Source organism: Aliiroseovarius zhejiangensis (assembly GCF_014656375.1).
In the GTDB taxonomy this organism is placed as follows: domain Bacteria; phylum Pseudomonadota; class Alphaproteobacteria; order Rhodobacterales; family Rhodobacteraceae; genus Aliiroseovarius; species Aliiroseovarius zhejiangensis.
The window spans coordinates 57,295-108,791 of the sequence record NZ_BNCH01000009.1 but is presented as its reverse complement, the minus strand read 5'-3'; the positions used below and the strand labels follow the sequence as shown (position 1 = coordinate 108,791).

The following is a 51,497-nucleotide window of genomic DNA, read 5'->3' as shown; positions in this document are numbered from 1 at the left end:
GTTGCGCTCAGAGTGACATTTCTGCTTTGCGAACCAGGTGACATTTCTACTTGGTTGCAACACATCAACCACCCACCACGAATTGACGCCTGCAACCGCCCACCGAACGAAATCTTCGATACAATCGGCTTCCGTTTTGCAGGCCCTTGCTTGATTGAGGTCGACGGTGGTCGAAGTGAGGGGACCGAAGGTGATGCCCTTCAGGATCCTTGCGCGTCATCCCAAGAGGGACGTCCGCCGCATTGAGCGACATTCCATCCTGCAAACAGAGAAATCAGAAGAAAGCCGAATGTCTTATGCTCGATGTAGATGGGGTCCTCGTTGAAGGCCGTCCCCGCCGATGGGCGGCGTTGGGACAGCGACCTTTTGAAGGACTTGGGAGTGTGCCCTGAAATCCTAACCAATGACTTCTTATGTGACGCGTGGAACGACATTGTCGTCGTGAAGAAGGAAATGCTGCCTGCGCTCGGGGCGGTATTGCAACGCAGGGCACCGCATATCCAAGCCAAAGGTCTGATGGACTATTGGTTTGAAATGGATTCTCGCGTCGTTCACACGGCCCTGACTGATGCCCGCGCGGCAAGACGCCAGGGAGTTCCTGTATATCACGCAACCAAACAGGAGCAGATGAGAGCAGATTACATAATGCAGTCGATGGTATTGTGTATTCTGCCAAGACAGGGGGCAAGAAACCAAGCGGCCAGTTCTATGCGATAGCGGCGCAGGTAACGGGACGACAACCTGGCCACCTGCCGCTGGTCGACGATAGTTTGGCAAATATCAAAGCCTCTCGGACATCGGGATGGAGCGCGGTTCACTGGGATGGGACCGAAAAAGCTGTCAGAAACTTTGCAGCGCAGCATTGGGTAAATTCGGCTCTTGATCGGTTTCCGCTGGCTGATATCCGATGCCGGCCTCGACGCGATGACTAACCGTTAGCTCACCCCGCACCACCTTTGCGCGGCAGATGGGTTTGACCTCTGGGTCATAAGCTGACCCCATCGCCGTTTCCTGCCTTGTGGCCCGCCGCGCGGCGGCTTCCCTGTGACGCGCATCGGTTGATACACAAGGCAGAATGCGGTGATACTCTGACACAGGCCCCACTGTGTACCCTGCTTTTCAGGGGTCAGCGGGCTTGTCGGACAGCAATGCATCGGGGTCGATGCCACGTTTTTCGGCGCTGGAACGAACAGCCGCGCGCAACGACGCGCTGCGTTTCAGAAGCGAACGGAATCGTGCCTGATCCAAGACCAAGAGCGTCGTGGGTGCGATGGCGCGGACCTCGGCGCGGCGGGCGTGTTTCATCAGGATGGCAATCTGACCGAACATTTCACCGCGACCCAGACGCCATGTCTGCCCAGCGCTTTCCAGTTCCACCGCGCCCGAGGCGATGAAGAACACGCCTTTCACCACCCCGTCCTTGCGCAAGACGATGTTGCCGGCATCCACATACTGGTGCTTCAACGCGCGACCAAGCCGCCGTGCGGTTTTGTCGTCCAGATCCGCGAACAAGGGAAACTGCCGCACCAGTTCAAACCGGCGCATGGCAAAGTCCAAGGGCGGCCGACCCTCGGCCAGCGCGCGGCGGGCTGAGAGGTCTTGCATCAGGGTGGTGTAAACCTCGGCCCCGATCAGCCCGTCTTCGCGGATGGCTGTGTATTCTCGTTCCTCAAACCGAAGGGCGGTGCGCCGGATGAAGCGGCGTTCCAGCTCTTCGGCATAGCCGGGATACTGAAGCCGTAGACCATCAAGCGCGGTTTCGACCATCTCGATCCGCCGCCCCAGAAGCTCCAGCAGCAACTCGGCGACACGGCGGCCATGGATGCGGCGGATGCGGCCCTCGATGAAGGCGTCGAGGTCACGCAGCGTCAGGCGCTGCGACAACAGACGTTCGAACCTGTCTGCGGTCAGACGCACCAACGGGCCGGACAGACCCACCCGTCGGTGCAACAGCCCCGCAACCCGAAAGCCGCGCCCATAGGCCACCGACCTGCGCGCCGCCCGTTGATAGCCACTGCGCCCACCCGTCCGCGCGCCTTCAATCAACCGGTCAGCATCCAAGAGCGTCTGCTCTGCCATCCGGGCCGAAATCGTACGCTCGCGCACCCGCGCCAGGATCATGTCGCGTTCAAACCCCGCAAGCGCGATCAGACCCAGAGTGATCCGGTCGCGATCCAGAATGTCGTCCGCAGCTTCGGTATCCCTGACCGCTTTTTCCAGACGTTCGCCAAAGGCTTTTGCCTCTGATCGCACGACCTCATGGGTCAGGGCGTAATCTTCGGTGGTGCGCGCCACGTCTTCGCGGACGGTTTGCAGGGCGACGGCAACCACCTGCCGCGACATTGCCTCGTCAATCGGGGACAGGCGATCCAGCCCCAGCCTGCCGATGACGGACCGAAGCGTGGTGCCCTGCACCAGCAGCGTGAACAAGGTGAACCCGGTGGCAAGTATGCCCACAAGGCGCTTGACCTCGACCGGAACGCGCAGGCTTTCGGTCACGGCAAGCGCCAGCGCCAGCGTGACCGCGCCGCGCAATCCGCCCCACAGGATCGCGGTTCGGTAGGGTCGTTCGACATGCGGTGACAGTCGCAACAGGGTCAGCAAAGGCAACAGGCCGAACAAAACCACGGCACGGGCGGCCAGGGCCGCGATGACAATGACGCCGATCAGAATGAAATCGCTGAACCGGACCCCTTCCAGCAATCTGGGGATCAGCAGCGCAGCCAGGATGAAGATCAGCGCCCCGGCCCAGTGGGCCAGCAGGTTCCAGACCTCGCCCAGATAGTTCCACGCCTGCGGCGGCACTCGACCCGGCCCGGCCAAGTTCAGGGTCAGTCCTGCCGCAACCACGGCGATGACGCCCGACGCCCCGATGATTTGTTCAGACCCGATATAGGCAAGATACGGCAGGGCGACCGAGACCGAGATGATCGCCAGTTCATGCGCGCTGAAAAGCGTCATCAGCCAGATCGCTCCGCGCGCTGCCAACCAACCGCTGATGGCGCCTCCGGCAATCAGCACCGGAAACTGACGGAGCGCCGCGCCCAGCTCGGGCTCCGGCATGCCCAGCATGACGAACCCCATGAACAGACCGAACAGCGCGATGGCTGCCGCATCGTTCAAAAGGCTTTCGCCTTCGATGATACGGGACAGGCGACGGGGCGCCGAAATCGACCGAAAGATCGAGACGACCGCTGACGGATCGGTCGTCGACACGATGGCCCCGATCAACAGGCAGGCTGCCAGCGGCAAGGTGCTGACCCAGGACAGTGCATAACCCACGGAAAGCGTCGCCACGACCACCGCAACCACCGCCAGCACCATGATCGGCACCCAGTCGTCCAGCATCCGGCGCAGATTCATGCCCAACGTCGCCTGAAACAGGAGCGTTGGCAGAAACACATACAGGAACACATTCGACCGGATGGGCAGGCCCAGGATCGCCTCGGCGACGGGGTTCAGGGCATCGGTCAGGTCGGTCCGCAGGAAAAAGGTCGCGGCCAGCCCGATAAGAATGCCGAGTATGGCAAGGATGACGGTGAACGGCAGGCGAAGCCGTGACGCCAGCGGCTCGGCCGCACCAATAACCAGAAAAAGCGACGCGATGACCGCGCAAACGATTACGATATCCATGAAACAGCAGTATCGGATTCGGCGGGGGACAGAAACAGAAAGCGATGGCCTGACCACGCGCATTGGCCCGGACCCTGCCAAGCTCGGGCGGGCGGCATCATCCCTCGCGCAGAAGCAGCGACAACACGTCCGAACGGTGCACGATCCCCACCAGCGCCGCCCCGTCCACCACCGGGAAAACACGGTGCGGGTGGGACAGGAACATCTCGGCGACACGGATCACATCGTCGCTGGCCTGAACGCTGACGACATCGCGCGACATCTGGTCGGCCACCTGCCCGCTCCATTCCTGATGGTAACTGGCGTGCAGGGCCGGGCGAAAACAGTCCTTCTGGGTCAGGATCCCGACCATCTGCCCATCCTCGCCCAGCACCGGGGCGGCGGCGGCTTTGGCCTCCAGCAAAATGGCAACCGCGCGCCGGATGGGCATGTCCGGTGTCAGGGTGGGACTGTCGCGGCGCATGATCGACGCGATGCGATGGGTGGTCATTGGTCGGCCCCGGCTGTGTCTGCGTGGCGCAGCGGACAGTCTGCACAGCGCCCTTCACGCAAACCTGCCGCCGCGCCACAGCTTGTGCGCACGGGGTCGCGCCCGAAGGTCAGGCCCAGCCCAAGCCCCACGGCGGCAAGACCGAAGATGGCGATTGCAAACAAGATTTCCATGTCCACCTGTCCTTATCTGGCAGCACCCGCCTGCGGGCAGCCTGGTTGCGATGATAGGGCCAAGAAGCATCGGTGCCAAATCATGCCCTATCCCCCGAAATCGTCGAAGAAGATTGACCCGGGCTCGACCCCCAGCCGTTCCAGCGTACCCAGAACGGCCGAGATCATGACGGGCGGGCCGCACAGGTAGTATTCGCAATCCTCGGGGGCGGGATGGGCGCGCATCTCGGCGTTTAGTGTTTCGTGGATGAATCCCGTCGCACCAGTCCAGCGATCACCCGGGGCTGGGTCCGACAGGGCGGGGGTCCAGCTGAAATTGGCGTGGTCCGTGGCAAGGGCTTCAAACTCGTCGGTATAGAACAGATCAGCCGCCGTGCGCGCACCATAGAAATACCGGATCCGCCGTGTCGTGCCGCGCCCCAGTTCCTGATGGATCATTGCCCGCAACGGGGCCATGCCGACGCCACCGCCGATAAAGACCATCTCGCGCGTGGTCGGCTGAACATGAAACTCTCCGAATGGGCCGGACAGATTGACCGTGTCACCGGGTTTCAGCGAAAACAGCCAGGACGAGACGATGCCGGGCGGCACGTCGTCCTCGCGCCCGGCAGGCGGCACGGCGAGCCGGATGTTGAAAACCGCGCGCCCCGCATCTTCGGGTCGGCTGGCCAGCGAATAGGCGCGCGTCACATCGGTGTCCGACCCGCCCTTCAGCCCGCGCCAATTGTTGATCTGCCAGACCTCTTCGAACTGAGGGGCAAGCTCCAGCGTTGCAAAATCAAGCTGATAGGGTGGCGCGGTGATCTGCATGAAGTCACCCGCACGGAACGCAGTCGGGTGATCGTCTGGCAAGTCGACCACGATTTCACGGATCAGTGGGGCCAGCATCCGGGTCGAGGCAACCTTGCACGTCACGCCGCCCCCCGCGCTCAGGATGTCATCGGGCACGTGCACCGCGCAATCGCCGCGCAGTGTTGTCTGGCAGGCCAGGCGCACATGCGCGCGCCGGTCCTTGGGTGACAGTACACCGCGTTCCGTCGATTGCGGCTCGCCCGCCCCGTCACCGGTCACCGTCACGCGACACAGCCCGCAGGTGCCGGACCCGCCGCAGGCCGCAGGAATGCGAATATCCGCATCGTGCAGAACGCCCAGCAGCTTGGCCCCCCGCCGCGCGTTCAGGGTCATGCCCTCATTCACCGTGACCTCGATCGTCCCTGTCGGAACCAACCGGCTGCGCGCCAACAGAAGCCCGATGGCCAGGCCGACCACAAGGGCCGCGATGATCAGGCTGCCAAGGACGATCTCGTTCATGGTGCAGCCGCCATTTGTGCAAACGAAGCAAAGCCCAGCGACATCAGCCCCGTCAGGATGAACGCGATGCCAAGCCCCCGCAGGCCTGCGGGCAGGTCGGCATAGGCAAGGCGCGTGCGGATCGCGCTGAGCATCACCACGGCCACCGCAAACCCAACGCCACTGCCCAGCCCGAAGATCGTGGACTGGCCCAGCGTATAGTTCCGCTCGACCATGAACAGGCTTCCTGCAAGGATCGCACATTGCACGGTCAGCAGCGGCAGGAACACTCCGAACGCGGCGTGAATGGCGGGAAAGAACCGGTCCAGCAGCATTTCCAGAAGCTGCACGGTCGCCGCAATCACACCGATAAACGCAATCAGCGATAGATAGGAGAGGTCAAGATCCGGCTGCCCTGCCCAGGCCCAGGTGCCAGGTGCAAGCAATCCCTGATAAATCAGATGGTTCAGGGGCACCGTCACCCCCAGCACCCCTGTCATCGCAATGCCCAGGCCGATGGCGCTTTCGGTGCGGCGCGACAGGGCAAGAAAGGTGCACAACCCCAGAAACAGCGTCAGCGGCATGTTGTCGACGAATGCCGCGAACAGGAAGAAGGACCAGGCGTCGGTCATTCTGCCGCCTCCGGTCGTGGGGGAGGCGCAAATTCGGGCGCTTCGACCTGTTCAGGGCGCACCGACCGCACGGCCCAGACAAGACCGCCCAGCAGGAAAAAGGCCGATGGCGCCAGCAACATCAGGCTGAGCGGCGTGAACCAGCCTCCCGCATCGGCCAGCGGAAGCACTTGATGGCCGAACAACTGCCCACGTCCGAACAACTCGCGGATCGCACCGATGATGATCAGCACCAACGAATAGCCAAGCCCGTTGCCGAACGCATCGACCATGGATGGCAGCGGCGGGTGATAGCGCGCATAGGCTTCGGTGCGGCCAAGAACCAGACAGTTCGTGGTGATCAGCCCGACATAGACGGACAGGGCGCGGCTGATCTGCGCGAAATAGGCTTGCAGGATCTGGTCGATGACAATCACCAGCGAAGCGACGATGACGATCTGCACGATCAGGCGGATCGTGTCGGGAATGTGCCGCCGGATCAGGCTGATCACGCCCGCCGCCAGGGTCAGCACCACGGTCAGCGACACCGACATGGTCAACGCCGTCGCCAGCGACGTCGTCACCGCCAGCGCCGAACAGATGCCCAGAATTTGCAGTGTCACCGGGTTTTGCCGGATCAGCGGATCGGTCAGAGTCGTCCAGAAGGCGGTGCGCGCGGTCATGGCTCAGAACCCCCCGCGCGCGATGGCGTCCAGCAAGGGGCCATAGCCATCCGGCCCCAGCCAGAACTGCATCATGCGCGTGAACCCGGTTCCGGTGCGTGTGGCGCCGGTGATGCCATCCACCTCGTATTCGGTGGTGGCATCGCCACGGGCCACCTTGAACCGCACCTCGCCGCTGTCATCACGGACCAGGGTGCCGGGGAAACTTTCCTGCCACGACGGGTCTTCGATCCGGCCCCCCAGGCCGGGGGTTTCGGCATGTTGAGTGATGGCGATTCCGGCAATCGTGTTCATGTCGCCATGCAGCGCCAGCATCGCGTCGAACCGACCGCCATAGCCCTGCCCCGTCACCGGCAGCAACACCAGCGAAATCTCGTCGCCTTCACGCAGCAGGAAGATCTGCGCATAGTTCGGTCGCTGGGCCAGACCGGCGATATCCTGCCCCGCGCTCAGCGGTGTCCAGTTGGCCTGATCGGCAAGGGCAACCTGAAGCGTTTCAGCCGTCACGCCCTGCGCCGCACGGCCCGTGCCAAGGTCGATCACCACCGTTGACAGCGTGCCACCCGAGGCGTCCAGCAACGTGGACATGCCCGGGATACCGCGCACAAGATCGCTGATCCGGGCCTGCTCTTCGGCGGCACGGTTTGCGGTCTGGATGGGGCGCAGGATCACGGTGGCGCCACTGACCAGCACCGCACAGACCGCCGACACCAGAAAGGCCACGATGATGGTCTTGGCACGGCTTTCATTCGGCAACGCCAGCAGGCGGCGCCAGGGGTTCCAGTCAGTTTCGGCCATGCCGCCTCCTGCGTTTGGCGATCCACAAGGTGATCGCGATTTCATCCAAGAGCGGCGTTGCAAGCGAGGTCAACAACGCCGCTGCGATGGCCATTTGAACCGGGGCTGCGCCGCTCCAGCCTGTGGCAAAGAACACGACAAGGCCCGCATATGCGCCGCCGTTCAACCAGCGGCCAAGGGATGTGCTTGCGCTTGTCACCGGATCGACGACCAGAAGCACCAGCACGATCCAGGCTGCCGGCGCGACCTCTGCGACCGGGGCACCCAGCACCAGCGCCGCACCCGCGACCAGCAACGCCCCACCCAACACGGCAGCGGGCATGATGCCGGTTGCCACCCCGATCAGAGCCGCAGGAAAAGCCGCCCAGACCACCGGGTCATCGAAGCCCGGCCACCCGTAGCCCGGAAAGCCGAACCCAAGGAAGGACAGCGTGACGGTTGCCGGGTTCACCACGTTGCGCCCCCAGCCGCCAAAGACAAGCTCGCCCATCACGACGCCGAAACTGATCCCAAGCACCAGTCGAAGCGCGCCAAGTCCTTCGGGGGCCAGCATGGCAATGGCCAGCGCCGTGACCACTGCGGCTACGGACGGGGGCTGGGCACGGGCTAGCAGGAATACGAAGTTCCAGAAGGCAAGACACAGCACTGCAATCCAGAGCGTAGCCAGCGCCGCACCCCCACCGAACCAGATCCAGAACAGTGCCAGCGGCATATAGGCCGCCAGAAGCATCAGCGCGACGGTCTCGCGATCCCACAACCCTTTCATCATGGTGCAAATTCCGCCTGAACCCGATCCAGCATGCCGCGCAACAACACGGCCAGATGCGCCTCTCCGCCCAGCACGTAGTCGACCAGCGCGATGTCATCCTCAAGCAGGGACAGGGCGCCAAGTTTCATCGCCATCTCGTCATCCCCGGAACTGAGCGCGCGCACCAGCGCCACCGCAGGCAAAGCCGCGCCAAACGCCTGGGTCAAAGCCGCCGTGGGGATCACCGGTCGGGGCAGGCCCGAACGTGTCAACGCCGAGACAAACCAATGCGGCGGCTTGCCCTTTGGTGGGCGCGGCAGGACCGTCACCTGCCGGTGGCGGGGGCCAAGCCAATGCGCCTCATGGCCATCCAGAGGCGACCCCGAAATCAGGCGATGCGCGCCGGGATTGGCAATGCGCAATGTCAGTTCGCGCAGATCGGCACCCGGTTGGGTGCGGATCGACAGGCTTTCGCGCAACCCCTCGCCCGCAAGGCGTACAAGACGCGTCATCGGCAGGATGCCGGTGTCCAGCAACTCTCCCAAAGCGGCTACATCCTCGGCGTGGATGTCCCAGACCGAGGTTTCGATCGTGGCCGGGGCCAGCGCGTGCACCTGAAATCCGGCGGCCCCTTGCGGATGGCGGGGGGCCGCCTTGACGATGTGCAGATTGTCACTGGCAAGATCGGGGCCGACCAGTGGCGCGCCATCGGTCTGACACATGAAAACCGGCCCCTCGCTCATGGTGGCGAGCGCCTGCAGACCGCGTGAGAACGCCGCCTCGCGGCCCGCCAACGCCTGGCGTGGATCGGGGGCGAAGGGGCGGGTGTCCATCGCCATCACGACGATGGCCGCAGGGTTCTCATCAGCCGGGGGCATTCCGCCAAAAGGTCGCCGTTGCAGCCAGGGCCAGACCCCAGCCGCCTGCATGAGCTTGCGAAGACCTACCCGCGTCGACGTATCGGCCACGTCATGCTGCATCACGTCACCACCTTCTTCGCGAAACAGCACGATTTCCGACAGCTTGCGACCCGGTTGAAGCGATATCCGCGCAACACGTCCGGGCATCGGCGCGACCAGCTGCACTTGCGGAGCGTCACGCAAACAGGCCACCGGCGCACCCTGCGCAACCAGATCGCCTTCGCCCACCAACGGGGTGATGCGCAGCGATCGGCCCGCCGGTGTCCGTATCCCCGCCTCTTGCGTGATCACCTCGGACGGCTCCTGCGCGCTGACAGGCGGCGACGGAAACGCAGGTGTCAGGCCGGGACCGAACCCGAGAACATTCATGTCCTCTCTCCACTTCTTTCCTGTGTCAAACGCTCGATATCGAAAGACCGTGCCCGGGGGGCTGACATACATCAATGCGTTGATAACATACTTGTGATAGTTGAAAACAGTTACACTTTGATTGCAGAGAGGAAACAGCCATGAAGCCCAAATCACCTGTCATCTTCAGCCTATCCGCCATTGTTGCGGTCCTCTCTCTTCTCGCAGGTGGTCAGGCCGTTCTGAGCCAGGACGCGGATGACGCGCCCACCGAAGACGCCGCCACGATCCCCTTTGCCCTGCCGAAATCGGGACCGTTTGATGCGGCGGATATCAAGATCGACAATAATGAAGCGATCACCAACTGGTTCCGCTCGGCCCATGCCGATGCGGCGGCCGAGGCGTTTCGCCATTGGGACGAAGACGAAGAAATCAAACCCGCCTGCGCCGCCTGCCATTCGGGCGAAGGGTTCCGAGCATTCCACGGGCTTGATGGCAGTGAACCCGGCGTGATCGACAGCCCGATCAACACCGGCGGTGTGGTGGATTGTGGCACATGCCACAACGCGGGGCTGGCCGAGGTGACCGAGGTGAAGTTCCCAAGCGGCCTGATGCACCCGGTGCAAGGGGTCGAGGCATCCTGCATGACCTGTCACCAGGGTCGCACCGCAGGGGTCAATGTCAGCACCGCGATCGCCGATATGGATCTGGACACGCCCAACCCCGAATTGCGCTTCGTGAACCCGCACTATGCCACTGCGGCCGCAACATGGCTTGGGGGATACGGGGCTGCGGGCTATCATTATGACGGGCGCTCCTATTCGGGCCGGTTCTTCCATGCCCGCCCGGTGTCGACCTGCAATTCCTGCCACGAGCCGCATACGCTGGAAATCGACTTCAAACCCTGCCTGACCTGCCACCAGGCCGACAGCATGCAGGACATCCGCATTTCGCGGCAAAGCTATTCGGGCACCGGAGATATATCGGTGGGCATTCGCGCCGACATCCAGACCAACGCCGCGCTTCTGCTGGATCAGGTGAAAGCCTATGCCAAGGACGTGGCGAAAGTGCCGATGGTCTATGACGGGACGCGCTATCCCTATTTCTTCGCAGATGCCAATGGCGATGGCGTGATCGACGAAAGCGACGGCAAGGCGGTGGCATACAACGCCTGGACCCCGCGCAGCCTGCGCGCCGCCTATAACTGGAAGCTGGTCATATCCGATCCGGGCAACTATGCCCACAACCCGCCCTATATCCTTGAGCTGCTTTATGATTCGATCGAGGATCTGAGCGGTCCGCTGGGTGTGGACATGCAAAGCCTCAACCTGCTGAGGTAATCGCCCGGGCAGCCCGGTTCGCCGGGCTGTCGGCACCATTAGACCCGGGAACTGTCCGACATGGATCAGGCGCTGCTCTTGATCACGCTTGGGGTGCTTTTTCTTGGCAGTCTGCTGGCGGATAAGATCGGCCACCTGACCCGGTTGCCACGGGTCACCATGCTGTTGCTGCTGGGGCTTCTGGTCGGGCCTTCCTGTCTGGACCTTCTGCCAGCATCGGTCACCGACCTGTTTGATCCGATCTCGGTCGTCGCCCTGACCATGGTCGCTTTCTTGCTGGGTGGAGAGCTGACACGCGATAATCTGGCGCGCCATGGCCGGGCGATCTCGGCCATCTCGCTGAGCATCGTCCTTGGCACGACCGCGATCGTCTGGGGCGGCCTGACCCTTTTCGGGGTCAGCCCCGAACTTGCCCTGCTGCTTGGGGCGATTGCGACGGCGACCGACCCGGCCGCCATTTCGGACGTCATCCGCCAGTCGGGCCTGCGCAACGGGTTTACCGAAACCCTTGCCGGTATCGTGGCCATAGACGATGTGTGGGGGCTTCTGATGTTCAGTCTTTGCCTTGCCCTCGTCGATCAAACCGGCGGCTGGGCCGCGCCGCTTCTGGGCGCCGGGCGCGACATCGGTGGCGGTATCTTGCTGGGTCTTGGCATCGGTATCCCCGCCGCCCTTCTGACCGGGCGGCTGAAACAGGGCGAACCACTTCAGACCGAGGCCATCGGCGTCGTGCTGCTGACCGCCGGGCTTGCGATCTGGCTTGAGGTCTCGTTCCTGGTGGCCGGGATGGCCGCAGGTGCGATGATCGCAAATCTTGCACGCCACCACGAACACGCCTTTCACGAGATCGAGTATATCGAATGGCCCTTCATGCTGCTGTTCTTCCTGCTTGCGGGCGCATCGCTTGAACTGGACGCCGTGTGGGCGCTTGGCTGGATCAGCCTGGCCTATGTCGGCCTGCGCATCGCCGCCCGGCTTGTCAGCGGGGCCATCGGGGCACGGATCGGCGGGGTGCCGCGCGCGCAGATGCATGCCTATGGCCCTGCCCTTCTGCCGCAGGCGGGGGTGGCCGTCGGCATGGCGCTGGTTGCCGCCGAAACCTTCCCGGACTGGGCGGCGACCATCATGACGCTGACCATATCCGCCACGGTGTTTTTCGAAATCGCTGGCCCGCTGGCCACGCTTGCAACCCTTCGCCGGGTTGATCGCACGGGGCAAGACGCACCCTGAACATTCGTTGAACACGGCCCTTGCGTCATCTTGCATCCGCCGCATAATCGGGACATTCAGATTGGCTGGCCCTGCCTCGTCGGGTCGGCCCTTGCCCCGTTCACAACCCTGCCCGCGGACACATGACGCATCAGACCGTTCCTTTCTTCCCCCCAAAGCCGTCCCGAACGCACGAAGTTTGCGGGGCCGGGGCGCTCGTGTTCGCGCTGGCGTTGGCCACCCGCCTTGGTGGCCCCGTCCTGTGGGTGCGCGAAGGGTGGAAACCGGACCTGTTGCATCCCGTTGGGCTGTTGGATTTTATCGACCCCGCGGACCTTCTGATCTGCAACACCAAAGACCAGATCGACGTTCTGGCCACCGCGGAAGAGGCGCTGCGATCCGGCGCTGCCCCCCTTGTGGTGATGGAGATTGGCAAGCCTTTCGGGCTGACCGAAGGACGGCGCCTGCAACTGGCCGCCAAGGAAGGAAAAGCCACCGGGCTGGCCGTCATCCCGGACGGCATGGGCAGCAACGCCGCCGAAACGCGATGGAAATGCACACCCGTTTTCGACCCGGTGGACTCGACTCTTCAGCGTTGGGAACTTATTAAGAACAAATCAGGAACATTGGGAGTCTGGGATGTTCGATGGGATGCCACGTCGCGTCGTGTCATTATGGTTCCCCCGGCTGGCAAGTGACCGGGCTCTCAGGCTGCGCCCGGTGGATGGCCCCTTTGCCCTGACCTTCAAGCACAGCAACGCAAACCGGCTTTACTGCCTGAACCGCGAAGCCGAGCAAAGCGGGCTGCATCGCGGCATGTCTTACGCGGATGCACGCGCGTTCTGCCCCGGGTTGCACAGCCGCCCTGCGACACCCGACGGCGATCGGCGGTTTCTGCACATCCTGCGCCGCTGGGCCACGCGTTACTGCCCCTGGGTCGGGCTGGAGGGGGACGACGGGCTGGTTCTGAACATCACCGGATCGGCGCATCTGCTGGGCGGCGAGGACGCCCTTATGGCAGATCTGCGCGACCGGCTGACCCGGGCCGGATTCACGGTGCAGGCGGGGCTGGCCGACACGCGCGGCGCGGCCTGGGCACTGGCGCGACACGGCGAGGGCGTGGCCCCGATCGGCGAGGCGCTGACGGCGCTGGCAAAGCTGCCGGTGGCGGCGCTGCGGCTTGACGATGACACCTCGGTCGCGCTGCAACGGTTGGGGATCCGCTCTATCGGTGATCTTGCTGCGGCCAGGCGGGCGCCGCTGGCCCGCCGCTTCGGCCCCGGCCTGCTGATGCGGCTGGATCAGGCGCTGGGTGCCCAGCCCGAAGACATCTCACCCCTGCCCGACCCACCACATTACGGCGTGCGCATGACCTTGCCCGAGCCCATCGGCCTTCTGGCGGACGTGATGGAAGGCACCCGCCGCCTGCTGGACCAGCTTTGCGGCAAGATGAAAACGCACGAGGTCGGCGCGCGACAGCTTTGCGTGACCCTGCGCCGGTTGGATCAGGATCATCAGCAGGTCGAATTGCGGCTGGCCCGCCCTCTGCGTGATCCGCACCGCATCCTGCCGCTGTTTGAACGCGGTCTGGCCGAGGTAGAGGCAGGCTTCGGCATCGACCAGTTGCGGCTTGAAGCCACACAGGTCGACCCCCTGCCGGTGCAACAGATCAGCCATGCCGCCCACCGCGACAAGGATCAGCTTGACGATCTGGTGTCCCGGCTTGGCACCCGGATCGGGCTTGAGAACATCCACCGGTTCCTGCCCGCCGACAGCCATATTCCCGAACGCAGCTTCATCATCGCCCCCGCCGCCTATTCCGATCCCGAACGGGGGTGGAGCCGCCCGCGTCCACGCCCGCTCTGCCTGTTTCCGCCGGAACCGATTGCAGGAACGGGGCCGCAGCCGCCAGCCCGGTTCCGCTGGCGCCGCATGTCGCTGACCACAGGCCGCGCGGCGGGGCCGGAACGCATCGCCCCCGAATGGTGGCTTGAGGATGACAACTGGCGGTCCGGCCTGCGCGATTACTGGCGGGTCGAGACCACGCAGGGGCGGCGTTTGTGGCTGTTCTTCACCCCGCAGGCTCCGGGGTGGTTCGTGCAGGGGGAATTCGCATGACCGCCCCCCCGATCCCATATACCGACCGGCTGGGCTATGCCGAGCTGTGCGTCACCACGAATTTCACCTTCCTGACCGGAGCATCGCACCCGGAAGAGCTGATCACGCGGGCCGCAGGGCTGGGGCTGGCCGCCATCGCGATCACCGACCGCAATTCGCTGGCCGGTGTGGTGCGGGCCTGGAGCGCCCTGAAACAGCTTCGGCGCGAGGCCGAACAGGCGGTCGACATCCGGTCGCAGCACCGGATCGATTCGTGTTCGCGGCAGGAAATCGGCGATCCCCAACCCATCGTCAAACCCGACACGCCGCATTTGCCGAAACTGATCGTCGGCTGCCGTCTGGTCCTGCGCGACAGCACGACGGACTGGGTGGCACTGCCCCGTGACCGGGCCGCCTATGAACGGCTGACCCGGCTGCTGACCCTGGGCAAGCGCCGCGCCGAAAAGGGCCAGTGCCATCTGGATTTGCAGGATATGCTGAACGGGTGCCGGGGCATGATCCTGATCGCCCTGCCACAGGCGGGGCTGAAGACCGCCGCGCGCGACATCCAAAGAATGCGGCGGCAGTTTCCCAATCATGTCTTTCTGGGCGCCGCCCCCCGCTATGACGGCAGCGATCAGGCCTATCTGGATGCCTGTGCGCGGCTGGCCCAGAAAACCTCGGCGCCGATGGTGGCGGTGGGCGATGTGCTGATGCATCAGGCCAGCCGCCGGCAACTGGCCGATGTGCTGACCTGCATGCGTGAACATATCACCATCGACAAGATCGGCACGCGGGCCCTGCCCAACGCCGAACGGCGGCTGAAAGGGCAGGCTGACATGGCGCGGCTTTTTCGCAACCATCCGGGCGCATTGCGCCGCACACTGGAGATCGCCGACAGGTGCAGCTTCGACCTGGGCGAGCTGTCTTATGAATACCCGGACGAGATCGGCGGCGCGGAAGCCCCGCAGGCCCGGCTGGAGCAGCTGGCGCAAGACGGGCTGACGCGGCGCTATCCCGACGGTCCCCCGGACAAGGCCGTGCGGCTCATGCAAAAAGAGCTGGCCGTGGTCGACACCCTGGGGTTCGCCGCCTATTTCCTGACCGTGCATGACATCGTGCAATTTGCCCGATCACAGGGCATTCTGTGTCAGGGGCGCGGCTCGGCGGCCAATTCGGTCCTGTGCTATCTGCTGGGCATCACCGATGTCAGCCCCGACCAGATCGCCATGGTGTTCGAACGCTTCGTGTCGAAACATCGCGGCGAGCCGCCGGATATCGACGTGGATTTCGAACATGAACGCCGCGAAGAGGTCATTCAGCACATCTATGAGAAATATGGCCGCGAACGGGCCGGGCTGTGCGCCACGGTGATCCATTTCCGGTCCCGCGCCGCGATCCGCGAAGTCGGCAAGGTGATGGGGCTGAGCCAGGACGTGACCGCCAGCCTGTCGGGCCAAATCTGGGGGATGAGCAATGGCGGTGTCGATCTTGACCGCCTGCGCGAACTGGGTCTTGACCCCGAAGACCGCCGCCTGATGCAGACGATCCGCCTGATCGGCGAGGTCATCGGCTTTCCCCGGCACCTGAGCCAGCATGTCGGCGGGTTCGTCATCACCAAGGGCCGCCTTGATGCGCTGTGCCCGATCGAAAACGCGGCGATGGAGGACCGCACCATCATCGAATGGGACAAAGACGACATCGACGCGCTGGGGATCCTGAAGATCGACATCCTTGGGCTTGGGATGCTCAGTTGCATTCGCAAGGCGTTCGAGCTGCTGGAGCGGCACGAACACAAACCGCTGACCATCGCAACCGTCCCGCAAGAGGACACGGCCACCTATGACATGCTGTGCGCGGCGGATGCGGTCGGCGTGTTTCAGGTGGAAAGCCGGGCGCAGATGAATTTCCTGCCCCGTATGAAGCCCCGCACCTTCTATGACCTTGTGATCGAGGTTGCCATCGTGCGCCCCGGCCCGATCCAGGGCGGGATGGTGCAACCCTATATCCGGCGGCGGCAGGGGTTGGAAAAGCCCGAACCCTTCGGCCCCGAACTGGAAGAGGTCACGCGCCGCACCCTTGGCGTGCCGCTGTTTCAGGAACAGGCCTTGCAGATCTCGGTGGTCGGGGCAGGCTATACGGCGGAAGAGGCCGACCAGCTTCGCCGCTCGCTGGCCTCGTTCCGGCGCATGGGCACGATCGGGGCGCATCGCGACAAGTTCATCGCGGGGATGCAGGCCAAGGGCTATTCGCTTGACGTGGCCGAACGCTGCTTTTCCCAGATCGAAGGCTTCGCCGATTACGGGTTCCCGGAAAGCCACGCGGCGGCCTTTGCCATGCTGGCCTATGTCTCGGCCTGGCTGAAATGCCACCACCCGGCGGTGTTTGCCTGCGCGCTGCTGAATGCGCAGCCGATGGGGTTCTATGCCCCGGCCCAGATTGTGCGCGACGCCCGCGAACATAAGGTCGAACTGCGCCCGATCTGCGTCAACAGCAGCCACTGGGACAACACGCTGGAACACCGCGCCGATGGCACGCTGGCGCTGCGCCTTGGGTTTCGCCAGATCAAAGGGTTCAAGGAAGAGGACGCAACCTGGATCACCGCCGCCCGTGGCAACGGCTATCGCGACCCGGAAAGCCTGTGGCTGCGGGCGGGGCTGCGCCCCTCGGTGCTGGAACGGCTGGCCGAGGCGGATGCCTTTGCCGATATGGGCCTGACCCGGCGCGAGGCGCTGTGGCAGGTCCGGGCCATCCGGGGGCAGACTCCTCTGCCGCTGTTCAACGACCCGATCGACGGCGAAGGCATCCGCGAACCCGACGTGACCTTGCCCGTCATGCATCTGGGCGAAGAGGTCGTGGAAGACTATGTCTCGACCCGTCTGACCCTGCGCGCCCATCCAATGGAGCTTCTGCGCCCCGCGATGGGCGGCCTGACCCCCCACGCCGCGCTGCACAAGGTGCCACCTGGCCGCTATGCGGTCTGCGGGCTGGTGATCACCCGCCAGCGCCCCGGCACCGCATCAGGGGTGATTTTCCTGACGCTGGAAGATGAAACGGGGGTCAGCAATGTGGTGGTCTGGCCGAAGGTTTATGAGCAGTTCCGGCGCAGCGTGATGGGCGGGCGGCTGTTGCGGGTGGAAGGTTATCTGCAACGCGAAGGGATCGTGGTGCATCTGATTGCCCAGAAGATCACCGACCTGTCACACAAGCTGTCCGAACTGGGCCACCCGCTGGACGAGGCCATTGGCATCACCCAGCCCAACACCGATGACGCACCGCGCGCAAACCGCACCGCGCCCAGCGCCCGCCACCCGCGCGAACAGGCAAAGCGTCTGTTTCCCAGCCGGGATTTTCACTGAACCGGGCGGCGGGTCTGCGGGCCGCGAGCTTCGATCAGCGCCAGTAACTGTTGGCCGCCGCGACGGTGGCAAAATGGGTGGCGACCACCTGGCTGACCGCGATCAGCGCGTCCGCGTCCTCGGCGTATTCTGGGCGCATCCGGCTGCGGGCATCATCATCGGGTTGGGTCATCTTGACCGCAACGCGCGACAGCTTGACGGCCAGTTCATAGCCTTGTTCCGGTGTTTCGGTGATCAACGAGGGAAGCCAGGATGACATGACGTTTTCCTTTCAGGGTTTGCGCGTTTCCCGCACAGTGTGTGACCACCGCATGAAGGATGCAACACCCCTGCGCCCGGACAAAGCCAACACGATAACATTGGCATCCCACACGGATCGGACCTAGGTTTCGGCAAGGCTTGCAACACATCGGACACCCACAGATCGGACACACCATGAAAATCGTGCGCACGGATTGCGAACTTCGGACCCCGAAACTCGACGCCGCACTGGTGTCTGCCGGACACGATCTGGTGCTGCTGCCGGACGGGGTGAGCGAGGAGGATCTGCTTGATGCCACACACGAAGCCGATCTGATCCTGATGTGCTATACCCCCATCACCCGGCGAGTGATTGACAACGCACCCCGACTGAAAGGCATCGTCAAATACGGTGTCGGGATTGACGCCATCGACATTCCCGCCGCCATTGAAGCAGGCGTGCCTGTGGTCAACGTGCCGGAATATGCGGAAGAAACAGTGGCAGAAGGAGCCTTTGCCCTTTTGATCGCGCTGGCCAAGAAACTGACCGCGCTGAACACGCATATGACGGCTGAGGGTTGGGCCTGGCCTGAACCGACATGGTTGGGATCAGACATTGCGGGCAAGACCGTGGGCATCATCGGGCTGGGCAAGATCGGGCGCAGCATGGCGCGGATGGCCGGACTGGGATTTCGCGCGAATGTCATCGCCTACAGCCCGCATACATCCGCCGAGGAAATGGCCGCTCTGGGAGTCACCAAGGTGGAACACCTGCACGACCTAATGGCGCAAAGCGATTTCGTCACCATCCACGCGGTCCTGAATGACGACACGCGCGGTATGATTGGCGAGGCGGAATTGCAGGCGATGAAGCCATCCGCCTTCCTGATCAATGTCTCGCGCGGCGCGATTGTGGACGAGTCGGCCCTTGTCCGCGCGATCCGCGAAGGCTGGATCGCAGGCGCCGGGCTGGACGTGTTCAGTCAGGAACCCCTGACCCGCACCGGCCACCCGATGAGTGAATTGTTTGACCACCCGAACGTGATCCTGTCTCCGCATCTGACCTTCTATACCGAGGACGCGATGCAGCGATTGGAAGATGAAACGCTGGAACGCTGTTTCGAGGTGCTGGAGGGGCGCGATGTCTTGGTCAAATCCCACGACCCACGTTTGAGAGCTCAGGTCAAAGGTGTGGCATTCACCGATTAGGGCGCAGATCAGCGGCCCAATCCGATGCAAATGATCCCGGCCCCGACGGCGACGGCCGACAAAAGCCGCCGTGCCCGCGGGCCCTCGCCAAACCAAATCACACCAATCAGGGCGGCGAAGATGACCGACGTTTCCCGCAACGCCGACACGATGCCAAGCGGCGCGATGGTCTTGGCATAAAGGACCAGCGCATAGGCAGTGCCGGACACGACACCCCCCATGAACCCGATCAGAAGTGTTCGCGGCGATTGCGCGCGCAGACGGTCCATCCGGCCGGGAAACAGAAACAGTACGATCAGTATTTTCGACAGGAACAGCCAACCGATATAGCGCAGCGCGTGACCCGAGGCTCGCACGCCAAGCCCGTCGACCAGTGTATAGGCCACGACCGTGGCACCGATCGCCAAGGCGGCCAACAGTGCGTTTCTGGACATGGTGGCTCCAAACGCACCCTGCGCCAGAAACATGATCCCTGCCGAAACACTGAAGACGCCGATCCATGCCTGAATGGGCAACGACTCACCCACCCAGAATTGCGCGCCAAGGGCGACAAGAACCGGCGCGAAACCGCGCGCCACGGGATAGATGAAGCTCAGGTCGCCCAACCGGTATGCGACGTTCAGCAGGTAGAAATACAGCCAGTGGATCGCGATGGATGCGACCATGAAAGGCCATGCTGACGGGTCCGGGACGGGCACGAAACCGATGAAGGTCAGGGCAAAAGCCACATGACCCAAGGCTATCATGCCCAGCATGATCACCCGATCCCCCGCCCCTTTCACCAACGCGTTCCACAGCGCGTGCAGAAACGCGGCTGAGAGGACGATCGAAGCGACCTGGGCGGTCATACCGTGTCTTTGATGGCCGTCACCACGATGTCTAGCGCACGGTCCAAATCGTCACGCGCGATGGTCAGCGGCGGGGACAGGGTCAACACGCAGCCTTGACTGATCTTGTAGCTCAACCCAGCCTCCAGACAGGCGTAGTAGATCCGCTCGGCTCGCGCGTTGCCGGGGGTTTTAAGGGCGCGGTCTTCGACGATTTCGACCCCGAACATCAGGCCGCGACCGCGAATGTCTCCGACCGTTGGAACATCTTGCAGTCGATCCCCAAGCACCTGCATCGCGTGGGTGCCAAGCTCGGCGGAGCGTTCGACCAACCCCTCTTCTTCGATGATTTCAATGGTGGTCAGGGCGGCGCGGGACGTGACCGGGTTCTTCTCGTGCGTGTAATGCCCGATGGCGAAATCGCCGCTGACATCCAGCTCTTTCCGGGCCACGCAGGCTGCAATGGGAAGGATACCCCCACCCAGCGCTTTTCCCATGGTGACGATGTCAGGAATAATTTCGTCATGCTCGAACGCAAACATTTTGCCGGTCTTGCCCAGTCCGGTCGGGATTTCATCCATGATCAGAAGCGCGCCGTGACGATTGCAGGCCTCGCGCACGGATTTCCAGAAACCGGGGGGCGGAACATACGGCACCGCACGCATGGGTTCGGCGATCACGGCGGCCACATCGCCTTCACGTTCCAGCACATATTCGACCATTTTGGCGCAGGCCAATCCACAAGTGTCCGGGCTTTCGTGATTATAAGGGCAGCGATAGCAGGCAAAGGGTGCGACATGTTCGGTGCCGGACAGAAGCGGACCCGCGATATGGCTGCGGAACGTCGCCTCGCCCCCCACACTGGCAGCCCCCATCCCGGCCCCGTGAAACGCATCCCAGAACGAAATCGTCTTGAACCGACCCGTCGCCGCGCGGGCGATCTTCAACGCAACCTCGTTCGCGTCTGAGCCGCCGGTGGTGAACAGCACCTTGCCCAGATCACCGGGTGCGATCGCAGCCAACTTCTCAGCCAGTTCGACAGCGGGATCGTTGGTGAAGCGACGCGGGGCGAAGGGAAGGTCGTCCAACTGGGCCTTGATTGCAGCGATCAATTTGGGGTGGCCATAGCCGATATGATGGACCGAGTTTCCATGGAAATCCATGTACTTACGCCCGTCCATATCCTCGATCCAAATGCCGTCTGCCTTGGCTATGGTGCTAACACAGGGGCTGGACAGGCTTTGATGCATGAACGCAGCGGCGTCGCGTTTCAGCAGAGGTTCGGATTTCGGGCCAATGGATTTTTTCAGCCACGCCCGCCGCGCCTCTGACGTGTTGGATTCGCCTTCGGTGTGAACGATCTTGGTGGTCATGACGCCTCGAACGGAAAAGGCGAGACCCGGCAACCGGGCCTCGCAGTCAGGGAGGGGAACAGGACGTGGCGCATCCTAATTTGGCCAGGGGAGCGAATAGGTTTTCACGTTGGTAAAGAACTTCATTGCTTCGGTAACGCCTTCCTTGACGGCGTTTCCACTGTCCTTGATACCGCCGAAGGGCGAGGTTTCGATCCGGTATCCCGGCTGTTCCCAGATGTTGCAGGTGCCCACATCCAGCCCGTTGATATAGGCAATCGCGCGGTTCAGATCGTTGGTGCAGACGCCCGAGGACAGACCGAACTGGGTCGCGTTCGAGATCGCCATGACCGCGTCATCATCATCCGGCACCCGCACGATCGGGATGATCGGGCCGAAGGTTTCTTCCATCACCAATTCGCTGTCATGGGGGACGTGGTCCACAACAATCGGCGGCAGAAGCGCGCCGTCTCGTCCGGGGTGATACAGGATCTTGGCGCCGTCTTTTTCGGCCATGAGCACACGTTTTTCGAACAATTCGGCAGCTTGCGCGTGGATCACGCAACCCAGCTCCGTTTCCGGGTCCTGAGGATCACCAAACTTGATCTTCTTGGCCTTCTCAAGCACCAGGGGAACGAACCTGTCCGCGACACTTTCCTGAACCAGAATACGCTTGATCGCGGTGCATCGCTGACCGGAGTTGCCGGTCGCACCCGCCACCGCAATGGTCGCAGCCTTGTCCAGATCGGCGTCATCCAGGTCGTTGCAGATGATCAGGGGATCGTTGCCGCCAAGCTCCAACGCTTGCCGCTTGTAAGACGCCTTCCCGGCGATCATCTTGCCCACCGGCACGCCACCGGTGAAGGTGATGATGTCGATATTGTCATTGACGATCATCTCTTCCCCGATGTCCTGCGGCCAGCCTGTGACCACCTGAAACATCTCGGGCGGCAAGCCCGCTTCGTACAGGATATCCGCCAATGCGATTGCGGTCAGCGGCGTCAGTTCTGTGGGCTTGCACACCATGCAATTGTTGGTCGCAATGGAGGGTGCGATCTTGTGGCTGACCATGTTCAGCGGATGGTTGAACGGCGTGATCGCGCTGATCGCCCGCACCGGCTCGCGCTTGGTGAAAATCTTGCGCTCTTTCCCGTTGTGGGTCAGGTCGCACGAGAAAATTTCGCCATCGTCATTCAACGCCTGCGCGGCGGCGAACTGGTACACGTCCTGTGCACGCTTGGTTTCGTAGATCGCGTGCTGGTGGCAGATGCCAAGCTCCAGCACCAGCCACTTGGCCAGAAACTCGCGCCGTTCACCAATCAGCTCTCCTGCGCGTTGCAGAATTTGCGACCGTTCATAGCGCGACAGCTTGGGTGTGTAATTCGCGGCAATCTCGAACGCACGGCGCGCATGTTCGGCTTTGCCCGCAGGCACGGTGCCGATCACCTCGTCGGTATAGGGGTATTTCACCTCGACCACATCGTCGGTGAACACGACCTCACCGCCGATGCGCATCCCTTCGTGACGGATGTCGTCCTTGTTCATTACGGTATCCTTCATGTCAAAGCGCCGCGGCCTGAGTGGCATAGAAGAACGCGTCGAAATTGCGCAGCACGGGGCGTTCCGGCAGGGGCAGAACGCGGTTGCAGATGAACGGCACCTCTTGCTCGGTCAACCCGCCATGGCTGCGCAGGGGTTCGTTCAGCGCGGCCAGATCGTGGCGGTGCTCGGACGTGCCGATGCAGATGTTCTCGCCCGACACCAACACGATGTCACCGATCCGGTCGGCGGGCAATTCAAAGCGGGCAACCGCTTCGGCGTTGGTCAGAACATCGGTGATCCCGTCAGTGGCGCGCAGCTTGGCGATGATGTCTTCCTGATTGGCACCATCGGGCAGGTAAGCTGTCGCAAACGAGCCAAGCGCGCCGTGGTGCACCACGTAAGGGTCGGTGATTGGCAGGATCAGACGCGCCGCAGCCTCGCCCAGCCATTCATCCAGCAAGTCCTGCACATAGACGACCGAGGGCGAACCATCCGCGTGGTGCTTGGGCTTCATACCGTGATCGGCGGTCACAACGATGGCGGCACCCATCGCGTCCATTTCGGTCAGGTATTTGTCGAACATCTCGTAAAACGCTTTCGCCTCGGCCTGATCCGGGGCGTATTTGTGCTGCACATAGTCCGTGGTGGTCAGATACATCACGTCCGGTTTCCATTCCCGCAAAAGCTTGACGCCGGCGGCAAAGACGAATTCGGACAGTTCGGCGGAATAAACCTCGGGCTGCGCCATGCCCAGCCATTTGCTGGCGGCGTCCTGACCATGTTCAGCCTGGGTCGAGGTGTCGGATTTCTCGGCCGAAAAGCACTTGGCGCGGTCATCGTCAAACGTCAGACCTGCCCCCAGAAGCGCGCGCAGCTTGTCCTTTGCCGTCACCACGGCAACGCGGGCACCAGCGTCATGAAATGCCTTGAACACCGTCGGCGCGCGCAGGAAGCGCACGTCGTTCATCATCACCTCTTCCCCGGTTTCCGGCTCATAAAGGTAGTTGCCGCAGATCCCGTGCACCACCGGCGGGCGCCCGGTGGCAATCGACAGGTTGTTGGGGTTGGTGAAGGACGGGATCACCGAATGCGCCAGCCGGTCCGTGCCTTCGGCCCGCATCCGTTTCAAGGTCGGCATCAACCCATCGGCAATGGCCTTGTCCAGATAGTCCGGCTCGCACCCATCAAGGCAAATCGCAATCGCACAGGTTTTCGGAGCAGGATAGGCGCGCCCGTTCGCAACGACGGGGGATTGAATGGTCATTAGGTCTTTCCTTCGTATTCAGGCGGCCAGCTTGGCGCGTTCTTCAAGTGCGATGGCAGGGGGCGCCGCGTTCTGAACGCCCATCTCATCCAGTGTTTCTTTGGCGGCGGTCACGACCTGCCGCATGACGTGTTCGTCCATCTGACCGATGCAACCCACGCGGAAACTGTCCACAACGGTCAGTTTGCCGGGATAGATGATGAAACCTTTGTCTTTCATAAGCTCATAGAAGCGATCAAAGACGAAGTTTTCATCTGCCGGGCAGAAAAACGTGACGATGATCGGTGACAGCCAGCGATCTTTCAGCAGGGTTTCAAACCCAAGCTCTCGCATACCGTCAACCATGACATCACGGTTACAGGTGTAGCGTCCGCCGCGCCCGGCAACGCCGCCTTCGGCGTCGTGCCCGCGCAACGCCTCAAGAAAGGCCGCAACCACATGGGTGGGTGGAGTAAACCGCCATTGCCCGGTCTTGTTCATATGCGCCCATTGTGCATGGACATCCAGGCTCAGCGAGTGGCTGTTGCCTTTTGCGGCTTCAAGCTCGGACTTGCGCGCGATGATGAAACCAAAGCCCGGCACGCCTTCGATACATTTGTTGGCCGAGGATACCATCGCTTCATAGCGGATATCCGCGACCTTCAAATCAATCGCGCCAAAGGCAGACATCGAGTCGATCAGAAGCTTGCGCCCGGCGGCATAAACAGCCTCGGAAATCTCTTCGACCGGGTTCAGGATGCCGGAACTGGTTTCGCAGTGAATTGCAACGACATGGGTGATCGCCGGATCGTCGGTCAGGATCTGCGCCACCTCGTCGCCACGCGGCGGCAGGTAATCACCCTTGTTCAGCACGATATGATCACGCCCAAGATACTCCAACGTCTGCGCCGATCGCATCCCATAGGCACCATTTGCCAGCACCAAGGCCTTGCCATCGCGTGGAATGAACGACGCCAGCATCGCCTCGACCGAGAACGTTCCGCTGCCCTGCATCGGTACGCAGTCGAAATCATCGGAGCCGTCACCCAACAGCGCCAGAAGGCGCTGGCGCATCTCGCGGGTCATGGCGCGGAAATCATCATCCCAGCTGCCCCAATCGCGCAGCATCGCCTCTTTCACGGCATATGACGTGGTCAAGGGACCGGGGGTCAGAAGGTACGGCTCGCCCAAACGCGGCGGTTCGATTTTGAGGTTTGCGGCGGTCATGTCTTGTCTCCGAAAAGGGGAACGCAAGAACAGCATTGCAGCAGTTTGACCTATATGTGAAATTGCAATTAACGATCAAAGCATAAGATCTTCTTATACAATGGACTAACCGGAAAACCCATGCGCCACAGCCAGTTAAAAGCCTTTCACCATGTCGCCCTTCTGGGTGGTTTTTCCCGTGCCGCCGAAGCACTTTACCTGACCCAGCCCGCCATCTCGGAACAGGTGAAAAAGCTGGAGCAGGATCACGACACACTTCTGTTTCACCGCGAACGCAAGCGTGTGCGGCTGACCGAGGAGGGCGCGCAACTTTTCCTTTACACCAAGCAGTATTTCGAGATCGAGCAGCAGATCGAAGACTACATGTCCGCGACCAGTGCTGCGATTGACGGTGAGCTGCGCATCATCGCCGACAGCGCCCATCACATCACCCACTTCCTTGGCGATTTCCGCAAACGATATCCCGATATCTCAGTCACATTGCGCACGGGCAACACCGAGGAGATTCTGGAAGACCTGCGCGCCTATAACGCCGAGATCGGCATCGTCGGCAGCCTGACCCCCGGCAACGACATGGAAGCTCTGAACCTTAGCACCACAAAGATCACAGCCTTTGCCGCACGCGGGTCGTCACTGGCCAAACGGCGGTCGCTCAGCCTGCAAGACCTGGCAGACCTGCCGCTGATCTTTCGCGAACAGGGCTCAAAGACCCGCCAGAAGCTGGAAGAACGCGCAAAGAAAAAGGGGCTGACACTGACCCCCGCCATCGTGGCCGAAGGGCGCGAAGCGGTGCGCGAGGTCGTGGCTTCGGGCGCCGGGATCGGGTTCGTTTCGCTGGCCGAATACGGGCATGACGACCGGCTGGTGCAGATTCAGCTTGTCGACGCGGATATCGAGATGAGCGAGACCTTGGTGCATCTGGCGCAACGGCGCGATGTCAAAGTGATCCGCGCCTTCATGGAGTTCGCGCGAAATGCCCAGCAAGAAAAAAGCGCCGGGGGGCTGGCCGGCGCTTCTTGATCTTCTCAGCGGGTGATCAGCGTGTCCGCCACGCCTGCGTGCGCATCAGCACACCCTTGGATACAATCAGGTGAATGATCCGCGCCGCCGCGTTGGTGTAGAAGATCATCATTCCCATCGCTGCCGCAGGGGCAATATCCCCAGCGTCATCCATGTTCAGCACCGCAATCGACGCCAGCGATGTCTTGGGCGAATACAGGAACACCACCGCTGACACCGTCGTCATCGCGTTCACGAACAGATAGATCGAGATGTCCAGGATCGACGGCAGGCACACCGGCACGGTCACCCGGCTGAAGAGTTTCATCGTGGGTTGCTTCAAGGATGCCGACACCGATTCAAACTCGCGATCCATCTGTTTCAACGCGGTGACCGCGGTCAGGTGCGACACCGTATAGAAGTGTGTCACCGAACAGATGACCAAAATCGCCATGGTGCCATAGATCGCATTCAACGGGTTGGACGGGTTGTTGAAAAAGAAGATGTAGGCCAGACCCAGCACCATTCCCGGAATGGCCATGGGCAGCATCGCAAACATCTGGAACAACGCGCGGCCGGTTTTGAAACCCTTGGTCTTTTCGACCAGATAGGCGCCGAAGAACACGATGGCCGTCCCGAACACTGCCGTCAGCAGACCCAGTTTGATCGAATTGTAGTAAGACCCCCAGCCGCCGCCATCCATCTTGTCGAACTGGTAGTTGTTCAGGCTCAGGCTCAAGTCATAGGGCCAGAACTTGATCAATGCCGCGAATTGGCAGACTGCCAGAATGCCAACAATAAACAGGCCCACCAATGTGCAATAGATGAACGACAATGTGTCAGTGCGCTTGTTGGGTTGGGGTTGATAAGGCACGGAGCGGGCGGAAAGAAGCGCCACCTGTTTCGACTGCACCAACCGGTCGATGGCAAAGGCGAAAATCGCGGGGATCACAAGCACCACGGACACCACCGCGCCCATCTCGAAATTCTGCTGGCCGATCACCTGTTTATAGATGTCCACGGCCAACACGTTGAACTGACCGCCAATGACTTTCGGCAGGCCGAAATCGGTGATGACAAGGTTGAACACCACAAACGCCGCCGAGATCAGGCCATAGCGCGCGCCGGGAATTGTGACGGTCCAGAAGGTGCGCCAGCGGGTGGCGCGCAGGCTTGCCGCCGCTTCGTAGAGCCGTGCATCCGAAATCGCCAGCGCGGTCGATATGATGATGAACGCATGCGGGAAGGTGAAGAAAATCGACCCGATGACGATCCCGATCGGGCCATAGATGCTGGCCCCAAACAGAAGCTCTTTGATCATGCCCTGATTGCCGAACAGATAGACCAGCGCGATGCCGGGCAACAGCGACGGCACAAGAATGGGCGCCATGGCGATCAGTCGAAACACGCCCTTGAAACGCATACAACTGCGGCTCAGCGCATAGGCGAACCAGAACGCCAGTGTCACGGTCACGATGGTGCTGACCACCGCGATCCAAAGCGAGTTCTTGATCGAGTTGAACAGCGCAGGCGTTGAGAAATAGTTGACGAAATTGTCGAACCCGGTCGATTTCACCGGCCGCAACTGCACCCGGCGGAAGGTGTTGCTGTCCAGCGTCACCCAATCGGTGCCGTCCTGCAGCGTGGAGCCGACCAGAAAGCGACCCTGATCGCTTGTGTTCCGGATCTGGTACATGACCGGACTGCGGAAACTGAAATCCGGGAAAAACCCAGTTACGCCGATGCGGCCATCCGATCCGGTGCTCAGTTCAGCCTCGTCAATCACACCGGTTTGCGCATTCAGCTCAGCGCCATTCAACACCGTGCCATCGAACACGCCGTTTTCGTCGCTGACCTGAAACTCATATTGCGACAGGTCGAAGCGGAAGGTCGAAAAGGATTTCGACAGCATCGCATACAGCGGAAAGGCAAGGGTGACGACAAGGTAGAGGGCAATCACCAGCATCCCGCCGCGCATCATGATATCATCGCGGCTGAGCTTGCCTTTTACGACCGGGCCGTCCGGCAGGTTCGCATAGTCGGTGACGTCGGCCATCAGATTGCCTCCGGGCGGTCAAAGGCCATCAGGCGGTCGGTTGGCAGTTCGATAACCATCTTGCGGCCTTCTCCCAATCCCAACCGGCGGACCGCGTTGATCGAAAAGTCGGCAATCAATTCGGACTGGCCGAACCTTTCATTCTGCAGACGGCAACGCCAGAACGATCCCAGGAACTCCATCTCGTTCAGCAGAACGTCGATGCAGTTCCGGTTCGGATCCTCTGATGTATAGCCATCTTCGTGCGGGATGATGTCCTCGGGGCGAATGGCGGCGATGACGGCGGTGCCGTCAGGGAACGGGTGCGGATGGCAGGCAAAGGTTTTTTCCCCGACGCTGAGACGTCCGCCCTTGGCCACCATGGATTCAATCTGATTCATCTCGCCGATGAAATCGGCGACAAACAGATTTGCCGGTTCGCGATAAACCTCGGTGGGTGAGCCGACCTGTTCGATCACACCATGGTTCATCACAACGATCCGGTCGGCCATCGCCAGGGCCTCTTCCTGATCATGCGTCACCATCACGGTGGTCACCCCCAGCTTGCGCTGAAGCTCCTTGATCTCGTGACGCAGATGTACGCGCACTTTGGCGTCCAGCGCCGAAAGCGGTTCATCCAGAAGCAGCAGGCCGGGCTTGGTGGCAATCGCGCGGGCCAGTGCGATCCGCTGCTGTTGGCCGCCGGACAGTTGCGCGGGGTATTTCGAACCTTGGTCCGGCAGGCCAACCAGATCCAGCAACTCGCTGACACGCACGGCGATTTCGGATTTGCTGCGGCCCGTGTTTTCAAGCCCAAAAGCAATGTTCTTTTCAATCGTCAGGTTGGGAAACAGCGCATAGGACTGAAACACGATGCCGAAATCCCGCTCGGACGGCGGCAGGTTCGACACATCCCGACCATCCTGCATCACCGTCCCCTTGGTTTGCAGATCAAGACCCGCAATCGCCCTGAGCAAGGTGGTCTTGCCGCAGCCAGACGGGCCAAGGAAGCAGACGAACTCACCATCGTTGATGTCCAGCGAGATGTCTTTCAGCGCAAGAAAGCTGCCGAAGGCTTTCCACAGCTTGTCGATGCTGAGATAGGTTTTCTGACCGATAGCGGTGTCTTGAATCACGGGCTTTTCCTTACATGTTCCGTCGGCTCACGGCCTGTTCAAACCGGGCGCGGCCGGGAAAATCTCAGTTCCGGAAGGGGTGTGTGGGACAGCAGGGGGCGGGTTGCGCCCCCTGCTTGATTGGCTCAGGACTTGGGTTCGGACTTGCCGTCATAGCGGCGCTGCCATTCTTCCAGAATGGCGGCCCGGTTATTTGCCGCGAACTCGAAGTCGTTTTCGATCATTGCATCCAGCAGCCCCTCGGGGAAGTGCTCGACCGGCTTGGCGATGCCTGGATAGGCGACAACCGCATAGCCGGTGTTGTACATCTCGTTAGCTTCCTTGGTGACGGTGAAGTCAACAAGGGTCTGCGCGGCTTCAAGATTGGCCGTGCCCGCGACAATCGCCGTGGCTTCCATGTCCCAGCCGACCCCTTCGGATGGCACGATGATTTCCAGCGGCGCACCGTCGGCTTTCGACTTTGCACCCCGGAAGGCAAACGAGATGCCGATCGGAATTTCCCCCGATGCGGCCAGCTTGCACGGCTTCGACCCGGAATGGGTATAGCGCGCGATGTTTTCGTGCAGCGCGTCCATGTATTCCCAACCGCCTTCTTCACCGAACAGTTGCAGCCAGCTGGACACGTCAAGGAACCCAGTGCCGGAGGAATTGGGGTTTGGCATGATCACGTGACCGGCATACATCGGGTCAGTCAGGTCCTTCCACGACGTCGGCGGGGTCAGACCGAGTTTTTCAGCTTCGACCGTGTTGTAGCAAACTGCGGCCACCCAGGCATCCATACCGACCCATGCCGGCGGAGTGTCCCCGTCCACGAATTTCGGGTCCAGGTTTTCGACCCCGGCGGGGGCATAGGGTTCAAGCATGCCTTCTGATTTCAGCAGCAGAAGCGACGTGGCTGCCAGACCCCAGATCACGTCGGCCTGCGGGTTGTCACGTTCGGCCAGCAGCTTTGCCGTGATGATCCCGGTGGAATCGCGCACCCAGTTGATCTTGATGTCCGGATGGCTCTGGTTGAAGGTTTCCGCGTAGCGGGCCAGATCCTCGGCCTCGACGGCAGTATAGACTGTCAGTTCCGTTTCGGCGATGGCCGCCGTGGCGAAGGCAACGCCGGCCAGAAACGACGCAAGTCTTTTTGCTGTGTGTTTCATTCTTTTCTCCTCTGTTGATCTTTTGTTTTCGTGACGCGGTCGATCAGCTTCCGCGCCATCTGTTTTCAAGCCAGTTTGGCAGGTTCTGACGACAAGAAAAATCGATTATACCTACCATATAATCGGCTTGGCTTATACCAAGCTCACTCAATGATACCCTGCACGCAACACGCGCTTTCCGAAGCGTCGTGACACGCGCACCTTGTGCGGCGCCTTGTGACACACGTTTATCATTGTTTTATGACAAGGCGGCGGCTTTGCGATGCGGCGTGTTTCGATCTTCATCTGCGCGCCCCTTTTCATGTTTCAGTCGCTGACTTCCTTCGCGTCCAGATCCTCGATCAGGCGCGTTTCGAGAAGCTGCCCGTTGCGATACAGGATCGGATAGGCAATCGCGGCAATGTGGTTGTTGATGTCCCGAAGGGCGCGCAGCGTTTCCAAGTGAATGTCGCTGGTATCAAAGCTCTCCACACGCCCGTTCTGTAGTCGGGCAAGATGATACTTGCGGCTTTTGCGTTCTGCGCGTTTGAACTCGGCCTTCTCGACCACAAGCAGGCGCGCGCTTTCCAGATCGTCGGACACCAGAACATTGCTGGCCAGGTGGAAATTCGCACAAACCGCTTCATACATCCGAACGAGCTCGGCCCACCCCTCCTGCGAAAAGCTCAGGTGACCATCCAGCTTCTCTTTCGCCACCGATGTCAGTTTGCGTCCGATCACATCACCGGCCGCTTCCAGCCGGATGGCGTACTCCATCAAGCCGCGAATGGTCTTTGTTTCGTCCTTGGAACAGCTTTCCTGCGGCATGCTGGCAACATAAGTGCGGATGCCTGACAACATCTCGTTCACCTCGTCATCCAAGGCGCGCGTCGCCCGCAGAACCGAGCTATCCGTCGCGTTGTAAAGCTGGGGGACTGTGCGAAACATTCGTTCGACCTGCCCGATCATCCGCAACAATTCACGTTTCAGGCTGGCAATTGCCTGCTGCGGCGCATCAAGCGCGGCCGGGTCCAGGGCGCTGGCAGGCTGTTCCGGCAGGGCCGATTGTCCTCGATTATGTTTCGGCAGCAACTGAGTGATCGGGCCCTCGATCAACCCGCAAAAAGGCAGGACCAGCACCAGAAGTGAAAGGTTGAATCCGATATGGGCATAGATCAGCGACTGACCGGGGCTGACCAGAAGCAACAAGTCGGGATCAGCCAGAAGATTGATCACCAACAGCACGATCAACGCCCAGCTTCCCCGCAGAACAAGGTTCGCAAACGGGATGCGCCGCCCGGCATTCGGCATGCCGCGGGTCAGCCAGATCGGAATGAACGCACTGCCAAGATTGGCACCCAGAAGCAGCGACAGGGCCGCAGCAAAGGGAATGGCGCCGATCTGGACAAGCGTCACGCACATCAGGATGGCGGCCACGCTGGAATGCATCACGAAAGCCAGGGCGGCGCCGACGATGAAGGCCGTCAGAAAGTCCCGCGCCAGATAGCCGGAAACGGCCGGAAGAAAGGCGCTGTCACGGATCGGCTCCACCGCTTCGCGCAGAAATTGCAGCGAGATCAGGATGAACGCGACCCCCATAAGGATGCGGCCAAACTGCCGTCCCCTCTTGTTTTCGACTTTGACGAAAAGCCAACCGCCAACCGCAAGCAACAAGGGCACCAGCCAGTCCAGCTTGAACGACAGGATCTGGATGATCAGCGCCGATCCCAGATCGCCGCCCAATACAATTGCAAGACCGGTCGGAAAGGCAAGATACCCACTGGCCGCAAACCCTGTCGCCAGAAGCGCCACCGCCGCCGAACTTTGCAGCACGACCGCCAGGAAAACACCAGTGAAGCTGGCCCCGATCAGGCTGTGATTCTCGGTCAACATGCGTTGGAACGCAGCGCCAAAGCTGCGTTCGATCCCGGTGCGCACCATGCGCACGGCGAACAGCAGAAGCATGGTGGCCCCCGCAAGGCTGATGACAAAGGTCACGATTGCCATGTCAGACCCCCACCAGTTCAAGCAACTCAGAGTGAAGCGCAGGAGTCGCCGCCGTGACAATGCCCGAGGTGCCCGATTCCATCGTCAGGGCATTGCCATTCCAGTCGGTGATAACACCTCCGGCAGCCTCGATCACCGGCACCAGGGGCAGGTAATCATAGGGTTGCAGATCCTCGTCCACCACCGCATCGGCATGTCCCATCGCAACCAGCGCATGGGGATAGCAGTCATACCCGAACCGTCGCGTCTGGCCCGCCGCGACAAGCTGGTCAAAAACCTGCGGGTGTCGGGCGTATATCTTCTCTGCTTCGTTGATATACAGGATCGCCTGATCCAACACCGTTTGCGACGAGGCATGGATTCGGGTGCCATTCAGCGTCGTCTGACCACCCCGCACGCCGATTACCGTTTCGTTCAGCGCAGGCATCCCGATCAGCCCGATGTCAGGGATGCCCCTGCAAAGCCGCGCCAGAAGAAACCCGAACAGCGGATGGCCCGACAAAAAGGACCGCGTTCCATCAATCGGATCAATGCTCCAAACGTGGTCCACGGTCAGGTCGGTTGGGCCAAACTCTTCGCCCAGTATGCCATCGTCGGGAAAATGCGTTTTAAGATAGTCGCGCACACGCAGTTCAACCCCGCGATCGGCTTGGGTAACCGGGCTTTCATCCGCCTTCAGCTCAACGTCAAGCAGATTGCGAAAATAACCCATGGCCGCCTCGGCGGCGCGCGCGGCGATCTTGCTGGCATGGATAACCGTGGTGTCCGCCCCTGTCAGCATTCCACAACCTCATCGGAAATGTTGCGGACGGCTACACCCCAGCTCTCCAACTGCTGTGCCAGACTGTCCTGCGGCGCACGATCCACGATCAGACGGTCAATTCTGTGCGGCAGGAAGCCTTGATGCGGCGCTTTCGATCCGAACTTGTGATGGGTCATCGCAACGACCGAAGCATCCGTGTTTCCGATCACGACCGAGGCCAACTCTGCTTCGGCCCGGTTCAAATACAGAAACCCATGTTTGGGGTGCAGCGCATCGGCGCTGAGCACGGCAAGGTCAAAGCAGAACTGCCGCGCCTGCTGTTCCGCCACATGGCCGAATGCGCCCAGCTCGTCGGCATGCATCTCGCCTCCCAGAAGATAGACGCGGTTGTTGTTGTGACCCACCAGCGTCTGCGCCACTTGGACCGAGTTGGTGACAACGGAAAGCGCACCGCGTGCACGCAGCTCTTCTGCAACGAACGACGTTGTGCTGCCCACGTCCAGGAACAGAGTCATGCCATCCTGAACCTCGCGCAGAAGGGCCTTGGCGACGGTTCGTTTTTCCGTTGCGTGTTGTTCGATCCGTTTGAAGAAGCTGGGGTCGCTTTGTGTGCCGACAAGATAGGCGCCGCCATGCACCCGCGCGACCGACCCGGCCTTCGACAATGCCTTGATGGTGCGGCGCACAGTTTCCTCGGATACGTTCAGGGTGCTGGCAAGGTCCGAGTTCTTGGCAAAGCCCCCGACTCTGCGAATGGCATCCAGCATTTCCAGCTCGCGATAGGAATGTTTGGTCTCGCCCGCCACATCGGCCTCCGGATCGGTGGTCTGCTCAGGACTCTAGGCATAACCACATTTTCTCACATATCTGTGGAGTTTTGCCCGTCTAAATGTGGATTTCAAGCAAAATTCAGGACGCCCGCCTCTAAAGCAGCCTGTTCAATGCCGGATGATCAGTTGGCAGGCCAGTTAATCGCGCCGTAAAAGTGACTGCGGTGAGCATGTGTTTTTCGAAGGCTGCGTGGATAGATCAAGAAGGCATGCCCGCGTCGCTAGCAGAAACAGGCGATGAAATAACGACGGCAGTTATTGTGAAAGGCGTCACCGCCTTCGGATCTCAGCGCGGCCGGTTAACCACTGCGCCTTGTCGGTTTCAGCGAACAACAAAATCCGCATGAAGTGCCCCAGCAGCCTTGATGCTTTTCAGTATGTCGATCAGGTCCCGAGGCGCAACGCCCAGCGCATTCAGCCCCGCAATGACATCTGACAGGGACGCGCCGCCATCCACCTCCGCCAGCCCGATGCCCGGCTCTTTCTCGATCCCCGCTTGGGTGCGCGGCACCAGTATCGGCTCGCCGTTCGAGAATGGATTGGGCTGCACAACAACCGGGGTTTCCTGTATGCGCAGGGTCAAGTTGCCCTGCGATACCGCAACGCGGCTGATCCGCACATCTGACCCCATGACAATGGTGCCAGACCGTTGATCCACGACAACTTTTGCTTTCCGTTCGGGTTCCACCCCCAGGTTTTCGATGGTCCCAATCGCATGGGCGGGCGATATGGCACGGGTTGCGCCGATATCGACAACGACTGTGCCGCTGTCCAGCATACGGGATACCACCCGGTCAAACCTGGCATTGATCGCGCGCTCGATCCGCTCGGCGGTGGTGAAATCGGGGGTGCGCAGCGCCAGCCGAATGGATTTCAGCTTGGTAAAGTCAAAGTCGATCTCTTGCTCGACCCGCGCGCCGTTGGGAATGACGCCACTTGTCGGTACACCTTGCGTTACCTTGCCAGCGTCCCCCTCCGCGACCGCCCCGCCTGCGATGACAGTGCCTTGTCCGACGGCATAGATTTCGCCATCTGCCGCGTTCAAAGGTGTCATGATCAGGGTTCCGCCCAGCAGGCTTTTTGCATCACCGATGGCCGAAACCGTCACATCAATCCGCGATCCGGCGCGCGCAAAGGGGGGCAGGGCGGCGGTCACGAAAACAGCGGCCACATTCTTCGGGCGGAACTGCTCGCCCGTGATGTTGACGCCTAGCCGTTCCAGGATGTTGGACATGATGTCTTCGGTAAATGGCGCGTTTCGGATTCCGTCACCGGTGCCATTCAACCCGACCACCAGCCCATACCCCACCAGATCGTTGCCCCGCACGCCATCGAATTCCACCAGATCCTTGATGCGCACGGTATTGGCCTGCGCGGCCGTTATCGAAAAAACGAACCAGAGAGTGAGGATCAAGAACCGGGTCATCGCATGTAATCCGTGAAATTCAGGGAAGAAAGCCGGGCCGTCACGGTGTAAAGGCTTTCCATTTGGTCATACAGCGCCTGCAAAGCGGTCGCCGTTTCATAGGGGTCGGCGGCGGTCAGACGATTATAGGACAGTTCCAGCGCAGTTTTTTCGGCGGCGTTGCTGGCCGCGGCCGCCTCGATCCGCGCCTCGATCCGGCCAATGTCAGCCCGCGCGCTGGTCAACCCGTCAATCGCATCCAGAAGATTGCCTGAGGATCGGTTGGCAAGCGCCCGCTGCGCGTCGAGATCACCCGCCAGGGCTCCTTCGGCCAGCACGGCGGACTTGGCAAGCGCGGCCAGAAGATCGCGGATTTCGGTGTTGTCAGCGCGCAGGGGTTGCGATGCGGTTTCACCAACGCGCAGGCGAAATGGCCCCAAATCCTTATCGGCGCCCTGATAGGCCATGCTGTCAAACCCGTCACCGGGCGCTGTGAACCAGTCGTCAATCCGGTCTGATACTCCGGCTGCGGTGGTTTCCCCTGCGATCGCGGTCATGACCTCTGACAAGATTGCGTCTGCCCCCGCCAGCGCAGGACCATCGCTTGCTGCCCCTGCAAACAGCGCCCGCCCGCCGAGACTGGTGTTGAGGTTCGAGATCACTGATGCCATCCGTTCCCGCGCATCCACAGCGGTGGCGTGCAACAATCCGCTGTTCCGCGAACTGACAGCCAATATAAGATCGCCCGATACGGCCTCGGCTTGGTTCTGAACGGCACCCAGCACCGTTTGCGTACCGTCAAGCACGGTCGTGGCCTCGGCTATGCTTTGGGCATAAGCTGATTGCAGCTTCAAACTGTGTTCGACACCAGCCACCGTGCCGAAATCGCCCGATACCTGGGTTGCCAGTTCTGCTTTGCGACCGGTTGACAATTCCAGACCCAGACGCGTCATATCCTGCTTGATCTGTGCCGTCAGGTGGCGGGTCTGAAATGTGCTGGCAAGATCTCCGTAACTTACGATTGGCATTCTACCCTCCTAGATGGCCAGCAAGGTCTGGATCATTTCATCGGCGGTCGACATGACGCGCGCATTCGCGGCATAGGCCTGTTCAATCTGCATCAGCTTTTGCATCTGGGCATCGGTATCGACCCCTTGCGCAAACTCCATCTGACGCAGTGTCTGCTGTTGGGACGAGGCAAATCCGAGCCGGGCTTCGGTCTGAAGCCGCTCTGAACTGATGCTTGACAGAAGCTCGGACGCCAAGCCGGCTGTGGAATGCGCGGTGGAAGTAAACCCGCCTGACACCGGGGTTCGTATCGCTCCAAGCCCGTCAATGAGGCCGTTCAGCAAACTGGCATCGCCCACATTGCCCTGCGCGGCCGCGCCCAGCCCGTCGCGCAATCGCCAAAGCGATCCGCCCTGGGCCGGGTCGACCGCGGCATTCAGCATCAGCCGCGACGACAGCGCCACTTCGTCAGCGGGTGCAAAGGCTGCACCGGCATCAGTAAACAGACCCGGATCGCCCGGTGCACGCGTTGCATCAAGAGTGGGATCCTGAAACCGTTCGACAAGATTGCGGGCAAATCCATCCAATCGTTCCTGCGCAACAACAGCGAGCTCATCGCGCACGGCAAACAGGCCAGACAGGGCGCCGCCGGCCAGCGGGCTGCGATCCCCACCGGCTTCAAGCGGCTGCCCGTTCAGCGTCAGACCCGACAACGCACCACCGGCGCGTGTCATCTCGGGCACGATCATGTTGACAGTTGAAAAACCAAGGGTGGCGGGTTTGCCATCCAGCAACATCGCCCCACCCGTGGTAACCAGGGCAACCGAGCCATTGTCGCGCGGCAGCTGTTTCAGCGGCACGATCGGCGACAGCGCGTCGATTTTCTGCTGTCGCAGGTCCATCAGGCCGGACGGGTCGGTACCGCGTGCCTGCGCGGCCTGGATCTTGACGTTCAACGCCCGTACATCCTCGAGCCCCGCATTCAGCGTTGCAACCATTCCCGCAATTGCCTGATCCGCATCCAGCCGCGCGGCCTGAATATGATCTGATGTGGCCTTCAAATGCGTGGTCAGACCCTGGGCGGCGTTCAGGACGGCGGACTGGCGGGTCTGACTGTCGGGGCGCGCTGCCGCTTCGATCAGCGTTGCCTCGAACTGCGCCAGACGGCCGGACAGAGACGCGGGCTGATCGGGCGTACCGATCGCCTGCTCCACCCCCTGCAGAAACGTATTCTGCGCGCCGTGATACCCGGTTGCGGCATCGGCCAGTCGCCGGTCCCCGATCAGAACGTCGTCCATTTGCCGCAGCACGCCATCGATCCGCACTCCGCCGCTTCCGGGGGTTTGGGCTGACAACGCCAATGAGCGCGTGCCGTAGCCTTCCGTCATCGCATTCGCAACGTTGGACGAGACAAGCTCGGCCGCGCGCGATGTGGCGGTCAGCCCTGACAGGGCGTTCGAGAAGGCGCCGGAAATGCTCATCGGTCAGTCTCTGATCAAGCCTCTGTTATCAGCGTTTGATGTTGGTGGTTTCTTGCAGCATCTCATCCACCGTCTGGATGACCTTCGCGTTCGAGCTATAGGCCCGCTGCGTCTGAATCAGGCTGGTCAACTCGCCCGCCACATCCGTGGTCGAACCTTCGCGCGCGAAACCCACGACTTCGCCTGTCGGACCGTCACCGGCATCCCACATGAAGAACGATCCGCTTTCGGGTGACACCTGATAGGCCTGGTTCGAGATCGAGATCAGCCCGTTCGGATTGGGCACATCCACCAATGGAACCTGATAGATCGTGCGAATGAACCCGGTGTCATAAGTCGCCTTGATGTATCCGTGTTCATCAATCTGAACGGCCGTCAGATTGCCCACCGGCGAGCCATTCTTGGTGATCGCAACCGGTGCGAAACTGTCTGACAGTTGGGTCAACCCGTTCGGATCCCCGATCTTGCCGATGGTCAGCGACAGCGGGCCGCCCGCGACGGTCAGATCCAGTGTACCATTCGTTGCATTGTAGGTGCCACCAGACACCACGACGACCGAGGCAAGTGAACCGCCATCCGTGCGCGAATCATCGAAGGTCAGGGTGTATTCCCCCACCGTAGCGCCACCTGAAGCGCTGTCGGTGATGACCATGGTCCACTGGTTCGACGATCCTGTCGCCGGCACGATCGGCGTGAACGAGAAATCCAGTGTCTCGGATGTACCGAGGTTGCCGAAATATTCCACCGACAGCGGGCGTGCGGTTCCCGCTGATCCCGCCTCGGTTTCGACCGCGGGCAGATTGACACCAAGCTTCATCGTGGTTGTCGGATCACCCGCCGTCTGGTTGGCGTTGATGACCACCGGTTCAAGTCCCACCCCCGTGTCGCGCGGGAACGTCGCCACGTTTCCATCCGCATCGGCCGGCCAGCCCAGCAACACCAGACCGGTTTCGGTTTTCAACACACCTTCGGAATCGGTGCGGAACGATCCGGTCGTGGTCATCATCATCGGGCGTTCGCCGGGATTTGCGTCGCGATACACCTCTTGCGTGACGGGCAACATGCCGCGCCCACCGATTGCGATGTCCATCGGGTTGGATGTGGAAATCAGCGGGCCGTGTTCGTCGATCAGGCGTTGCGTTGTCGTGCGTACGCCACCCGCAGAATAGGTGCCCGCCCCGGCCAGCCCCCCGATCACAAGGTTCTGGAAATCCGCCGTGGCACGTTTGTAGCCAAACGTCGAAGAGTTGGCGATGTTGTCCGAGATCGTGGCCAGTTTGGTTGCATGTGCATTCAATCCGGCGACGCCGGCACTGAGTGAGGAGGAAATCGTCATGGTGCGCCTTTCTGCTGCATCTACCTCTATGTCGGCTTTCATCCTTACTGGCCCGACCTTAACAGGCGCCTAACGGCTAAAATTGCAGGCAAATCAGGCGTCGAACCAAGCCGTCAACGACCCGAGCGCAACAGAATCAGCTCGATCCGGTTGTTTCGGATCGCCATGGCATCGGCGACCACCGGCTCGCGGTCGGCATGGCCGGTCACGCGGGTGATGCGATCAGCCCCCAAGGGGCTTTCTTCGAACATCTCGCGTAACCGGGTCGCGCGGCCGGTCGACAAGCTCCAGGCGGTGTTTTCGATCACCACCACCGGTTGCGTGGCCACATGGCCTTCGATTGCCACCCCGTTTTCGACCAGATCGAAGACGCGGGCGATCATCGCAACCAATTCCGACAGCACTGCAGTGGGTGTCGTCGTGCCCGGTTCAAACAGCGGCGCGCCATCAAGGTCGAACAGTTCGACCAACAGGCCTTCGTCAGTGACACGGGTCACGATGTGCCGGGCGATATCATCGCTGGCCATGCTTTCACCGCCACGGGCGAACAGCATCTGCTCCAGCTCCTCCAGTCGCGCGTTTTCGGTGGCCGCGTCGTCCCCCAAGCCACCCTGGTCCAGAGTTGGGTCACGCGGAATGCCGCCGTTCCCGGTTTGCGACAGGATTTCCTCGACAAAAACGCTGTCACCGCCGAACGACCCATCCCCCCCGCCCGACACACGGGTCACCGGGATGGTCGGATTGAAGTAATCCGCGATCCCCTTGCGTTGCTTTTCCGTTGTTGCGTTCAACAGCCACATCAGAAGAAAGAAGGCCATCATGGCAGTCACGAAATCGGCATAAGCCACTTTCCATGCGCCGCCGTGGTGTCCACCACCGCTGACCTTCTTTACCTTCTTGATGATAACTGGCGCATTTGCGTTTGCGCGCATCTCACCACCTCGTCTTTCACCCGGGATCAGTGATAGCGGGACGAAGTTGACGTGGACTTAACCTTTCAAATTGTTGGAAATTATTACTTCACCTGTGAAGATTCACTTTCCCTTGACTTCATTTCAATCGCAACGATACGATTGACGGGCAAACAGGATTGGCCCCGCAAGGGGTATTGAAACGAGGCTTCAGATGAACCAGCACAGCCCGTCGCGCGACATGACGCGCGCGGTGTCCGCCGTTGGCACCGACACCCATTACATGCCCGGATGGGCCAATGACTTCGAGACCGAGGCCCTGCCCGGTGCGCTGCCGCAAGGGATGAACAGCCCGCAGAAATGCGAATATGGTCTCTATGGCGAACAACTGTCCGGCACCGCCTTCACCGCCAACCCGCCCGAGCGGACATGGACCTATCGCATCCGCCCGTCGGTGAAACACTCGGCGCGGTATACAAAGATCGACGTGCCGTATTGGAAATCGGCGCCCAATGTCGACCCGGACGTGGTCAGCCTGGGCCAGTACCGCTGGGATCCGGTGCCGACGACCGAGGGTCTGAACTGGATCACCGGCATGCGCACCATGACCACGGCGGGCGACGTGAACACGCAGGTCGGTATGGCCAGCCACATCTATCTGGTTACCGAATCCATGGTGGACGACTATTTCTTCTCGGCCGACAGCGAGCTGCTGGTCGTGCCGCAGGAAGGCAAGCTGCGGTTCTATACCGAACTGGGCATCATTGACCTTCAGCCGCAGGAAATCGGCATCATCCCGCGTGGACTTGTCTATCGTGTGGAACTTCTGGAAGGCCCTGCCCGTGGTTTCGTCTGTGAAAACTATGGCCAGAAATTCGAGATGCCCGGTCGTGGCCCGATTGGTGCCAACTGCATGGCCAACCCGCGTGACTTCAAGGCCCCTGTGGCCGCGTTTGAGGATCGCGAGGTGCCGTCGACCATCACCATCAAGTGGTGTGGTCAGTTCCACAAAACGGAAATTGGTCAATCCCCGCTGGACGTGGTGGCATGGCACGGCAACTACGCACCATACAAATACGACCTGACCACCTATTGCCCGGTCGGCGCGATCCTGTTTGACCACCCGGATCCGTCGATCTTCACCGTGCTGACCGCGCCTTCGGGCCAGCCGGGCACCGCGAATATCGACTTCGTGCTGTTCCGCGAACGCTGGATGGTGGCTGAAAACACCTTCCGTCCGCCGTGGTATCACAAGAACATCATGTCCGAGCTGATGGGCAACATTTACGGCCAGTATGACGCCAAGCCGCATGGCTTCGTGCCTGGAGGCGTGAGCCTTCACAACATGATGCTGCCACACGGGCCGGACCGCGATGCGTTTGAAGGCGCGTCGAATTCGAACCTCGGCCCCGAGAAGCTGGAAAATACCATGTCCTTCATGTTCGAGACCCGTTTCCCGCAACACCTGACCGCGTTTGCAGCGAATGAGGCGCCGTTGCAGGATGACTATATCGACTGCTGGGACAGCCTTGAGAAGAAATTCGACGGGACGCCCGGCAAAAAATGATGACGCTCTATGGATATTGGCGTTCGACGGCGGCCTATCGCGTGCGGATTGCATTGAACCTGAAGGGGATCAGCGTCGCCCACGTGTCCGTGCATCTGGTGAAGGATGGCGGGCAACAACATACGCCTGCGTATGTTGCGAAGAATCCGACCCATCTGGTACCCTCGCTGGAGCTGGAGGGCGGCACTGTCCTGACTCAGTCGCTGGCGATCATCGACTATCTTGAGGCGATCCAGCCAGACCCGGCGCTTTTACCGTCGGACCCGGTTGCGCGCGCCAAGGTTCTGGCCGCCGCCCATGTCGTTGCGATGGACATTCACCCGGTGAACAACCTGCGCGTGGTGTCCCATCTGGCCGACACCTTCGGCGCGGATGTGGAGGCCAAGCGCCAATGGATGTGCCACTGGATGGACACGGGCTTTGAGGCGCTGGAACAGATGGTGCGCAAGGATACGCGCTTTTCCTTTGCCGACACACCGTCACTGGCGGATATCTGTCTTGTTGCGCAATATTACAACGCACGGCGCTGGGGGCTGGACCTGACCCCCTATCCGCGCCTGACCGAGATCGAAGAAACCTGTCTGGCCCTGCCTGCCTTCGCCGATGCGCGACCCGAGGCACAGCCGGACGCCGAATGAGGATCACATGAGCCAACTGAAAAAGTCATGGGTGGACAGCGCGAACTCTGCCGAGACACCCTTTCCCCTGAACAACCTGCCTTACGGCGTGTTCTCGACCGCTGACAGCGAGCCGCGCTGCGGCGTCGCCATCGGGGATATGATCCTTGATATGCAGGCCGCTGAAGAAGCTGGCCTGATCGAGATCGGGGACGAACCCGTTTTTGACGTTCCCTTCTGGAACGAGCTGATGGAGCTGGGATCAGACGCATGGGCCGCCCTGCGCGCCCGTCTGGAACAGCTGTTGGGAGAAGGCGCGACCGAACAGGACGCGGTTGCACCCTTGTTGGTGGCCCAAGCGGACGCCGAGCTGCACATGCCTTTCCTTGTCTCGGAATACACCGACTTCTACGCCGGTCGTCAGCACGCGGCGAACATGGGCGCGATCCTGCGTGGCTCGCCCGACCTGCCCGCCAACTGGCTGCACATCCCGATCGGTTATAACGGTCGTGCGTCCTCGGTCGTGATCTCGGGCACCCCAATCCATCGCCCGAACGGTCAGCGCAAGGCACCAGACGCCGAGATGCCCAGCTTCGGCCCCTCGATGCGGCTGGATATCGAGCTTGAGATGGGGGCGATAGTCGGCAAAGCGTCGGAGTTCGGCCAGCCGATCACGGTGGACGAGGCGGACGACATGATCTTTGGCTATGTGCTGCTGAATGACTGGTCCGCGCGTGACATACAGGGCTGGGAATACCAGCCGCTTGGCCCGTTTCAGGGCAAAGCATTTGGCACCTCGATTTCCCCATGGATCGTGACCGCCGCCGCACTGGAAGAGTTCCGCGCGCCCACGCCCGAGCGTGAAAAGGAACTGCTGCCTTATCTGGATGGCACCAAGGACGGCCTTTATGACATCGACCTTCAGGTGCTGATGCAACCCGAAGGGGCCGACAAGGCCAGCGTCATTGGCGAAACCAACTACACGCGCATGTATTATTCGGCCGCTGAACAGCTTTGCCACCACGCGGTGGGCGGTTGCGGCATGAATGTGGGCGACCTGCTTGGCTCTGGCACCATTTCAGGCCCGACCAAGACCGAATATGGCTCGCTGATGGAGATGAGCTGGGCCGGCCGCGAGCCCTTCACGCTGGACACCGGAGAAACCCGCACCTTCATCGAAGATGGCGACACCCTGACCCTGCGCGGGGCGGCCAAGGGCGATGGCTTCCAGATCGGCTTTGGCGATTGCGTCGGAAAAATTCTGCCCGCCGTCAACTGGCCCCGTTAAACCGAACACAGATCAAGGACGAAACCCATGGCAAAAGCATTCGCGTCGCAAGGCGACATGACCGAAAAGAAGATCAGCTTTACCGAGGTGGGCGACGGGCTTTACGCCTTCACCGCCGAAGGTGACCCGAACTCGGGCGTGATCATCGGCGATGACAGCGTGATGATCGTCGAGGCGCAAGCGACCCCACGACTGGCAGGCAAGGTGATCGAATGTGTGCGTTCGGTGACTGACAAGCCGATCAGCCATGTGGTGCTGACCCATTACCACGCGGTGCGCGTGCTGGGCGCGTCGGCCTATGGCGCGGATCAGATCATCATGGGCGACACTGCCCGTGCGATGGTGGTCGAACGCGGGCAGGAGGATTGGGACAGCGAGTTTCAGCGGTTCCCGCGATTGTTCGAGGGGCATGAAAGCATCCCCGGACTGACCTATCCGACCACCACCTTTTCCGATGACATAACCGTTTATCTGGGCAACCGGCGCATCGACCTGATGCATCTGGGCCGCGCCCATACGGCGGGTGACATCGTGATCCATGTGCCGGATCAGAACGTGATGTTCACCGGCGACATCGTCGAATATCACTCGGCCTGCTATTGCGGCGATGGGCATTTCAGCGACTGGGGGGATACGCTGGACAACATCGCCGCCTTTGATGTGGATGCGATTGCACCGGGGCGTGGGGATGCGCTTGTTGGCAAAGAGATGGTGAACGCCGCCATTGAAAACACCCGCGATTTCGTGGAAAGCACCTATCGCCCGGTGGCCAAGGTCGCCGCCCGTGGCGGATCGCTCAAAGAAGCCTGGGACGCCTGCCGCGCCGAATGCGACCCCAAATTCGCCGATTATGCGATCTATGAACACTGCCTGCCATTCAACGTCGCCCGCGCCTATGACGAGGCCCGTGGCATCGACACGCCGCGCATCTGGACCGCCCAGCGCGATCTTGAGATGTGGGCGGCCCTGCAAGGCTGACAAACAACGGGATGCGGTGACGCATATCAGCGCATCCCCATCAGATTCGTAGCTTTCGCAACGAATTTCGCTAAGATGCGTATCGGCGACCATCGCCAGCCGGAGGAGAACCGCATGAACAAGATTTTCGAAGTCCCGCTTTACCCCTATGAACGCAGCCCAGATCAGGATGCCGCTGCCCCGGTGCGCCACCCGGTCGTGATCATCGGTGCCGGTCCCATCGGGCTTGGCATGGGGATCGACCTGGCGCAGCAAGGTGTGAAGGTTGTGATCGTGGATGACAACGACAAGGTCAGCTTCGGATCTCGTGCGATCTGTTTTGCCAAGCGCCCGCTGGAAATCCTCGACCGGCTGGGCTGTGGTCAGGCGATGGTTGACAAAGGTGTCGAATGGGACGTGGGCAAGGTCTTTTTCGATGATCGCGAGGTCTACAAATTCGAGCTTCTGCCCGAAAAGGGCCACCAACGCCCGGCCTTCATCAACCTTCAGCAATACTATTTCGAAGAATACCTTGTGAATCGCGTGCGCGAGTTGGAAGCCGAAGGCGCACCGATCGAAATACGCGGTGGCAACAAGGTCACGGCCATCGGCACCCACCCCGACCACGCGACGCTGGAAATCGACACGCCCGAGGGGTCATACAACATCGAAGCGGACTGGCTGATCGCCTGTGACGGTGCCGGATCGCCCACCCGTCAGATGCTGGGGCTGGATTTCGTCGGGCGTGTGTTTGAGGACAACTTCCTGATTGCCGACGTGATCATGGAGGCCGATTTCCCCTCGGAACGCTGGTTCTGGTTCGACCCGCCCTTCAACCGCGGCCAGTCCGCGCTTTTGCACAAGCAACCCGATGGCGTCTGGCGCATCGACCTGCAACTGGGCTGGGACATCGACAAGGAAGAGGAAAAGAAGCCTGAAAACGTGATTCCGCGTCTGAAAGCCATGCTGGGCGACGATGTGGAGTTCGAGCTTGAATGGGTCTCGATCTACACCTTCCAATGCCGCCGGATGGAAAAATTCCGCCATGGTCGCGTGCTGTTTGCCGGGGACGCCGCGCATCAGGTGTCACCTTTCGGCGCGCGCGGCGCGAACTCGGGACTGCAGGACACTGACAACCTGGGTTGGAAGTTGAAGCTGGTGATTGACGGCAAGGCTGATGAAACCCTGTTGGACAGCTATGATATTGAACGTATCCACGGGGCGGATGAAAACATCCTGAACTCGACGCGATCGACCGATTTCATCACCCCGAAATCCGAGATGAGCCGCCTGCTGCGCGATGCGGTTCTTGATCTGGCCGAGCATTATGAATTTGCCCGCCCGCTGGTGAACTCGGGCCGTTTGTCGGTGCCCTGCACCTATGACGGTTCACCGCTCAACTCCGCCGACGCGCTGGATGGGCCGATCAAGACGCGCCCCGGATCGCCCTGCCCGGACGTGCCTTTGGGGGACGAATTCCTGCTGCCCAAACTGGGCAATAAGTTCATTCTGCTGACCATCGACGCCGACGCGCCCGATGTTGTCGAAGAGGACGGCATCAGGGTTGAGCGACTGGCACTGTCCGTAAAAGACGACAAGACCGGCGCGCTGAAAGAACGCTATCTGGGTCACGCGCCCAGCGCGGTCTATCTGATCCGGCCCGATCAGCACGTTGCGGCCCGTCGCCCCAGCTTTGATGAAAACCTGTTCCGCGCCGCGATCCGCCGTGCGACCGGCAAGGAGTGACCGATATGACTGATCTTATCCTGACGCCCAACATCAACCGTGCCGACGATTTCTATGCCGAGCTGCTGGCCGCGCATGAAGGTCTGTCTAAGGATGACAGCGATGCCCTGAACGCACGGCTGATCCTGATTCTGGCCAACCATATCGGAGACCGCGAGGTGCTGAGCCAGGCGGTGAACGCCGCGGGTCTGCCTGAGTAACAGCCAATTTTGCAGAACGCATGAAGCCCGGCTGTCTGGCCGGGTTTCCTGTTTATCCCATGGGCTTTTGAGTTGGTCGAACAAAGATACTGACCAGCACCATGATTGCGGATACCTGCCCTAGCAGAACGGCGGGCCAGATCAGCGGGAACTGCGTATCCAGATATTTCTGCGGACCGAAGGATAGCGGCGCGATTGCAACTGCAAGCAAGGCAAACACCCGCCCCGCGCCTGACGTCACAGGGCCGAGAAGGATCGCCGCGGCAGCAACTGCGAAACTGGCACCAAGTATCGGCCCGATACCGCCCAGCGGGATCTTTGTCGGTGGATGCGGCGCAACGCCCGCGAACAACGAGGCAAGCATAACAGCTTGCAGGATTATCAGCATCACCAGTCCGGCGACAGCGGTTTCAGTCGGTCGACCAAGCATTGGGAAGCTCCTTATCCGTAATTGTGTGTACGCTTGCTTATATCCGTAATGAAGTGTACGCTTTTGTCAATACAAAAAGGCGAGAGTCCATGAAAGACGACACGCGGGCCGAGCGGCAAAGACAGATCGAATTGGCGGCCTATCAGGTTCTGGAAGACAAGGGGTTTGCCGGGGCATCCATGCTGGCCATCGCCAGGCAGGCGAAAGCGTCGAACGAGACACTGTATCGTTGGTACGGGGACAAAACGGGGCTGTTCAGCGCCCTGGTTGCGCGCAACGCCGCCGATGTGAAAGCCATGATCGAAAGGCATCTGTGCGCCAAGACGAAGCCGGTCGAAATACTGGAGCGGCTGGCACCCGCCTTGCTCGACGTGCTTCTGGGTGACAAGGCCATCGCCCTGAACCGCGCTGCTGCGGCAGACAGTTCAGGTGTTCTTGGGCAAGCGATCTTGCAATCCGGGCGCGAATCCATCGCCCCGCTGATCGGAGCAACACTTGAGCGGGCCAGAGCCGACGGCGTGTTGTCCTTTGACAGCACCGAAGAGGCCGTATCGCTGTTCGTTGACCTGTTGGTGGGGGATATGCAGATCCGACGCGCCATTGGCTTGGTCAAGGCACCGTCGACGGCAGATACAGAAAATCGCGCGAAGGTGGCCCTCGCGCGATTTCAGGTTCTGTTGGCGCCTTAGCTCGGGTCTGCCGTGGTCCGCAGATAGGGCAGCTTGATGTCCACGTCACCAAACTTGGCCTTCGCCTCGTCGTCGTTCAGCGTCAGCGCAACGATCACGTCCTGCCCTTTGACCCAGTTGGCAGGCGTGGCGATGGGGGTGTTGTAGGTGGCCTGCAAGCCGTCCAGCGCGCGCAGCACTTCGGCGAAGTTTCGACCAACCGACATTGGATAGGTCATGATCAACTGCACCTTCTTGTCCGGCGAGATGATGAATACCGACCGGACCGATGCGGAATCTGCCGCCGTGCGCCCATCGGGCAAATAGGCATCGGCAGGCAGCATATCGAACATCTTGGACACGGCCAGATCCTCGTCCGCGATGATCGGGAAATCAGGGGTCGCGCCGGAATAGCCTTCGATATCCTTTTTCCAGCTGACATGCTCGGCGGCGCTGTCCACAGACAGGCCAATCACCTTGGTGCCGCGCTTTTTCCATTCATCGGCAAGCTGGGCGACGGCACCGAACTCGGTCGTGCAGACCGGGGTGTAATCCTTTGGATGCGAAAACAAGATCGCCCAGTCATCGCCGATCCAGTCGTGGAAGGTGATCTCCCCCTGATCTGTTTCGGCAGTGAAATTCGGTACGGTGTCGTTAATGCGAAGTCCCATCTGGTCTCTCCTGTGCTAAAGTACGGTTGACTAAGAGTTACGATCTGTTTGCCATTTTTAAAGACCCCGAGCGACCCCGAATGCAGCCAAATCGTCGCATCTGAAAAATTTGATCAAATTTTGTTTCGATGGGTTGCGTTGGCCAATTCCCGGTGCCAGAGTGCACGCAAATCCGACCAAGGAGGCTGGAATGATCGAGAAACGCGATTTCTATATCAACGGGAAATGGGTGGCCCCTGCGACACCCAACGACCTGAATGTCATCGACCCTTCGACCGAAGAGGTCTGCGCGGTCATATCGCTGGGCGATCAGGCAGATACGGATGCCGCTGTCGCTGCGGCCAAGGCAGCGTTTGCGGACTGGGGTTTCTCAAAAAAGGAAGACCGGCTGGCGCTGATCGAAAAGCTGCTGCAGGTTTATCAGAAACGCTCGGACGACCTGGCCGAGGCGATGAGCATGGAAATGGGCGCACCGATAGACCTGGCGCGCACCGCACAGGTCGGATCCGGAACCTGGCACATCCAGAACTTCATCACCGCCTTCAAGGATTTCGAGTTCGACAAGATGCTGGGGGCACACGCGCCGAATGATCGTCTGCTTTATGAACCCATCGGTGTCTGCGCGTTGATCACGCCGTGGAACTGGCCGATGAATCAGGTGTCGCTGAAGGTCGTGGCCGCCATGGCCGCAGGTTGCACAATGGTGCTGAAGCCGTCGGAAATCGCGCCGCTTTCCTCGATTGTCTGGAGCGAAATCGTCGACGAAGTGGGCTTCCCGGACGGGGTCTATAACATGGTGAACGGCGACGGTATGGGCGTCGGCACGCAACTGTCCACCCATCCCGATGTCGATATGGTCAGCTTCACCGGATCGACCCGCGCAGGTATTGCCATCTCGAAGGCAGCAGCCGATACGCTCAAACGCGTGTCTCTGGAACTGGGCGGCAAGGGCGCCAACATCATCTTTGACGACGCTGACGACAAAGCCGTGAAGCGGGGCGTTATGCACATGATGCAGAACACCGGTCAAAGCTGCAACGCACCGTCCCGGATGCTGGTGCAGCGCAGCGTCTATGACCAAGCCATCGAGACCGCACGCGAGGCGGCCGAGAAGGTGCAGGTCGGCCCCGCAAATCAGGAGGGCCGTCACATCGGCCCGGTGGTCAGCGAGGCCCAGTGGAACAAGATCCAGGACCTGATTCAGACCGGAATCGACGAAGGCGCGCGCCTGATCGCCGGTGGCACCGGGCGGCCCGAGGGTCTGAACAAGGGATACTTCGTCAAGCCGACAATCTTTGCCGATGTGTCCAACGACATGACCATCGCCCGCGAAGAAATCTTCGGCCCCGTGATGGCGATGATCCCCTTCGACACGGAAGAAGAGGCCGTCGAGATCGCCAACGACACCGTCTATGGCTTGACCAACTATGTCCAGACACAGGACGGCCAGCGCGCCAACCGCGTGGCCCGCCACCTGCGGTCCGGCATGGTCGAAATGAACGGCACATCCCGCGCCGCAGGCTCGCCTTTCGGCGGCTACAAACAGTCCGGCAACGGGCGCGAGGGCGGCATTCTGGGGATCGAGGATTTCCTTGAGGTCAAAGCCGTATCGGGCTGGTCGAACGATTGATCCGAAGACATCGAATCTGAAAGGCCCGCGATTTGCGGGCCTTTTTTGTGGGTCAGCGCTTTTCAAACACGATGATCGCCTCGCCCACCGTGACCCCAAATTTCTTCACATAGGCCCGGTTCAACACCCGATCATCGGTCAGAAGCCACATCCAGTCATCAAAATCGACACGGGTGGTTTTTCCGTCCCGACCGGGCAGGTCGATGCGATAGGTCCAGTTGAACGTATCGCCACGCTCTTCACCGGTCGCCTGGCCAATCACGCCGGGCGCAGTGCCAGACCATGTGTCGTCACCGGTTTTGTTTAGGGTCCAGATGCGCTGTTCGGTGCCGCCGTCGGCATAGGTGAAATCCTCGATCAGGGTCAGGGTCTGCCCGTCCCACGTGCCATTGATGTCAACTTCAAAGCGCCGTTTTACATTGCCGAACAGGTCTTGAAATTGGCCGTGAGCGACGGTTTTACCTTCAAAGAACTCCTCAAGGTTCAGATCGCGGCTGCTGAGCTTGGGATCATCAAGATCAGGTGCGCCACCGCATCCGATCAAAAGCGCACAGGCCAAAGCGGAAAGTTTCAGTTTCATATCATCCCCAGCGCGTTGTTACGTTGGGAATATTACGCGAACGGAATTGCTTTGGATCATTCTGCGCCGTCAGGCGCGCCGCACCACAACGGACCCAACCGAATACCCTGCGCCGAAGGAACAGATCACGCCCGTATCACCCGGCGCCAGATCGTCCGAGAACTTCGAAAACGCGATGATCGATCCGGCGGAGGACGTGTTGGCGTAGTCCTGCAGGATGTTGGGCTGTTCGCCCTCTTCCGGGGTGCGACCCAGAACCTTTTTGCCGATGAAATCGTTCATCGTCTTGTTGGCCTGATGCAGCCACAGCCGTTTCAGGTCGTCGGGGGTCACATCGATGTCGTCGATATGATCCAGAATGTGCTTCGACACGATGGGCAGCACTTCCTTGAAGACCTTGCGGCCATTCTGCATGAACTGCATATCGCGGCGGTCTGGCAGATCACTGCCGCTCTCGCGCGTGCGGCGCAGGAAGCCGTTGTTGTTGCGGATATTGTTGGAAAACTGCGTCAGGCAGCGGGTGGACAGGATCTCGAAATGGTCGCCCTTGGCGTCTTCTTTCCGCTCGATCAATGTCGCGGTGGCCACGTCACCGAAAATGAAATGACAATCGCGGTCGCGCCATTCCAGATGGGCCGAGCAGATTTCCGGATTCACCACCAGCGCGCGCTTGACCGAGCCCGAGCGGATCATGTCGGCCGCCGCCTGAATTCCGAACGTGGCCGAGGAACAGGCGACATTCATATCAAACGCAAACCCGCCCGCG

At 61.0% G+C, this 51,497-nt stretch carries 46 protein-coding genes (1 of these 46 running past the window's edge); 16 read left to right on the top strand and 30 right to left on the bottom strand.

Annotated elements, in window-relative coordinates:
- Nucleotides 1-602 precede the first annotated feature (602 nt).
- Nucleotides 603-932 carry an HAD-IA family hydrolase gene (locus IE188_RS16905; protein WP_407648257.1) on the top strand — a complete coding sequence of 110 codons (330 nt, stop codon included), beginning with the start codon at nucleotides 603-605 and terminating at the stop codon, nucleotides 930-932.
- A gap of 187 nt (nucleotides 933-1,119) precedes the next feature.
- On the opposite strand, the gene IE188_RS15540 is transcribed toward IE188_RS16905, so the two are convergent.
- From IE188_RS15540 to IE188_RS15500, 9 genes are all read right to left on the bottom strand, one after another.
- Nucleotides 1,120-3,633 carry a cation:proton antiporter gene (locus IE188_RS15540; RefSeq protein WP_191287437.1) on the bottom strand — a complete coding sequence of 838 codons (2,514 nt, stop codon included), beginning with the start codon at nucleotides 3,631-3,633 and terminating at the stop codon, nucleotides 1,120-1,122.
- A gap of 97 nt (nucleotides 3,634-3,730) precedes the next feature.
- The gene (locus IE188_RS15535; RefSeq protein WP_191287436.1) at nucleotides 3,731-4,123 is read right to left on the bottom strand and encodes a CBS domain-containing protein; all 393 of its coding nucleotides are present in this window, start codon (nucleotides 4,121-4,123) and stop codon (nucleotides 3,731-3,733) included.
- Complete coding sequence (locus IE188_RS15530) at nucleotides 4,120-4,296, bottom strand: hypothetical protein (protein WP_191287435.1); 177 nt, start codon at nucleotides 4,294-4,296, stop codon at nucleotides 4,120-4,122. Before IE188_RS15530 ends, IE188_RS15535 begins: the two co-directional genes overlap by 4 nt.
- Nucleotides 4,297-4,383: 87 nt before the next feature.
- On the bottom strand, nucleotides 4,384-5,607 hold the full coding sequence (nqrF, locus tag IE188_RS15525) for an NADH:ubiquinone reductase (Na(+)-transporting) subunit F (protein ID WP_191287434.1): 1,224 nt from the start codon (nucleotides 5,605-5,607) through the stop codon (nucleotides 4,384-4,386).
- Nucleotides 5,604-6,218: an NADH:ubiquinone reductase (Na(+)-transporting) subunit E gene (nqrE, locus tag IE188_RS15520; protein ID WP_191287433.1), complete on the bottom strand. Its 615-nt coding sequence runs from the start codon at nucleotides 6,216-6,218 to the stop codon at nucleotides 5,604-5,606. The genes nqrF and nqrE overlap by 4 nt, the downstream gene beginning before the upstream one ends.
- Nucleotides 6,215-6,880: an NADH:ubiquinone reductase (Na(+)-transporting) subunit D gene (locus IE188_RS15515; RefSeq protein WP_191287432.1), complete on the bottom strand. Its 666-nt coding sequence runs from the start codon at nucleotides 6,878-6,880 to the stop codon at nucleotides 6,215-6,217. Before IE188_RS15515 ends, nqrE begins: the two co-directional genes overlap by 4 nt.
- A 3-nt stretch (nucleotides 6,881-6,883) precedes the next feature.
- Nucleotides 6,884-7,678 (bottom strand): NADH:ubiquinone reductase (Na(+)-transporting) subunit C, encoded by a 795-nt coding sequence (nqrC, locus tag IE188_RS15510; protein ID WP_191287431.1) that lies wholly within the window; start codon nucleotides 7,676-7,678, stop codon nucleotides 6,884-6,886.
- On the bottom strand, nucleotides 7,665-8,447 hold the full coding sequence (locus IE188_RS15505) for an RnfABCDGE type electron transport complex subunit D (RefSeq protein ID WP_191287430.1): 783 nt from the start codon (nucleotides 8,445-8,447) through the stop codon (nucleotides 7,665-7,667). The genes nqrC and IE188_RS15505 overlap by 14 nt, the downstream gene beginning before the upstream one ends.
- On the bottom strand, nucleotides 8,444-9,715 hold the full coding sequence (locus IE188_RS15500; protein ID WP_191287429.1) for a Na(+)-translocating NADH-quinone reductase subunit A: 1,272 nt from the start codon (nucleotides 9,713-9,715) through the stop codon (nucleotides 8,444-8,446). The genes IE188_RS15505 and IE188_RS15500 overlap by 4 nt, the downstream gene beginning before the upstream one ends.
- 140 nt (nucleotides 9,716-9,855) lie before the next feature.
- On the opposite strand from IE188_RS15500, the gene IE188_RS15495 reads away from it, so the two are divergent.
- From IE188_RS15495 to IE188_RS15475, 5 genes are all read left to right on the top strand, one after another.
- Nucleotides 9,856-11,034: a cytochrome c3 family protein gene (locus IE188_RS15495; RefSeq protein ID WP_191287428.1), complete on the top strand. Its 1,179-nt coding sequence runs from the start codon at nucleotides 9,856-9,858 to the stop codon at nucleotides 11,032-11,034.
- A 60-nt stretch (nucleotides 11,035-11,094) separates the two neighbouring features.
- Nucleotides 11,095-12,264 (top strand): cation:proton antiporter, encoded by a 1,170-nt coding sequence (locus IE188_RS15490; RefSeq protein WP_191287427.1) that lies wholly within the window; start codon nucleotides 11,095-11,097, stop codon nucleotides 12,262-12,264.
- A gap of 122 nt (nucleotides 12,265-12,386) precedes the next feature.
- Nucleotides 12,387-12,941 carry an ImuA family protein gene (locus IE188_RS15485; protein WP_191287426.1) on the top strand — a complete coding sequence of 185 codons (555 nt, stop codon included), beginning with the start codon at nucleotides 12,387-12,389 and terminating at the stop codon, nucleotides 12,939-12,941.
- Nucleotides 12,883-14,361, top strand: a complete 1,479-nt coding sequence (locus tag IE188_RS15480) for a Y-family DNA polymerase (RefSeq protein ID WP_191287425.1) — start codon at nucleotides 12,883-12,885, stop codon at nucleotides 14,359-14,361. The genes IE188_RS15485 and IE188_RS15480 overlap by 59 nt, the downstream gene beginning before the upstream one ends.
- Nucleotides 14,358-17,699: an error-prone DNA polymerase gene (locus IE188_RS15475; protein ID WP_191287424.1), complete on the top strand. Its 3,342-nt coding sequence runs from the start codon at nucleotides 14,358-14,360 to the stop codon at nucleotides 17,697-17,699. The genes IE188_RS15480 and IE188_RS15475 overlap by 4 nt, the downstream gene beginning before the upstream one ends.
- Nucleotides 17,700-17,733: 34 nt before the next feature.
- Here IE188_RS15475 and IE188_RS15470 read toward each other — a convergent pair whose 3' ends face one another.
- A complete protein-coding gene (locus IE188_RS15470) occupies nucleotides 17,734-17,958 on the bottom strand; it encodes a hexameric tyrosine-coordinated heme protein (RefSeq protein WP_191287423.1) in 225 nt (74 codons plus the stop codon).
- A gap of 176 nt (nucleotides 17,959-18,134) precedes the next feature.
- On the opposite strand from IE188_RS15470, the gene IE188_RS15465 reads away from it, so the two are divergent.
- Nucleotides 18,135-19,148, top strand: coding sequence for a C-terminal binding protein (locus IE188_RS15465; protein WP_191287422.1), 1,014 nt, complete (start codon nucleotides 18,135-18,137; stop codon nucleotides 19,146-19,148).
- An 8-nt stretch (nucleotides 19,149-19,156) separates the two neighbouring features.
- Here the strand turns inward: IE188_RS15465 and IE188_RS15460 are convergent, their stop codons facing one another.
- From IE188_RS15460 to IE188_RS15440, 5 genes are all read right to left on the bottom strand, one after another.
- Nucleotides 19,157-19,996, bottom strand: coding sequence for a DMT family transporter (locus IE188_RS15460; protein ID WP_191287421.1), 840 nt, complete (start codon nucleotides 19,994-19,996; stop codon nucleotides 19,157-19,159).
- The gene (gene pbfA / locus IE188_RS15455; protein ID WP_191287420.1) at nucleotides 19,993-21,348 is read right to left on the bottom strand and encodes a (R)-1-hydroxy-2-aminoethylphosphonate ammonia-lyase; all 1,356 of its coding nucleotides are present in this window, start codon (nucleotides 21,346-21,348) and stop codon (nucleotides 19,993-19,995) included. The genes IE188_RS15460 and pbfA overlap by 4 nt, the downstream gene beginning before the upstream one ends.
- A 75-nt stretch (nucleotides 21,349-21,423) precedes the next feature.
- Entirely contained in the window at nucleotides 21,424-22,872 is a 1,449-nt protein-coding gene (gene phnY / locus IE188_RS15450; RefSeq protein WP_191287419.1) for a phosphonoacetaldehyde dehydrogenase, read from the bottom strand.
- A 16-nt stretch (nucleotides 22,873-22,888) separates the two neighbouring features.
- Nucleotides 22,889-24,133, bottom strand: coding sequence for a phosphonoacetate hydrolase (phnA, locus tag IE188_RS15445; protein WP_191287418.1), 1,245 nt, complete (start codon nucleotides 24,131-24,133; stop codon nucleotides 22,889-22,891).
- 18 nt (nucleotides 24,134-24,151) lie between these two features.
- On the bottom strand, nucleotides 24,152-25,339 hold the full coding sequence (locus tag IE188_RS15440; RefSeq protein WP_191287417.1) for a 2-aminoethylphosphonate--pyruvate transaminase: 1,188 nt from the start codon (nucleotides 25,337-25,339) through the stop codon (nucleotides 24,152-24,154).
- A 120-nt stretch (nucleotides 25,340-25,459) separates the two neighbouring features.
- On the opposite strand from IE188_RS15440, the gene IE188_RS15435 reads away from it, so the two are divergent.
- Nucleotides 25,460-26,359, top strand: coding sequence for a LysR substrate-binding domain-containing protein (locus tag IE188_RS15435; RefSeq protein WP_191287416.1), 900 nt, complete (start codon nucleotides 25,460-25,462; stop codon nucleotides 26,357-26,359).
- Between the two features lie 16 nt (nucleotides 26,360-26,375).
- Here the strand turns inward: IE188_RS15435 and IE188_RS15430 are convergent, their stop codons facing one another.
- The 11 genes from IE188_RS15430 to IE188_RS15380 all read right to left on the bottom strand — a co-directional run bounded on the left by IE188_RS15430 (nucleotide 26,376) and on the right by IE188_RS15380 (nucleotide 40,398).
- Nucleotides 26,376-28,394, bottom strand: a complete 2,019-nt coding sequence (locus IE188_RS15430; protein WP_191287415.1) for a putative 2-aminoethylphosphonate ABC transporter permease subunit — start codon at nucleotides 28,392-28,394, stop codon at nucleotides 26,376-26,378.
- Complete coding sequence (locus tag IE188_RS15425; protein ID WP_229836921.1) at nucleotides 28,394-29,509, bottom strand: putative 2-aminoethylphosphonate ABC transporter ATP-binding protein; 1,116 nt, start codon at nucleotides 29,507-29,509, stop codon at nucleotides 28,394-28,396. The genes IE188_RS15430 and IE188_RS15425 overlap by 1 nt, the downstream gene beginning before the upstream one ends.
- 125 nt (nucleotides 29,510-29,634) lie before the next feature.
- Complete coding sequence (locus IE188_RS15420) at nucleotides 29,635-30,657, bottom strand: putative 2-aminoethylphosphonate ABC transporter substrate-binding protein (protein WP_191287414.1); 1,023 nt, start codon at nucleotides 30,655-30,657, stop codon at nucleotides 29,635-29,637.
- A 306-nt stretch (nucleotides 30,658-30,963) separates the two neighbouring features.
- Nucleotides 30,964-32,643 carry a Na/Pi cotransporter family protein gene (locus IE188_RS15415; protein ID WP_191287413.1) on the bottom strand — a complete coding sequence of 560 codons (1,680 nt, stop codon included), beginning with the start codon at nucleotides 32,641-32,643 and terminating at the stop codon, nucleotides 30,964-30,966.
- Nucleotide 32,644: 1 nt separating this feature from the next.
- A complete protein-coding gene (locus tag IE188_RS15410; protein ID WP_191287412.1) occupies nucleotides 32,645-33,424 on the bottom strand; it encodes an inositol monophosphatase family protein in 780 nt (259 codons plus the stop codon).
- Entirely contained in the window at nucleotides 33,418-34,212 is a 795-nt protein-coding gene (locus tag IE188_RS15405) for a DeoR/GlpR family DNA-binding transcription regulator (RefSeq protein ID WP_229836919.1), read from the bottom strand. Before IE188_RS15405 ends, IE188_RS15410 begins: the two co-directional genes overlap by 7 nt.
- A gap of 346 nt (nucleotides 34,213-34,558) precedes the next feature.
- Nucleotides 34,559-35,662 (bottom strand): flagellar basal body P-ring protein FlgI, encoded by a 1,104-nt coding sequence (locus IE188_RS15400; protein ID WP_191287411.1) that lies wholly within the window; start codon nucleotides 35,660-35,662, stop codon nucleotides 34,559-34,561.
- Nucleotides 35,659-36,669, bottom strand: a complete 1,011-nt coding sequence (locus IE188_RS15395) for a flagellin (protein WP_191287410.1) — start codon at nucleotides 36,667-36,669, stop codon at nucleotides 35,659-35,661. Before IE188_RS15395 ends, IE188_RS15400 begins: the two co-directional genes overlap by 4 nt.
- 9 nt (nucleotides 36,670-36,678) lie before the next feature.
- Complete coding sequence (flgK, locus tag IE188_RS15390; RefSeq protein WP_191287409.1) at nucleotides 36,679-38,130, bottom strand: flagellar hook-associated protein FlgK; 1,452 nt, start codon at nucleotides 38,128-38,130, stop codon at nucleotides 36,679-36,681.
- 28 nt (nucleotides 38,131-38,158) lie between these two features.
- Complete coding sequence (locus IE188_RS15385; RefSeq protein WP_191287408.1) at nucleotides 38,159-39,466, bottom strand: flagellar hook protein FlgE; 1,308 nt, start codon at nucleotides 39,464-39,466, stop codon at nucleotides 38,159-38,161.
- A 113-nt stretch (nucleotides 39,467-39,579) separates the two neighbouring features.
- Nucleotides 39,580-40,398 (bottom strand): flagellar motor protein MotB, encoded by an 819-nt coding sequence (locus IE188_RS15380; RefSeq protein ID WP_191287407.1) that lies wholly within the window; start codon nucleotides 40,396-40,398, stop codon nucleotides 39,580-39,582.
- A 193-nt stretch (nucleotides 40,399-40,591) separates the two neighbouring features.
- Here IE188_RS15380 and hmgA point away from each other — a divergent pair, with 193 nt between their 5' ends.
- The 6 genes from hmgA (at nucleotide 40,592) to IE188_RS15350 (ending at nucleotide 46,752) form a co-directional block, all read left to right on the top strand.
- Nucleotides 40,592-41,944, top strand: coding sequence for a homogentisate 1,2-dioxygenase (hmgA, locus tag IE188_RS15375; RefSeq protein ID WP_191287406.1), 1,353 nt, complete (start codon nucleotides 40,592-40,594; stop codon nucleotides 41,942-41,944).
- Entirely contained in the window at nucleotides 41,944-42,582 is a 639-nt protein-coding gene (maiA, locus tag IE188_RS15370) for a maleylacetoacetate isomerase (protein ID WP_191287405.1), read from the top strand. The genes hmgA and maiA overlap by 1 nt, the downstream gene beginning before the upstream one ends.
- 7 nt (nucleotides 42,583-42,589) lie before the next feature.
- Nucleotides 42,590-43,849: a fumarylacetoacetase gene (gene fahA / locus IE188_RS15365; protein ID WP_191287404.1), complete on the top strand. Its 1,260-nt coding sequence runs from the start codon at nucleotides 42,590-42,592 to the stop codon at nucleotides 43,847-43,849.
- Between the two features lie 27 nt (nucleotides 43,850-43,876).
- Nucleotides 43,877-44,827: an MBL fold metallo-hydrolase gene (locus tag IE188_RS15360; protein ID WP_191287403.1), complete on the top strand. Its 951-nt coding sequence runs from the start codon at nucleotides 43,877-43,879 to the stop codon at nucleotides 44,825-44,827.
- 114 nt (nucleotides 44,828-44,941) lie between these two features.
- Nucleotides 44,942-46,552 (top strand): FAD-dependent oxidoreductase, encoded by a 1,611-nt coding sequence (locus IE188_RS15355; protein ID WP_191287402.1) that lies wholly within the window; start codon nucleotides 44,942-44,944, stop codon nucleotides 46,550-46,552.
- 5 nt (nucleotides 46,553-46,557) lie between these two features.
- Entirely contained in the window at nucleotides 46,558-46,752 is a 195-nt protein-coding gene (locus IE188_RS15350; RefSeq protein WP_191287401.1) for a DUF2783 domain-containing protein, read from the top strand.
- Nucleotides 46,753-46,804: 52 nt separating this feature from the next.
- Here the strand turns inward: IE188_RS15350 and IE188_RS15345 are convergent, their stop codons facing one another.
- Entirely contained in the window at nucleotides 46,805-47,182 is a 378-nt protein-coding gene (locus IE188_RS15345; protein ID WP_191287400.1) for a hypothetical protein, read from the bottom strand.
- Between the two features lie 89 nt (nucleotides 47,183-47,271).
- Here IE188_RS15345 and IE188_RS15340 point away from each other — a divergent pair, with 89 nt between their 5' ends.
- Nucleotides 47,272-47,871 (top strand): TetR/AcrR family transcriptional regulator, encoded by a 600-nt coding sequence (locus IE188_RS15340; protein WP_191287399.1) that lies wholly within the window; start codon nucleotides 47,272-47,274, stop codon nucleotides 47,869-47,871.
- On the opposite strand, the gene IE188_RS15335 is transcribed toward IE188_RS15340, so the two are convergent.
- Nucleotides 47,868-48,521 carry a peroxiredoxin gene (locus tag IE188_RS15335; RefSeq protein ID WP_191287398.1) on the bottom strand — a complete coding sequence of 218 codons (654 nt, stop codon included), beginning with the start codon at nucleotides 48,519-48,521 and terminating at the stop codon, nucleotides 47,868-47,870. The two genes, IE188_RS15340 and IE188_RS15335, sit on opposite strands and share 4 nt — an antisense overlap.
- A gap of 190 nt (nucleotides 48,522-48,711) precedes the next feature.
- Here IE188_RS15335 and IE188_RS15330 point away from each other — a divergent pair, with 190 nt between their 5' ends.
- Nucleotides 48,712-50,151 (top strand): aldehyde dehydrogenase family protein, encoded by a 1,440-nt coding sequence (locus IE188_RS15330; protein ID WP_191287397.1) that lies wholly within the window; start codon nucleotides 48,712-48,714, stop codon nucleotides 50,149-50,151.
- 52 nt (nucleotides 50,152-50,203) lie between these two features.
- On the opposite strand, the gene IE188_RS15325 is transcribed toward IE188_RS15330, so the two are convergent.
- Nucleotides 50,204-50,731 carry a DUF3833 domain-containing protein gene (locus tag IE188_RS15325; RefSeq protein WP_191287396.1) on the bottom strand — a complete coding sequence of 176 codons (528 nt, stop codon included), beginning with the start codon at nucleotides 50,729-50,731 and terminating at the stop codon, nucleotides 50,204-50,206.
- A 69-nt stretch (nucleotides 50,732-50,800) separates the two neighbouring features.
- Nucleotides 50,801-51,497, bottom strand: partial view of a beta-ketoacyl-ACP synthase III gene (locus tag IE188_RS15320; RefSeq protein WP_191287395.1) — the 3' portion only. 431 nt of this gene lie beyond the right edge of the window; the window shows 697 of its 1,128 coding nt (coding positions 432-1,128); its start codon lies off the right edge, out of view — the gene reads right to left on this strand; it ends in the stop codon at nucleotides 50,801-50,803.

Bases quoted from the DNA above. Each gene is read 5' to 3' on its own strand.
- IE188_RS15540 (WP_191287437.1), bottom strand. From the start codon at position 3,633: ATGGATATCGTAATCGTTTGCGCGGTCATCGCGTCGCTTTTTCTGGTT.
- IE188_RS15535 (WP_191287436.1), bottom strand. From the start codon at position 4,123: ATGACCACCCATCGCATCGCGTCGATCATGCGCCGCGACAGTCCCACC.
- IE188_RS15530 (WP_191287435.1), bottom strand. From the start codon at position 4,296: ATGGAAATCTTGTTTGCAATCGCCATCTTCGGTCTTGCCGCCGTGGGG.
- nqrF (WP_191287434.1), bottom strand. From the start codon at position 5,607: ATGAACGAGATCGTCCTTGGCAGCCTGATCATCGCGGCCCTTGTGGTC.
- nqrE (WP_191287433.1), bottom strand. From the start codon at position 6,218: ATGACCGACGCCTGGTCCTTCTTCCTGTTCGCGGCATTCGTCGACAAC.
- IE188_RS15515 (WP_191287432.1), bottom strand. From the start codon at position 6,880: ATGACCGCGCGCACCGCCTTCTGGACGACTCTGACCGATCCGCTGATC.
- nqrC (WP_191287431.1), bottom strand. From the start codon at position 7,678: ATGGCCGAAACTGACTGGAACCCCTGGCGCCGCCTGCTGGCGTTGCCG.
- IE188_RS15505 (WP_191287430.1), bottom strand. From the start codon at position 8,447: ATGATGAAAGGGTTGTGGGATCGCGAGACCGTCGCGCTGATGCTTCTG.
- IE188_RS15500 (WP_191287429.1), bottom strand. From the start codon at position 9,715: ATGAATGTTCTCGGGTTCGGTCCCGGCCTGACACCTGCGTTTCCGTCG.
- IE188_RS15495 (WP_191287428.1), top strand. From the start codon at position 9,856: ATGAAGCCCAAATCACCTGTCATCTTCAGCCTATCCGCCATTGTTGCG.
- IE188_RS15490 (WP_191287427.1), top strand. From the start codon at position 11,095: ATGGATCAGGCGCTGCTCTTGATCACGCTTGGGGTGCTTTTTCTTGGC.
- IE188_RS15485 (WP_191287426.1), top strand. From the start codon at position 12,387: ATGACGCATCAGACCGTTCCTTTCTTCCCCCCAAAGCCGTCCCGAACG.
- IE188_RS15480 (WP_191287425.1), top strand. From the start codon at position 12,883: ATGTTCGATGGGATGCCACGTCGCGTCGTGTCATTATGGTTCCCCCGG.
- IE188_RS15475 (WP_191287424.1), top strand. From the start codon at position 14,358: ATGACCGCCCCCCCGATCCCATATACCGACCGGCTGGGCTATGCCGAG.
- IE188_RS15470 (WP_191287423.1), bottom strand. From the start codon at position 17,958: ATGTCATCCTGGCTTCCCTCGTTGATCACCGAAACACCGGAACAAGGC.
- IE188_RS15465 (WP_191287422.1), top strand. From the start codon at position 18,135: ATGAAAATCGTGCGCACGGATTGCGAACTTCGGACCCCGAAACTCGAC.
- IE188_RS15460 (WP_191287421.1), bottom strand. From the start codon at position 19,996: ATGACCGCCCAGGTCGCTTCGATCGTCCTCTCAGCCGCGTTTCTGCAC.
- pbfA (WP_191287420.1), bottom strand. From the start codon at position 21,348: ATGACCACCAAGATCGTTCACACCGAAGGCGAATCCAACACGTCAGAG.
- phnY (WP_191287419.1), bottom strand. From the start codon at position 22,872: ATGAACAAGGACGACATCCGTCACGAAGGGATGCGCATCGGCGGTGAG.
- phnA (WP_191287418.1), bottom strand. From the start codon at position 24,133: ATGACCATTCAATCCCCCGTCGTTGCGAACGGGCGCGCCTATCCTGCT.
- IE188_RS15440 (WP_191287417.1), bottom strand. From the start codon at position 25,339: ATGACCGCCGCAAACCTCAAAATCGAACCGCCGCGTTTGGGCGAGCCG.
- IE188_RS15435 (WP_191287416.1), top strand. From the start codon at position 25,460: ATGCGCCACAGCCAGTTAAAAGCCTTTCACCATGTCGCCCTTCTGGGT.
- IE188_RS15430 (WP_191287415.1), bottom strand. From the start codon at position 28,394: ATGGCCGACGTCACCGACTATGCGAACCTGCCGGACGGCCCGGTCGTA.
- IE188_RS15420 (WP_191287414.1), bottom strand. From the start codon at position 30,657: ATGAAACACACAGCAAAAAGACTTGCGTCGTTTCTGGCCGGCGTTGCC.
- IE188_RS15415 (WP_191287413.1), bottom strand. From the start codon at position 32,643: ATGGCAATCGTGACCTTTGTCATCAGCCTTGCGGGGGCCACCATGCTT.
- IE188_RS15410 (WP_191287412.1), bottom strand. From the start codon at position 33,424: ATGCTGACAGGGGCGGACACCACGGTTATCCATGCCAGCAAGATCGCC.
- IE188_RS15400 (WP_191287411.1), bottom strand. From the start codon at position 35,662: ATGACCCGGTTCTTGATCCTCACTCTCTGGTTCGTTTTTTCGATAACG.
- IE188_RS15395 (WP_191287410.1), bottom strand. From the start codon at position 36,669: ATGCCAATCGTAAGTTACGGAGATCTTGCCAGCACATTTCAGACCCGC.
- flgK (WP_191287409.1), bottom strand. From the start codon at position 38,130: ATGAGCATTTCCGGCGCCTTCTCGAACGCCCTGTCAGGGCTGACCGCC.
- IE188_RS15385 (WP_191287408.1), bottom strand. From the start codon at position 39,466: ATGACGATTTCCTCCTCACTCAGTGCCGGCGTCGCCGGATTGAATGCA.
- IE188_RS15380 (WP_191287407.1), bottom strand. From the start codon at position 40,398: ATGCGCGCAAACGCAAATGCGCCAGTTATCATCAAGAAGGTAAAGAAG.
- hmgA (WP_191287406.1), top strand. From the start codon at position 40,592: ATGAACCAGCACAGCCCGTCGCGCGACATGACGCGCGCGGTGTCCGCC.
- maiA (WP_191287405.1), top strand. From the start codon at position 41,944: ATGACGCTCTATGGATATTGGCGTTCGACGGCGGCCTATCGCGTGCGG.
- fahA (WP_191287404.1), top strand. From the start codon at position 42,590: ATGAGCCAACTGAAAAAGTCATGGGTGGACAGCGCGAACTCTGCCGAG.
- IE188_RS15360 (WP_191287403.1), top strand. From the start codon at position 43,877: ATGGCAAAAGCATTCGCGTCGCAAGGCGACATGACCGAAAAGAAGATC.
- IE188_RS15355 (WP_191287402.1), top strand. From the start codon at position 44,942: ATGAACAAGATTTTCGAAGTCCCGCTTTACCCCTATGAACGCAGCCCA.
- IE188_RS15350 (WP_191287401.1), top strand. From the start codon at position 46,558: ATGACTGATCTTATCCTGACGCCCAACATCAACCGTGCCGACGATTTC.
- IE188_RS15345 (WP_191287400.1), bottom strand. From the start codon at position 47,182: ATGCTTGGTCGACCGACTGAAACCGCTGTCGCCGGACTGGTGATGCTG.
- IE188_RS15340 (WP_191287399.1), top strand. From the start codon at position 47,272: ATGAAAGACGACACGCGGGCCGAGCGGCAAAGACAGATCGAATTGGCG.
- IE188_RS15335 (WP_191287398.1), bottom strand. From the start codon at position 48,521: ATGGGACTTCGCATTAACGACACCGTACCGAATTTCACTGCCGAAACA.
- IE188_RS15330 (WP_191287397.1), top strand. From the start codon at position 48,712: ATGATCGAGAAACGCGATTTCTATATCAACGGGAAATGGGTGGCCCCT.
- IE188_RS15325 (WP_191287396.1), bottom strand. From the start codon at position 50,731: ATGAAACTGAAACTTTCCGCTTTGGCCTGTGCGCTTTTGATCGGATGC.